Genomic DNA, 54,027 nt, shown 5'->3' with positions numbered 1-54,027 from the left:
GGCGTTGATTTTTGGCACGCTGTTGAGTTCTCAAGGAACGGACGCTTCCTTTGTACTCACCCTCTCGGGCTTTCCTCCGGGCGCTTCCCTTCGGTGTTTCCAACTCTATCAGGGTTTTTCCGTCCTCCTGACCACCCTCCTGCAGGCATGCAGAAGATGATCCAGAGATGAGGATCTGACCGAATTGGATGCTGCTCGACGAGCGCGCTTGATCGCGTCGCTCATCCCAAGCAGGAGTACGACTGTACACGGGGCCGCAGATCGGGTGCAAATCCACTAGGGTGGTGGTCTAGACCACGGTCGGGCTCTCGTGCGGAACCGGTACTTCATCTGACATACCCTGCTGCACAGTGCGCCGTCCTGGACAGGCAGTAACGGCCCATGTACATCTCCACCCCTGGGAGGCTTCCCATGACCACCGTGACGTCCCCCCTTGTAGGACGCGCCATCGGACTGGCCTCGGTGCCTGATCCGGTCTTCTCCGGGGCCATGGTCGGCCCGGGTACGGCGATCGACCCGGTGCGCGAACCTTCTGAGGCGGTGGCGCCCGTGGACGGAGTCATCGTCTCCCTCCACCCGCACGCCTTCGTCGTCGTCGATGCCGAGGGACACGGCGTGCTCACCCACCTCGGTATCGACACCGTGCAGCTCAACGGCGAGGGCTTCGAGCTCCTCGTGAACAAGGGCGACACCGTCACCCGCGGTCAGGGCATCGTGCGCTGGAACCCGGCGGCGGTCGAAGCGGCCGGCAAGTCCCCGGTGTGCCCCGTCGTGGCGCTGGAGGCCACGGCCGACTCCCTCGGTGAGCTCCGTGAAGACGGCGACCTGAAGACGGGCGACGTTCTCTTTTCCTGGCAGTGATGCCGACGCCGTCCCCCTGAGGGGCACGGCGGCACGTAGGACAACCACCGCGGCGGCGGGACCCGCCGCACTAACGGAGACGGGTGAGATGGAGACAACGCTGCGAGGCGTCGGCGTGAGTCACGGTGTGGCGATCGGCGAGGTTCGGCACATGGGAACGGCGGTCCTCGAACCGCCGGCCAAGCAGATACCGGCAGAAGAGGCGGAGCGCGAACAGGGGCGCGCCCGCAAGGCCGTGGAGGCCGTCGCCGCCGACCTGATGGCGCGCGGCAATCTGGCGGGGGGTGAAGCCCAGGCGGTGCTCGAGGCACAGGCCATGATGGCCCAGGACCCCGAGCTGATGGCGGACGTGGACCGGCGTATCGCCGTCGGCAGCACGGCCGAGCGCGCCGTGTACGACGCGTTCGCCTCCTACCGTGAGCTGCTGGCGGCAGCCGGTGAGTACCTCGCGGGTCGCGTGGCCGACCTCGACGATGTGCGGAATCGTATCGTCGCCCGTCTGCTGGGCGTCCCGATGCCGGGTGTCCCGGACAGCGACGAGCCGTACGTGCTGGTGGCCCGGGATCTGGCGCCGGCCGACACCGCGCTGCTGGACCCGACGCTGGTGTTGGGCTTCGTGACCGAGGAGGGCGGGCCGACCAGTCACAGCGCGATTCTGGCGCGTGCGCTCGGTGTGCCGGCGGTCGTCGCGCTGCCGGGTGCCGGTGAGCTGGCCGAGGGCACGATGATCGCGGTCGACGGCAGCACGGGCGAGATCTTCGTGAACCCGAGCGAGGAGAAGAAGGCGCAGCTCGAGGCCGCGGCGGCGGAGCGCAAGGCGGCACTGGCCGCCTCGACCGGGCCGGGTGCCACCGCCGACGGTCACAAGGTGCCGCTGCTGGCGAACGTCGGCGGCCCGGTCGATGTGCCGGCCGCCGTGGAGGCGGGGGCGGAGGGCGTCGGTCTGTTCCGTACCGAGTTCCTCTTCCTCGATGACAGCAAGAACGCGCCGTCCGAGGAGAAGCAGGTCGAGGCCTATCGGCAGGTGCTCGAGGCGTTCCCCGAGGGGCGGGTCGTCGTGCGCGTCCTGGACGCGGGCGCGGACAAGCCGCTGGACTTCCTGACTCCGGCCGACGAGCCGAACCCCGCGCTGGGTGTGCGGGGCCTGCGCACCCTGCTCGACCATCCTGACGTCCTGCGGACGCAGCTGACGGCGCTGGCGAAGGCCGCCGAGGGTCTGCCGGTGCATCTCGAGGTGATGGCCCCGATGGTCGCGGACCGCGCCGACGCGAAGGCGTTCGCGGACGCGTGCCGCGAGGCGGGGCTGCGGGCGAAGTTCGGCGCGATGGTGGAGATTCCGTCGGCCGCGCTGCGGGCCCGGTCGATTCTTCAGGAGGTCGAGTTCCTGTCGCTCGGGACGAACGACCTCGCGCAGTACACGTTCGCCGCCGACCGGCAGGTGGGTGCGGTGTCCCGGCTGCAGGATCCGTGGCAGCCCGCGCTGCTCGACCTGGTCGCGCTGTCCGCCGAGGCGGCCAGGGCCGAGGGCAAGAGCTGTGGTGTGTGCGGCGAGGCGGCGTCCGACCCGCTGCTCGCCTGTGTGCTGACGGGTCTGGGTGTCACCTCCCTTTCCATGGGTGCGGCGTCGATTCCCTATGTGCGGGCGATGCTGGCGAAGTACACGCTGGCTCAGTGCGAGCGTGCCGCGGCGGCCGCTCGCGCGACGGACAGTGCCGAGGAGGCGCGCGCCGCGGCGCAGGCCGTGCTGTCCGGCGAGTGAGCGGCCGGTCCGGGTCGGCCGGCGGCCGGTGAGCAGGGCGCTCCGCCTTCGGGTGGGGCGCCCTTCCCCGTGCGGCGGGGTCTGCCCGCTCAGTGGTGGTGCTCGGGCGGCGATCCGTCCTGTCCGAGGTCCGGTGGGGCGCAGTAGTCGACGCCGGACTCGGGAGAGATGAGGTCGCCGGACTCGGCGTCGGTGCAGTAGGCGTCGAAGACCTCGCCGGCGGTGAGGGGTTCGAGGCCGTCGCCGCGCATCCGCCAGCCGTAGATCCGGTCGGGGCTGCCGGGGGCGCAGGTGCGCATGACCAGGCCGCCGGGGCCGCGGGTGGCCAGACCGAGGGCGAGGACGGTGGTGAACTCCAGGGCTTCGGCCTCGTCGAGTCGGGTGGTGCCGTCGGTCTCGTCGTCCCCGTGGAGGACGGCGAGGAGTGTTTCGGGTGTTCCGGTGACGCTGCACACCAGGTGCCGGTTGCCGGGTGGTGCGGTGTCGAGGATGCGGACGACGAGGTCGGAGGCGCGTGCGAAGGCGGCGCGGCCGATGTCCTCGCCGCAGGTCGCGCAGGCGCCGAGGCGGGACAGGAGGGTGGCCGCGTACTCCCACGTGGCCTGGCGTACGGCTTCGTCGACGAGGGCGGGGACGAGGTCGGCGAGGGGCCTGCCGTCGTAGGGGATGGTGGGGCCCGTGGTCGCGAGCTGGGCCGTGAAGCGGGTGCGGTGGGCGGGGACGTCGGGGTCGAGGTTCCGGTCGGCGCAGTATGCGGCGTACTCCTCGGGGTCGAAGAGGGCCACGGTGGTGTGGCTGCCCTGTCGGGCGCGGGTCCTGAGGAGGTCTTCGACCTGGCGGAGGTAGGCGGCGTGGTCGTCGAAGGTGAAGCTGCGGTAGCGCCGCATGGCACGGAAGTCGTGTTCGTCGGTGAGCAGGCCGATGGTGCCGGCGATCTCACGGTGCAGGACGCGGCGCATGGTCCGGCGGTCGCTGTGTGCCATGTTTCCCCCTGTGAGCACGGTCGATCAATGCTCACTCACAGTAATCGGCGCCACTGACAATGACCTTCGCGTGAGTCGTTCGTGGACCAGGCGGTGCTGGATTGCGCAGGTCACGGCGATGATGCCGCCGAAGGTGAGCCAGCCGAGCGGACCGGTGGCGATCGCCGTGGTGACGGCGAGTGGTCCGATGCTGCGCTGGGCGGACTGGGCGAGGCCGTGGACTCCGAGGTAGGCGCCTTGGGCGGTGTCGGAGGCGAGGGCGACGGAGAGTTCCCAGGCGATCGTGGAGTGGAGTATTTCGGCGAGGGTGAAGAGGACGGCCGCGGCGGTGAGGGAGAGGGTGGTGGTGACGGTCCCGCCGGCCACCGAGACGGCCATGGCGGTACCGGCCAGGGCGAAGGTCGCCGAGAGCGGGACGAGGAGGGCGCGGGCGGCGGCCGTGGTCGCGCCGAAGCGGGCCAGGGGGACCTGGAGGGCCACGACCATCACGTTGTTGAGGACCATGAGCAGCGGGGCGAGGCCCTGGGGTGCGGTGGTGGTGTGGGCGATCCAGAGGGGCAGGCCGACTTTGAAGACGGCGTCGTCGAGGAAGAGGACGGTGTCGGTGGCGACGTAGGCGAGGTAGGTGCGGTCGCGCCAGGGACTGCTCGGCCGGGCGGTGGGCCTGTGGTCCTGGGAGGTGGTGACCGTGCGGGAGCCGGAGCGGGGTTCGTGGCAGCGGAGGGTGAGCAGGGCGCAGGCGACGAAGGAGAGGGCGTCGCCGGCGAGGAGCCACCGGTAGGCGGCGGTGCTGCCGAGTGCGAGGGCGGCAGCGGCGGTGAGGCCTCCGAGGGCCCAGCCGGCGTTGGCGACGGTGCGTTGGACGGCCTGGTAGCGGACGCGGTCGGGGCCGGCGATGCGGGTGGCGTAGAGCTTGGTGAGGACGTTGGCGGCGCGGTCGCCGAGGCTGCCCACGGAGCAGTAGACCACCAGGAGCGCGTAGTGATCGGTGGTCAGCAGGGCGAAGGAGGCCAGGGCGCGCAGCAGTTGGACCGCGATCAGGACGCGGGTGAGCGGTAGGCGGTCGGCGAGGCGGCCGCCCAGCGGGGCTCCCGCGATGCCGGCCGCTCCGGCCGCGGCGACGAGGGTGCCGACCTGGCTGACGGAGAGGCCGGAGACGTAGGTGAAGTACAGGACGCTGACGGAGGCCCACAGGCCGCTGCCCACACGGTCGGTGAAGGCGATGGTCAGCATTCTCCGGCCGTCGCGTCCCCCGGGTGTGCGGTGGCTCCATGTGGCCGCGCGGCGGATCGGATGCACGGGCTCCCCCTTGCCTGGAATTATGTACTGATACATACTTGGCAATGTGGCAACACAATATGGGATCAGTGGCACGACGGCCAAGGGGATTGCGTCGTCCGTCGAACAGGGCGTGACCGAGGGCGCGTTGGGCCCGGGGGCGGCGCTGCCTCCGGTGCGACGGCTCGCGGACGACCTGGGAGTGAGTCCGGGGACGGTCGCGACGGCCTACAAAGAGCTGCGCCGGCGCGGCATCGTCGTCACGCGCGGGCGGGGCGGCACCGTGGTGGCGGAGGTTCCCTCCGTGGCGTCACGCCGGCCGCCGAGGGTGCCGGACGGGCTGCGGGATCTGGCGGGCGGCCATCCCGATCCGGAACTGCTGCCCGGTCTGGTGCCGCCGACGCGCCTGTCCCCCGGTGCCCGTTCGCACCGCGCGACGCCCAGGCTGGAGCGGCTGGAGGAGGCCGTGCGGGACTGGATGCGTCCCGACGGCGTGCCCGTGGAGCAGGTGACGTTCGCGCACGGTGCGCTGGATCTGATCGGGCGGCTGCTGTCCGTGGAGCTCCGGCCCGGGGACGCGGTGGCCATGGAGGATCCCGGGTATCACCATCTGCTGGATCTGGTCACGGCCCTGGGGCTGCGTATCGTCCCGGTCGCCGTCGACGACGAGGGGGTGCGGCCCGACGCCCTGCGGGCCGCCGTACGGTCGGGGGTCCGCGCGCTGGTGTGCAGTCCGCGGGCGCAGAACCCCTGGGGCGGCCGCTTCTCCGCGGCGCGCCGGGATGAGCTCGTCGAGGTCCTGCGGGCCGAACGGGATCTGCTGGTCGTCGAGAACGACCACGCCTCCGCCGTCGCGGACGCTCCCCTGGTGACCCTGACGTCGGGCGGACTGTCGCGCTGGGTGCATGTGCGGACGGTGAGCAAGTTCCTCGGCACCGATCTGCGGTGGGCGGCCGCGGCCTGCGACCCGACCACCCTGGCCCGGCACGACGGGCGGCTGCTGCTGACGTCCGGCTGGGTCAGCCATCTCCTCCAGGAGACGGTGTACGGGCTGCTGACCGACGACGCCACCCGCGCCCTGGTGACACGCGCGCGGGAGACGTACACACGGCGCAGGAGTGCGCTCCTGCGGGAACTGGCGGACCTGGGCATCGTGGCGCACGGCGCGAGCGGGATGAACGTGTGGGTGCCGGTGCGGGACGAGTCGGCCGCGGTGAACGGGCTGCGGTCGTACGGCTGGTGGGTGGCGGCGGGGGCCCGGTTCCGGCTGGCGTCCGGGCCGGGTGTGCGGATCTCCGTCGCCGAGCTGGAGCCGGCCGACGCGGCACGTCTGGCCTCGGACTTCGCCGCGGTGCTGGGCGAGTCCGAGGCCACCTACGGCGGCTGACCGTCTCCCCGGCCGCCGTTCGGCCGTCGTGCGGGCGCGTCAGGCCCTCTTGTGCGCGAGCTCCTCGTAGAAGTGCAGCAGTTCGAGGTTGTCGATGGAGCCCGGGTTGACCGCCTTCTCCAGCGGAGTGCCCTGCAGGAGTCGCTTGACCGGGACCTCGATGCGCTTTCCGGTGAGGGTGTGCGGGACCCCGGGCACCTCGATGACCTCGTCGGGGACATGGCGCGGCGACAGCTGTTCGCGGATGGCCTGCTTGATACGGCCGAGCAGGGCGTCGTCGAGGACGGCTCCGGGGGCGAGGTGCACGAAGAGGGGCATCCAGTAGCCGCCGTCGGGCTGTTCGATGCCGATGACCAGGGACTCCTTGATCTCGGGGAGCCGTTCGACGACCTCGTAGATGTCGGCGGAGCCCATGCGTACGCCCTGGCGGTTGAGCGTGGAGTCGGAGCGGCCGTGGATGACGACGGAGCCGCGTGAGGTGACGGTGATCCAGTCGCCGTGGCGCCACACGCCGGGATAGGTGTCGAAGTAGCTGCCGTGGTAGCGGCTGCCGTCGGGGTCGTTCCAGAAGTGGACCGGCATGGACGGCATGGGGTTGGTGACGACGAGCTCGCCGACCTCGTCGACGACGGCGTGCCCGCTCGGGTCCCAGGACTGCAGGTCGGTGCCGAGGCCGGGCGCCTGCAGCTCGCCGGTGTACACGGGGAGGGTGGGAACGGCTCCGGCGAAGCAGGAGCACACGTCGGTGCCGCCGCTGACGGAGGCGATCCACAGGTCCTCGCGGACCTCGTCGTGCAGCCAGCGGAAGCCGTCGGGCGGGAGCGGTGATCCGGTGGTGGCGACGCACTGGACCTTGGACAGGTCGAAGTCGCGGGCCGGATGCACGCCCGCCTTGCGGCAGGCCATGACGTACGCCGCCGAGGTGCCGTAGAGGGTGGCTCCCGTGCGTTCGGCCACGCGCCACTGGGCGCCGGTGTCGGGATAGCCGGGGCTTCCGTCGTAGAGGACGATCGTCGTGCCGGTCAGGAGACCGGAGACGAGGAAGTTCCACATCATCCAGCCGGTCGAGGTGTACCAGAAGAAGCGGTCCTCGGGGCCCAGGTCGCAGTGCAGGCCGAGCTGTTTGAGGTGTTCGACCAGGATGCCGCCCTGGGACTGGACGATGGCCTTGGGCAGGCCGGTCGTGCCGGAGGAGTAGAGCACCCACAGGGGGTGCGCGAAGGGCACCTGTTCGAAGACGGGCTCGTGGTCCGCGGCCGTGAGCGCCGACCATTCCAGGGCTCCCTCGGGGGCCTCGGTGCCCAGGAGCGGGATGTGGACGACGGCCCGCAGGGTGGGCAGCTCGCTGCGCAGCTCGGCGACCGTGTCGCGGCGGTCGTGCTGCTTGCCGCCGTAGCGGTAGCCGTCGACGGTGAAGAGCACCACGGGCTCGACCTGCTGGAAGCGGTCGAGGACGCTGCGGGCGCCGAAGTCGGGGGCGCAGGAGGTCCAGACGCCGCCCACGGCGGCGGTGGCGAGGAGGGCGACGACCGCCTGCGGGATGTTCGGGAGGTAGCCGCTGACGCGGTCCCCGGGCCGGACGCCGAGGGCGCGCAGTTCCGCGGCCAGCGAGCCGACCTGGCGGCGCAGCTCGGACCAGGTCACCGGGCGCGGCTCATGGGATTCGTCGACATACAGCAGGGCCGGTTCGTCCGGGCGGGTGGCGGCCGCGCGCAGGGCGTGCTCGGCGTAGTTCAGCGTGGCCCCGGGGAACCATACGGCGCCCGGCATGGAGCGGTCGCCCAGCACGCGCGCGCAGGGCGTCGAGAACCGCACGTCGAACCACTCCGTGACGGCTTTCCAGAACGTCTCCAGCTCGTCGACGGACCAGCTGTGCAGGGCCGGGTACCCGCCTTCGGCGGGGGCTCCGTGGTGCTCGGCCGCCCAGGCCTGGAACCTGGTGACCTGGGCCTTCGCGATGCGCTGCGGATCTGGCCGCCAGAGCGGCTCGGGGTTCACGGTCGACATTGGGGCGGCTCCCGGACTGTGGCGCGTCGTGTGCGTCGCCCGCGCACGTGCTGGGTTGTGCGCGTGACGCGGCTGACAGGGACGATGCCATGTGATCGACTTCTGCACCAGGGTGTGCCCCACACAGTCCGTGTCGTGAAGATGTGGTCCCGACATGGGTGAACGGCAGTTGAACGACACGCGCGTGTGGAGCGGTCAGTGGCAGGGTGAACAGCATGGACGGTCGTGACCTGGTGCGTTCGATGAAGGCGGTCGGCTCCGCGGGGGCCGCCGGGGGGTTGCGTACCGTGCGGGCCGCCTGGCGCAGGAGGCGGGCCGACGCCACCGGGCTGCCGGCGCGGGGGGCCGAGCGGGCCAGGGTGCCGGGGCCGGTGCAGGAGGTGGAGCCGGGGCCCGGCGGTGGCACGCTCCGGTTCAGCCGCTCGGAACTGCGGATCCTCGTGGCCGTGAACGGGGCGGTCTTCTGGGGCTGGGACGGTGCCGGGCCCGAGCCGTCGTACGCGTTGGCCGGCCGCTGCCCGGAGCCCGATCCCCGGGCGGTGCTCGAACCGGACAAGGACGGCGGCTGGCGGGTCGTGGCCGAACGGGTGACGGTCGTGGTCTCGCGGCACGGTGCCGTGGAGGTGTGCACGCCGGGCGGGGTCATGCTGCGCCGGGATCTGCCGCCGCGCTGGTGGGAGCCGCTGGACGGCGGACCCGGGCGCTGGATGCAGCGGTCCGAGGTGGCGGCGGACGCGCGCTTCTTCGGGCTCGGCGGTCGGGCGTCGGGGCCGCGCCTGCGCGCGGGAACGTACCGGCTGTGGAACACGGACCCCGGACGCGCGTTCGGACGCGAGGACGATCCGCTCTATCTGACGATGCCGGTGCAGCTGGTGGTGTCCGACGCGGCCACGCACCTGGTGTTCCACGACACCTCCTGGGACGGCACGGTGACGCTGCGGGAGGGCGAGGAGGGGGCCGGGTCGGGGCATGACAGGGCGGGGTCGTGCGAGCTGCGGGTGGACGGCGGCCCCTTGCGCTGCTGGGTGATGGTGGGCACCCCCGCGCGCGTGCTGCTCGCCTGGGCCTCGCTCACCGGCGCTCCCGCGCTGCCGCCGGCGTGGGCGCTCGGTCACCAGCACGCGCGCTGGGGCTTCGGCAGCGAGCAGGAGGTGCGCAGGATCGTCGCGGGCTATCACGAGCACGGGCTGCCGCTCGACGCCGTCCATCTGGACATCGACCACTACGACGGCCACCGGGTGTTCACCGTCGACCAGGACCGCTTCCCCAAGCTGCCGGTGCTCGCCGAGGAGCTGCGGCGGGACGGCATACGGCTGGTGTCGATCGTCGACCCGGCGGTCAGGGCGGAGCCGGGCAACGCGGTCTACGACGCCGGGCTCGCCGAGGACGCGTTCGTCAGGGACGCCTCGGGGAGGCTCGTCGAGGGCGTGGTGTGGCCGGGCGAGGCGGTCTTCCCGGACTTCACGCACGCGCGCGTGCGGCGGTGGTGGGGAGGGCTGTACGCGGAGCGCCTCGCGCAGGGCTTCTCCGGCTTCTGGCACGACATGAACGAACCGACGTCGTTCACCGCCTTCGGCGAGTCGACGCTGCCCCGGTCGGCCCGTCACGCCCTGGACGGGCGGCCCGGCGATCACCGCGAGGCCCACAACGTCTACGCGCTCTGTATGGCGAGGGCGGCCTACGAGGGGCTGCGTGAGCTGCTCCCCGAGGAGCGGCCGTTCCTGTTCTCCCGCTCCGGCTGGGCGGGCCTGCAGCGCTACGGCGGGACGTGGTCGGGGGACGTCGCCACGGGCTGGCCGGGGCTGCGGGCGTCGCTGTCGCTGGTGATGGGGCTCGGGCTGTGCGGGGTGCCGTACTCGGGGCCGGACGTGGGCGGTTTCGACGGGAGTCCGTCGCCCGAGCTGTTTCTGCGGTGGTTCCAGCTGGGCGCGTACCTGCCGTTGTTCCGTACGCACGCGAGCCTGCGGGCGGGCCGCCGGGAGCCGTGGGAGTTCGGTGCGGAGGTGCTGGAGCACGCGCGTGCCGCGCTTCTGGAGCGTCGGCGGCTGCTGCCGTACTTCATGACGCTGGCGCATCTGGCCCGGCGTACCGGCGCTCCCTATGTGCGCCCGCTGTGGTGGGGAGCGCCCGAGGACCGGGCGTTGCGGGACTGCGAGGACGCCTTCCTGCTGGGCGACTCTCTCCTGGTGGCGCCGGTGCTGGACCCGGGTGCCGACCGGCGTGCGGTGCGGCTGCCGCGCGGGCTCTGGTACGACACCGCGACGGGCCGGCGGTTCCGGGGGCCGGGGCAGGTGATCGTGGACGCGCCGCTGTCGCGCGTCCCGGTGCTCGCGCGGGCGGGTGCGGTCATACCGGTGCGCGGGCAGGACGGTGGACTGGAGCTGGAGGTGTGGACGCCGGCGCGGGGCCGGACCGGTGGGGGTCTGGTGGTGCGGGACGCGGGCGACGGCTGGGACGAGCCCGAGATCGAACGGTACGTCGCCCGCTGGGAGGGCCGGCAGGTCGTCGTCGAGCGGGAGGGAGAGGACGGCCTGCACGAGCCGTCCCACCCCGTGCGCGTGCGCGGGCTCGGCGAGCGGTGAGCGCGGTTCAGATGTAGCGGCCCTCGAAGAACGCCCGCACGGCGTGCGTGTGCAGCGGGAAGGCGAGCTCCTCCGGCCTGCGCAGCAGGTGCCAGCCCTCCGTCTCGTCGGTGGCCGCCGACTCCGGGAGGCGGTCCGCGGGGCGCTCCGGGAGGAGGCCGAACAGCAGCAGGTGGCCGTCCGGCGAGCTCATGGCGTCGACGAGGCGTACGTCGCGACTCGCGGCGTCGATGCCCGTCTCCTCCCTGAGTTCGCGGACGACGGCCCGGCGCCAGTCCTCACGGTCGTCGATGTATCCGCCGGGCAGGGCGACGCCCCCGCGCGCGGGCGGGACGGTTCGGGTGATGACGACCAGGCCGGTGCCCTTCGCGTCGTACACGGGCTGGAGTGCGACGGCCACCGGCAGCGGGTTGCGGTAGGCGACGGTGGCGCAGGCCGGACAGGTGCGGGGCCAGCCGGTGACGCCCTCCCTGTAGGGCGCTCCGCAGCTCGAACAGTGGGAGTCGCGTGCGGAGTTCGAATGGGAGTGCAGAGTTTCGGACACGCGGCGGAGCGTATCCGATCTTACGGAGGGCTTCGTGCGCGAGCGGCTCGAAGCGCCGCGCTCTCCTGTCTCCTCCCTGCCCATTTCCGGATGCGCGTGCCACACTCCTGACGTTCCGTCAGATCTCGTGTGGAGGAGAGCTCCTTGTCACGGACACGCACACCGGTGGTGGCCGGGTGGTTCAGCGGGGACGGGGACGACTTCAGGCTGCTCGGGACGCGCTGCTCGGCGTGCCGGTCGGTGTTCTTCCCGCGTGAGGACGCGCACTGCCGCAACCCGGCATGCGGGGGCGGGGAGCTGACGGAGGTCCCGCTGTCGCGACGGGGGCGGGTCTGGTCGTACACGGACAGCCGGTACCGGCCTCCGTCACCCTATGTGACCGATCCGGAACTTCCGTGGGAGCCGTACGCGTTGATCGCTGTGGAACTGGAGCCCGAGCGGATCGTGGTGCTGGGGCAGGCGGTTCCCGGGGTCACCGTCGCCGATCTGACGGTGGGCATGGAGGTGGAGGTCGTCCCGGGTGTCCTGGGCGAGGACGCGGAGACGACGTGGACCACCTGGCACTGGAGGCCCACGGGGGTGGCGCGATGACGGCGGAGGTGGCGGTGCTCGGCGCGGGGATGCATCCGTGGGGCAAGTGGGGGCGCGGCTTCGTCGCGTACGGGGTGGCGGCCGCGCGGGCGGCTCTCGCCGACGCCGGGCTCGACTGGCGGGACGTGGGCTCGATCGTGGGCGCGGACACGGTGCGTGGCGGATACCCGGGGTATGTGGCGGGGGCGACGTTCGCGAAGGCCCTGGGCTGGCAGGGAGCGCGGGTCACCAGCGTGTACGCGGCGTGCGCGTCGGGCGCGCAGGCGATCGACGCGGCGCGGGCGCAGATCCTCGCCGGGCTGGCCGACGTCGTGCTCGTGGTGGGGGCCGACGCGGCACCCAAGGGCTTCTTCCGTCCTGCGGGCGGTGACCGGCCGGACGACCCGGACTGGCTGCGGTTCCGGGTGCTCGGCGCCACCAATCCGGCCTACTTCGGGCTGTACGCGCGCAGGCGCATGGCACTGCACGGGGACACCCCGGAGGACTTCGCCCAGGTCAAGGTGAAGAACTCCGCCCTGGGCGCGCTCAACCCGAACGCGCGCTACCGCAAGCGGGTCACCGCCGAGGAGGTCGCCGCCTCCGCGGTGGTCGCCGATCCGCTGCGGCTGCTGGACATCTGCGCGACCTCGGACGGCGGGGCCGCCCTGGTGCTGTCCAGCATGGAGTTCGCCCGTCGGCACGGGGCGGGGGATCCGGTGCGGATCCGGGCCGTGTCCACGGTGACACCCCGTTACCCCACCACCGTGCTGGACCTGCCGGACATCGCCACCGACTCCGCGGCGGCGGTGGAGCCCCGCGGTGAGCCGTTCCGCGCGTCGATCGCCCGCGCCGCCTACGAGGAGGCGGGTGTCGGGCCCGAGGATCTGTCCCTGGCCGAGGTCTACGACCTGTCCACGGCACTGGAGTTGCAGTGGTACGAGGACCTCGGCCTCTGCGGTGACGGTGAGGCCGTCAAGTTGCTGCGGGAGGGTGCGACGGCGCCGGGCGGTCGGGTACCGGTGAACCCGAGCGGGGGGCTGGCCTCGTTCGGGGAGGCGGTGCCGGCGCAGGCGATCGCCCAGGTCTGCGAGCTGACCTGGCAGTTGCGCGGACGGGCCGGCGACCGTCAGGTCGCGCACGCGCGCGTGGGCATCACGGCCAACCAGGGGCTGTTCGGGCACGGGTCGGCGGTGATAGCGGTGCGGTGAGGAGGCGCGGACACGGCCCGGCGGAGCAGGGGGCGCGCCGTGCACCGTGCGTGACCACTCCGGAATGCTGCGTGAACGTCTCATGAACTGGGCCTGGGCGCAGTCCCGCGGCGCCATCATGCTCCCGTGCACTCCTGGACGGATACTCTCCGCTTCGCCTTCCAGCCGGTGATCAGCCTGACGACGGGAGCGGTGGCGGGGCTGGAGATACTCGCCCGACCGGAGACCGGCGACATCCTGGCGGAGGCCCGGCGGGATCCCGAACTCGACAGCGGTCTGGCCGTGGCGGCGGTCCGGGCGGCGGCGCGCAAGGAGACGCTGCTGCCGCTGCACGTGAACGTGTTCGCGGCGACCCTGGCCGACCTCGGCGGGCTCACCCCGCTCCATGACGCCGTGCGTGCGGCGGGACGGCTGCCGTGGGAGGTGACGCTCGATGTCGTCCCGCCGTACACGCATGTGCCGCAGCGCGCGCTGCTGGACGCCGTCGCGGTGCTGCGGGAGCAGGGCTTCCGGATCAGCGCGGACGGCGTCGGGGACGGGGACGTACCCCTGCGGCTGCTGGTCGATCTCGCGCCGGACCTGGTGAAGCTGGACGCGTCCCTGCTGGTACGTCCGGCGGCGGTGCGGGCGATGCGGACATGGTGCGAGGAGGCGGGAGCGCTTCTCGCCGTGGAGGGGGTGGAGACCGAACTGCAGTGTGCGGCCGCGCTGTCGGCGGGTGCCCAGCTGGCCCAGGGCGTGCTGTTCGCGCCGCCGGCCCGGCTGCCGGTCGCGGAGGTCTACGTTCCGCCGCGGGTGCCGGGCGTCGCGTCGGTTCCCCGGCCGGGGCCGTCGGTGCGCGAGTTCGTCCGGCCCGCCGCGCTGCTGCCCGCGGGCGCCTCCGCCGGTCAGGTGCGGGCGCTGCTGACCGGGGCGCCGGAGGTGTCAGGGGTGCTGCTGGTCGACCGGACGGGGGTTCCGGTCCGGTCGGTGCACCGTTCGCGCTTCCTGCTGTCGATGTCGGGCCGCTACGGTCACGCGCTGTACGCCGACCGGCCCGCGACCAGGCTCGGTGACCCGCCGCGGACGGTGGGGATCGACGCGACGGCGTGGGAGGTGCTGGACGTGGTCGCGGTGGGCGACCGGGACCGCACCTCGGACGACGTGGCGGTCGTCGACCGTCAGGGTCGGTGCGTGGGCGTCGTACGGCTGGCGGATCTCGTCCGGGCACTGGCCGAGAGCCGGGTCGAGGAGGCCGCGGGGCTCAATCCGCTGACCCGGCTGCCGGGTTCGGACGCGATCACCGCGGAGGTGGACCGGCGGATCGCGGAGGGGCGGGTGTTCGCGCTGAGCTGGCTGGACGTGGACCACTTCAAGCAGGTCAACGACGGGGCGGGCTTCGCGGCGGGCGACGAGCTGATCCGGTCGGTGGGACGGGCGCTGCAGGTCGCGGCGTCCGGCCAGACCAGGGTCGGGCACATCGGCGGGGACGACTTCCTGGTGCTGGCGGATCCGGAGGGCCTTGATCCGCTGGCGGCGTCCGTGCTGGACGCGGCCTGGTCGGCAGGCGGGCGTCCGGTCACGCTGTCGCTGGCCACAGTCCTGTGTCCGCCGGGCAGCGTGACCGACCACCGGCAGGCGGCCGCGTGTCTGGCACCGCTGAAGAAGGCCGCGAAGTCGCTGCGCGGGGCGAGTTGGGTGTGGGCGCGGGCGGGGTGTTCCGGCCATGAGGTGCGGCGGGGGGAGTCGCCGTTGGCCACGGAGGCGGTGGGGGCGGAGCCGGCGGTGGGGTGAGCGGGCCGGATGACGGACTGAGGGGCTGTCAGCAGCGGTTGGGGGCCCGGCCGGTGGGCAAGGGAACGGGGTCTGCCCGCTGCCAGGCTGTGGGAGGTGCCGGGCGATGGCGGCCCTCTCGGTGCTCATCCATTGCCGTCCGCCTCCTTGACGCTCCCTGGGCGCCGGTGAACACTTCCCGGTGTCAGCCGACATCGCCGTACATTCTCGGCGTATCCAGGCGCGCGCCACGCGGACTCTTCCGGCCGCGGACCACTCCCCCACGGGCGATTCGGCTCTGACGGCACGCTCGTCACGGACGCCGGGCGGGGCGCGGGACCTCCCTGCCATGGCCGAAGCAGCCACGCGAACGCCACCCTGCACAGCGCACCGGGGCCGATCGCCCCGGGCCCGGCCCAGGAGTCGCCATGAGCAACGGAGACATATTCGTCGGCGAGGTCATCGGTACCGCCGTCCTCATCCTGTTCGGCGCGGGTGTATGCGCCGCCGTCACCCTCAGACACTCCAAGGCACGGGCGTCGGGGTGGGTGGTGATCGCGTTCGGCTGGGGGTTCGGCGTGCTGGCCGGGGCGTACACGGCCGCGCCGCTGTCCGGCGGACAGCTCAACCCGGCCGTCACCCTCGGCATCGCCGTCGACACCGGCGAGTGGGGCAAGGTCTGGGTCTATCTGCTGGGCCAGATGGTCGGCGCGATGCTCGGTGCCGTCCTCGCGTATCTGGTGTACCTCGCGCAGTTCCAGGCGAACGTACGGCAGACGGGCACCACGGAGGGCACGGCCGAGGAACCGACGCCGACGCTGGGCATCTTCTCCACCATCCCCGAGATCCGGAATCCGGTCGCCAACCTGATCACGGAGATCATCGCGACGATCGCACTGGTCCTGCCGGTGCTCGCCTTCGGCCTGACGAAGGGGCTCGGTGAGTCCGGCACGCTCGTTCTGATCGTGTCCCTGCTCGTCGTCGGCATCGGACTGTCCCTCGGCGGGCCCACCGGCTATGCCATCAACCCGGCGCGCGACCTGGGCCCGCGGATCGTGCACACCTTCCTGCCGATCCCGAACAAGGGCACCTCCGACTGGGGTTACGCCTGGATCCCGGTCGTCGGCCCGCTGGTCGGCGGTGCGCTCGCGGGTCTCATCTACCACGCGGCCTTCTGACCGGCCGCCAGCCTTCTGAACCCAGCCCAAGGGGTAGCCATGACGGACAACGCCGAGAAGTACGTCGCCGCAATCGACCAGGGCACCACCTCGAGCCGTTGCATCATCTTCGACCGGAACGGCGCGATCGTCGCCGTCGACCAGCGCGAACACCGCCAGATCTTCCCCAAGCCCGGCTGGGTGGAGCACGACGCCACCGAGATCTGGTCCAAGGTGCAGGCCGTGGTCGCCGGGGCGATCGCGAAGGCCGGGCTGCGGGCCGACCAGATCAGCGCGCTCGGCATCACCAACCAGCGCGAGACGACCGTGCTGTGGGACCGCACCACGGGCAAGCCCGTGCACAACGCGATCGTGTGGCAGGACACCCGGACCGCCCCGCTCTGCCACCGACTCGGCGGCTCCGACGGGCAGGACCGTTTCCGTGAACAGACCGGACTGCCGCTGGCCAGCTACTTCTCGGGCCCCAAGGCGGCCTGGCTGCTGGACAACGTGCCCGGGCTCAGGGACCGGGCCGAGCGGGGCGAGATCGCCTTCGGCACGATCGACTCCTGGCTGATCTGGAACCTCACCGGCGGCACCGACGGCGGCCGGCACGTGACCGATGTGACCAACGCCGGCCGGACCATGCTGATGAACCTGGAGACGCTGCAGTGGGACGGCTCCATTCTGTCGGCGATGAACGTGCCGGAGGCCATGCTGCCGGAGATCAGGTCCTCGGCCGAGGTGTACGGCACCGCCGTGGGACAGTTGGGCGGAGTGCCGGTCGCCTCGGCGCTGGGCGACCAGCAGGCGGCGGTGTTCGGACAGGCGTGCTACGACGTGGGCACGGCGAAGAACACGTACGGCACGGGCAGCTTCCTGCTGCTCAACACCGGCAACCGGCCGGTGCCGTCGAAGAGCGGGCTGCTGACGACGATGGGCTACAAGATCGGCGGGGAGGCGCCGGTCTACTGTCTGGAGGGTTCGATCGCCATAACGGGTGCGCTCGTGCAGTGGTTCCGGGACCAGCTCGGCATCATCCGTACGGCTGACGAGATCGAGCCGCTGGCGGCGAGCGTCGAGGACAACGGCGGCGCGTACATCGTGCCCGCGTTCTCGGGGCTGTTCGCGCCGTACTGGCGCTCGGACGCGCGCGGCGTGGTCACCGGGCTCACCCGCTACGTCACCAAGGCGCATCTCGCGCGCGCGGTGCTGGAGGCGACGAGCTGGCAGACGCGGGAGGTCGTGGACGCCATGTTCCAGGATTCCGGGGTGCAGATCACGACCCTGAAGGTGGACGGCGGCATGACGAAGAACAACCTGCTCATGCAGCATCAGGCGGACGTCCTCGGCGTGCCCGTGATCCGGCCCCGCGTCTCGGAGACGACCTGTCTGGGCGCCGCCTACGCGGCGGGGCTGGCCACCGGCGTGTGGAACGACCTCGACGAACTGAAGGCGCACTGGCAGAAGGACGCCGAGTGGACTCCGGCGATGCAGGCGTCGGTGCGGGACCGCGAGTACCACAACTGGCGCCGGGCGGTGGAGAAGAGCTTCGGCTGGGTGGAGGACGGCGAGGGCTAGAAGGGCGGACGGAGAGCCACGGCCCTTGCCCCGGTCGGCGGGGGCAAGGGCCGTGTGCGCCTCAGGTGGTGACGGTCTGCCGCCGCTCGGCGCCGAAGTCCATCGCGTGCTGGACGACGCCGACCAGGACGTCCCTGACCGACCGCCGGTCGCGGGCGTCGCACAGGATCACCGGTACGCCGTCGTCGAGGTCGAGTGCCTGACGCACGTCCGCCTCGGGGTAGAGGGCGGCGCCCTCGAAGCAGTTCACGGCGATGAGGAAGGGGATGGAGCGCCGCTCGAAGTAGTCGACCGCGGCGAAGCAGTCCTCCAGCCGGCGCGTGTCGGCGAGCACGACGGCACCGAGGGCGCCCTCGGAGAGCTCGTCCCACATGAACCAGAACCGCTCCTGGCCGGGCGTGCCGAACAGGTACAGCACCAGGTCCTCGCGCAGGGTGATGCGCCCGAAGTCCATGGCAACGGTGGTCGTGTGCTTGCCCTCGACGCCGGTGAGGTCGTCGACCGGGCGGCCGGCCTCGGTGAGGTACTCCTCGGTGCGCAGCGGCCTGATCTCGCTGACGGCGCCGACGAGGGTGGTCTTGCCCACCCCGAAACCGCCGGCGACCAGGATCTTGAGCGTGACGGGCTCGACCGGGGGCTTGCCGCGCTCAGAGCGCCCGAAGATCATCGATCACTTCTCCTGCTGTGTGGCTTGACTGGGGGTGTGGGGCGGGGGGCCGTAGCCTCCGCCACCGGGGGTTTCGACCACGAGGACGTCGCCGGGGCCGACGTCCACGGAGTCACTGCCGCCGAGTTCGACGACGGTGCCGTCGGCGCGTTCCACCCGGTTGGCTCCCAGCGCGCCGGGGGCCCCGCCCGCCATCCCGTACGGGGGGACCCTGCGGTGCTGGGAGAGGGTGGACACGGTCATGGGCTCGTGGAAGCGGATACGGCGGACGGCGCCGTCCCCGCCGCGCCATCGTCCGGCGCCGCCGCTGCCGCTCCGGACGGCGAACTCGTCCAGTTGTACCGGAAGCCGCCACTCCAGGACCTCGGGGTCGGTCAGCCGGGAGTTGGTCATGTGTGTCTGGACGACGCACGCGCCCGGGAAGCCGTCGCCGGCGCCCGATCCGGAGGCGACGGTCTCGTAGTACTGGTGGCGATCGTTGCCGAAGGTCACGTTGTTCATGGTGCCGGAGCCCTCGGCCTGGACGCCGAGGGCCGCGTAGAGCGCACCGGTGATCGCCTGGGACGTCTCGACGTTGCCGGCGACGACCGCGGCGGGCGGCTCGGGTGCGAGCAGGGAGCCGGGCGGCACGATGATCGTCAGGGGACGCAGACAGCCGTCGTTGAGCGGGATGTCGTCGGCGACGAGGGTGCGGAAGACGTACAGGACGGCCGCGTTGACGACCGCGTAGGGGGCGTTGAAATTGGTGCCCAGCTGCGGTGACGTGCCGGTGAAGTCGACGGTGGCGGACCGGTTTTCGCGGTCCACGCGTACGCGTACGCGGATGACGGCGCCCGAGTCGGTCTCGTAGGCGTACTCGCCGTCGTCGAGGGCCTCGATGACGCGCCGCACCGCTTCCTCGGCGTTGTCCTGGACGTGCCGCATGTAGGCCTGCACGACGTCGAGCCCGAAGTCCTCGATCATGCGGGCCACTTCGTCGACGCCCTTCTGGTTGGCGGCGATCTGGGCGCGCAGGTCGGCCAGATTGGTCCTGGGATTGCGGGAGGGGTGGGGCGCCTCGGTGAGCAGGCGCAGGGTCTCCTCCTCGCGGAAGCGTCCGTCCTCGGCGAGCAGCCAGTTGTCGAAGAGGACGCCCTCCTCCTCGATGGTGCGGCTGCCGGCCGGCATGGAGCCCGGGGCGATGCCGCCGATCTCTGCGTGGTGGCCGCGCGAGGCCACGTAGAAGAGGATCTCGCCGTCACGGCGGCCGTCACTCTCCGTGTCGCCGTTCGGCCGGGTGCCGAAGACCGGGGTGATCACGGTGACGTCGGGCAGGTGGGTGCCGCCGTGGTAGGGGTCGTTGACCGCGTAGGTGTCGCCGGGCCGCATCCCGGTGCCGCGGCGGCGGATGACCTCTTTGACGCTGGTTCCCATCGAGCCCAGGTGGACGGGGATGTGCGGGGCGTTGGCCACCAGGTTTCCGTCCGGGTCGAAGAGGGCGCAGGAGAAGTCGAGGCGCTCCTTGATGTTGACCGACTGGGCCGTGGACTCCAGGCGGGCGCCCATCTGCTCGGCGATGGACATGAACAGGTTGTTGAAGACCTCGAGAAGAACCGGATCGACCTGCGTGGCCACGTCGGAACTCTGCGTGACCGCCGCGCGTTCCAGGACCAGATGCCCGTCGTGGGTCGTCGCGGCCTCCCAGCCGTCGTCGACCACCGTCGTGGCGCCGGCCTCGGTGATGATCGCGGGGCCGGTCACGGACTCGCCGGGAGGGATGTCCTCGCGGCGGTGCAGGGGTACGTCGCGCCAGGTGCCGCCGGTGTGCAGGCGGACGGTCCCGGGTGCGGCGGTGCGGCCCTCGTACGGGGCGAGGGCGGACAGATCGGGGGGCAGGGTGACGCCGGTGGCTTCCACGGACAGCGCTTCGACGACGATCGGGCGGTCGAGCGTGAAGGAGTACGTGGCGCGATGACGTTCCTCGAAGTCCCGTCTCATCGCGGCGGGTTCGGTGAGCTCGACGGTGAGGGTGGTGTCGGTGCCGTCGTAGCGCAACTGCGCGCGGCGGGTGGTGCGGACGCGGTCGTCGGGGACGTCCTCGGCGCGGAGTTCGGCGCGGGCGGCCGCCTCCAGGTCGTCGGCCGTCTTGAGGACGCCGGGCATCGCCGCGGGTTCCAGGGGCGCCTCGACGGACTGTTCGCGCATGGCCGTGGTGTCGGCGAGTCCGATGCCGAGCGCGGACAGCACTCCGGCCATGGGCGGCACGAGGACGGTGCGGATGCCGAGGGAGTCGGCGACCATGCACGCGTGCTGGCCTCCGGCGCCGCCGAAGGTGGTGAGGGCGTAGCGGGTGACGTCATGGCCCTTCTGGACGGAGATCCGCTTCACCGCGTTGGCGATGTTGGCCACGGCGATCTGCAGGAAGCCCTCGGCGACCTGCTCGGGCGTGCGGTCGTCCCCGGTCCGCTCGCGGATCTCGCGCGCGAGGGCGGTGAAGCGGTCACGGACCAGGCCGCCGTCCAGGGGCTGGTCGCCCTCGGGACCGAACACCTCGGGGAAGTGGGCGGGTTGGATGCGGCCGAGCATCACGTTGGCGTCGGTGACGGCGAGCGGTCCGCCGGCGCGGTAGCAGGCCGGTCCCGGGTCGGCGCCGGCCGAGTCCGGTCCGACACGGTAGCGGGAGCCGTCGAAGCGGAGGACGGAGCCGCCGCCCGCCGCGACGGTGTGGATGTCCAGCATGGGGGCGCGCAGCCGGACGCCGGCGATATGGGTGGTGAAGACCCGCTCGTACTCCCCCGCGAAGTGGGAGACGTCGGTCGAGGTGCCGCCCATGTCGAAGCCGATGACGCGGTCGAAGCCGGCGAGCTGGGACATGCGGGCCATGCCGACGATGCCGCCCGCGGGCCCGGACAGGATGGCGTCCTTGCCGCGGAACTGGTTCGCCTCGGAGAGCCCTCCGTTGGACTGCATGAACATCAGCCGTACGCCGCGCAGTTCGTCGGCGACATGGCGGACGTAGCGGCGCAGCACGGGCGACAGGTACGCGTCGACGACGGCGGTGTCCCCGCGCGGGACGAGTTTCATGAGCGGGCTGACCTCGCTGGACAGCGAGATCTGCGGGAAGCCGGTCCGGGCGGCCAGTTCTCCGACGGCCTGCTCGTGCGCCGGGTGGAGATGACTGTGCACGCAGACGACGGCGACGGCACGGATCCCGTCGGCGTACGCCTGCCGCAGGGGGCCGGCGAGGGCGTCCAGGTCCGGGGCGCGCAGGACGGTGCCGTCGGCGGCGATGCGTTCGTCGACCTCCACGACCCGCTCGTACAGCAGCTCCGGGAGTTCGATCCGGCGGGCGAAGATGTGCGGTCGGTTCTGGTAGGCGATCCGCAGGGCGTCGCGGAAGCCGCGGGTGATGACGAGCAGCGTGCGTTCGCCCTTGCGTTCCAGCAGGGCGTTGGTGGCGACCGTGGTGCCCATGCGGACGGCCTCGACGGGGTCGCGGGAGTCCGCCAGCAGGGCGCGGACACCTGCGACGGCCGCGTCGGCGTACCGCGCCGGGTTCTCGGACAGCAGTTTGTGTGTCAGCAGCCGGCCGTCCGGGCGGCGCGCGACGATGTCGGTGAAGGTTCCGCCCCGGTCCACCCAGAACTGCCAGCCGGTCACGTCCTCACCTCGCTTCCGCGCCGCTCACAGCGCCCGGAGGCCGTTGATCACATCGCGCAGAATACTCTCGTCCGGCAGCTCGGCCGGGGGTACCGGCCGGTTCACATGGACGAATTCCGCGTCCACGAGGTCTCCCACGAGGACCCGTACCACGCCGATGGGCAGGTCGAGCTCGGCGGAGAGCTCGGCGACCGACTGCGGCGCGTCCCGGCACAGGCCCACGATGTCCACGTGCTCCGGGGACAGCGAGTGGTCCGTTTCGGGATCGTCCGCGTGCGGTTCGGCGACGACCAGCGCGATCAGGTCGAGGCGGTGCTGGACCGCACTGGTGGTGCGGCCGCGCGTCATGGCGTACGGACGGACGACCGGTCCGGCCTCGTCGTCGAACCAGTGGCTGCTTCCCTGACCGTCTGTGCTCATGCCATCCCACTACCCGCCGGAGGGCAGATCGGTGCGCGGCGCGGCACCCAGATGTACGCCGACCCGCTTGACCAGGAGGGTCATCTCGTACGCCACCTGGCCCACGTCCGAGTCGGCGTCCGAGAGGACGGCGAGGCAGCTGCCGTCGCCGGCGGCCGTGACGAACAGGAAGGCGTCGTCGAGCTCGACGACGGTCTGGCGGACGCTGCCGGCCTCGAAGTGGCGGCCCACGCCCTTGGCGAGGCTGTGGAATCCGGAGGCGACAGCGGCCAGGTGCTCGCTGTCCTCCCTGGTCAGGTCCCTGGACGCGCCGGTCGCCAGGCCGTCGCCGGAGAGCACGACGGCCTTGCGGATGCTGGCCACCCGGTCGACGAGTTCGTCGAGGAGCCAGTTCAGCTCGCCGTTGTTGCTCATGGTGTGGCCGGTCGCCTTCGGTGCGGTCATCGACCGTCCCCCTTTGTGGTTCGTTGTGGTGCTGTGCCGCTGTGGGCCTCGTCGCCCGCGGCGTTCTCTGCGCGGCCGCGCTGCCAGCCGCGCTGGAGCGAGGCCATACGGCTGCGTACCTGGTCGGCGTCCCGGTCCTCGAGGTCGGAGCGGGTCTCCGGGCGCGCTGCCGGGCCCTGCCTCAGCTGCGGGGCGAGGTTCGCCTGCCGTACGCGACGGGGCAGCGCTCCCGGTGCGGAGCCGGTGCCATGAGGCCCGGTTCCGGGGGCGCGGTCCTGCGGCCCGTTGCCGGGCGTCCCGCCCTGCGGCCCACCGGCCCGGTCGCGCTCCGGGAGGCCGCCCGTGCCACCGGCGCGCGGATCGGGCACCGCGTGCCCGCGCGCGGCCGTGAGGTCCTGGTCGCCGGACGCGGCCGTGGCCTGGCGGGTGCGCCGCGGGAGGACGGGAGACTGCGCCGGCTCGTCGGCGGAGCGTCCGGCACGGCCCGGCACTGCGGGGGGCTCGGTCGCGGCGGTGCTCCGCGGGATCTGCGCCCCACTGCCACGGCGGCGCGAGGGCAGGGGTGCCGGACCGTCGGCGGCCGCTCGGCGCGGCCCGGGTCGCGGCGAGGGCTCCTCGTCCGTCTCCGGGCGCCGGGGCCGCTGGTCGTGGACCGGGCGGCCGTGCGAGCTGACCAGCTTGGGGGTGCGGCGGCTGGGCAGCGGCACGAGAGCCGCCTGCTCCTCGGTGCCGCCGTCCGGCTCGCCCCGCCGGTCCGGGTGTCCCGCGTGCTGGTCGACGGCAGCGACGGCCGGGGCGTCCTCGGGGAGGGTGAGGGAGCGGCGCGGGCGGAACAGACCGCCGCGCTCGTCGTCCTCCTCGTCCAGTGCGCCCGGGAAGTCGCCGAGGGCGCCCAGGTCGACGGGGGCCTCCAGCTCGACCGGGCCGTCCAGCAAGGACGCGGGCATCCCGGGGAGCTGCACCGAGGGGGAGAGCGCGGGCCTGCGGCCCTCCGCCGTCTCGGCCGCCTTCGGTGCGCGGGGACGGTCGAGGCGGAAGCCGATGCCGTTGGTGTCGGGGACGTCGTCGGTCAGCAGGGCGTCGGGGATGAAGACGACAGCGGTCGTTCCGCCGTAGGGGGAGGGCTGCAGGGAGACCCGGACGTTCTGACGCTGGGCGAGACGGCTGACCACGAACAGTCCGAGGCGGTCGGTGTCGGACAGCTCGAACTCCGGGGTCTCCGCGAGCCGGAGATTGGCCTCCAGGAGCGCCTCGGGCGCCATGCCGAGCCCCCGGTCGTGGATCTCCAGGGTGAACCCGTTGGCGACCCGTTCGCCCATGACCTGGACGGCGGTGTGCGGCGGGGAGAACACCGTGGCGTTCTCCAGGAGTTCGGCCACGAGGTGGGTGAGGTCGGCGACGGCGGGACCGGTGACGGCGAGGCGCGGCAGGCGGCGGACCTCGATGCGTTCGTAGTCCTCGACCTCGGCGACGGCGGCGCGCACGATGTCCATGAGCTGGACGGGCTTGCGCCACTGACGGGAGGGGGCGGCTCCGGAGAGGATCACCAGGCCCTCGGCGTGCCGGCGCATACGGGTGGTGAGGTGGTCGAGCCGGAAGAGGTCGGCGAGTTCCTCGGTGTCCTCGGTGCGGCGCTCCATGGTGTCGAGCAGGGTGAGCTGCTTGTGGAGCAGGACCTGGCTGCGGCGGGCGAGGTTGACGAAGACCTCGGAGACACCGGCGCGCAGTTCGGCCTGCTTCACGGCGGCCTCGACCGCGGCGCGCTGGAGGGTGTTGAGGGCCTGGCCGACCTCACCCATCTCGTTTCTGTCGTACTCCAGCCGCGGCACCTCGGTCTCCACGTCGACCTGCTCGCCCGCGGAGAGGCGGCGCATCACGCTGGGCAGCCGCACGCCGGACGCCTCGTGGGCCTCCAGCCGCAGCTGGCGCAGGTCGCGGATGAGACCGCGGCCGATGCGCACGGACAGGAAGAGGGAGACGATCAGGGCGACCAGGCCGAGCACGCCGGCGACCACGGCCTTGACGATGACCTCGATCGCCACCGGCCGGACCCGGTCCTGATAGCGGTCGTTGGCCTGTTCGTCCAGGGTGCCGAGTTCGTCGAGGACGTTTCCGGCCGCGGTGTCCCAGTTCCGTGCGGTGACGCCGCGGGGCGGGTCACCGGGCGTGGCGGCGACGACAGCCTGTTCCGCTGTGCGCAGCGGGGCGGTGGTCGCGTTCTTCCAGAAGCTCTCGTAGCGTTCGCGCTCGGCGGTGGGCAGCTGGGCGAGGCTGATGTCGTAGACGACCTCGCGCTGGGCCTCGAGGTCGGAGACGTCGCGGATCTCCTCGCGGCTGAGCCGGCCGACGACCAGGGCGGAGCCGAGCAGGGCGTCCTCCCTGGAGAGGAGTTCCCGGGCGCGGGCGACGCTGACGAGGGCCCGGTACTGCTTGTCCATCTCCACGCTGTCGACCACGTCCAGCTTGGACAGCAGGGTGTAACAGGGGTCGATGAGCTGGTTGTAGAGGTTCAGGGCCTGGGCCCGGGTGACGGTGCCCTCCTCGACGCTGCGGCGCAGGGAGTCGACGCCGTCGAAGGCGTCGAGCACCGCCGTCAGGCCGTCGCCGTCGTCCTGGTCCAGGACCTCGCGGACGTCGGAGTCCTGGGCGTTCCGGCGGATCTCGGCGAGGGCCTCGTCCGTGGCGTTCCGGGTGCGGCGCAGCGCGGAGAGCGCGTCGGAGGCGCGGGGGTCGGCGAGGTAGACGAGGGTCTGGCGGCGCTCCTGCTGAACGACGCGGACCGTGTCCTCGACGGGGTAGCCGACCTTCTCCACGACGGCCGACACGGTGAACAGCCGGCTCGCCTCACGGCCCGTCAGTACCGTGGCGAAACCCCAGATCGCGGTCAGGGACACCAGCGGCACGAGAAGCAGCGCCACGATCTTCCGGCGGATGGACTTCCCGCGAAAGCGCATGGCCTCCCCCAGCTCGAACCCCCACGGGCAGGGGGTACGCATGTGCGTCAACAAACGCCGCGAGCCTACTACCGCCGCGCAGTTAACTCGAAGACCCGTCCGGAAGCCGAACTTCCGCACCGCGGCCGGGACATGGGGAGTTGTCCGGGCATTACGGGAGATTGCCGCCCTGAATCCGGTCTCTTCGACAAGACCGGATCCGATCGGCCCCGGCGGCGACTTGGCCAGAATTTTTCGCAACTTGGGAATCTTCGCGGCTTCTCGACCGTCCTACTCATTGGGAATTGGGGGCGGAATCGGCCACAGGAGCCGCAGGCCGCACCTCGGCGGCGTAAAACAGAGCAAGCCGGGCAGCCACAGGGGAACCGGGTCTTCGACCCGGAGGTGAGTGGTCTGCCGGCGGTGGGGAGTGACACGTTGATGGGCACGGTGGAGCGGCGCGGGGCGCCCGAGGAAGGCGCGACAGGGCGGGGTACGGCGCTGCGGGAGCCCGGGACACCGGATCACGGCGTTCCGGCGGACGAAGCAGGTGCCGGCCGGCCGGCCGGCACCGAGGGCGTGTCCATCCCGGCCCAAGCGCGAGCCGGATACAGGCCGTTGTGGGTCGAGGAGCCCGCGCGGCGGCGCCGTCTGCCCGATCCGGTGCGCAAGGCGGCCGTGCGCGCGGTCCTCATCATCTCCGTGACGTTGATTCAGGCGATGGTGGCGTTCCTGTGCACCCTCGCCGAGTCCTGGCTGGCTTTCCCGATGGTGATCAGCAGTGTGGTCAGCACGGTGGTGGCCACCTGGTCCGCGCTGGACGTGTGGGTCACCCGCCAGGTGTGGAACCAGCGCAACGGCGTGGTGTCGGCGCCGAGCAGCACCGCCCGGTCGCTGCGCCGTGAGCGCCGCCGGGCGCGACGGCAGGCCCGGCTCGCCGAGCGGACGCAGGAGCGGATACGCCGGCAGGGCGGCGCCGGGCGGCTGTCGCACCCCTGAGGCCCGTCGGCGCCGGCGCCCCCGCGCGCGTCACTGCGCGCTGGGGGCCGGTCGTTTGAACATCCGGGTCGCGGTGATCTCGCTGTGCACCGCCTCGCCCGCCTGGGGCGGCTGGGGCAGTCCCGGGCGCAGGTGCTCCTCGACGCTGATGTACTTGAGGCCCGCCCTGAGGTCGGCGTCGTTGCGCAGCCGGATGACGAGCGGGAACTCCGCCAGCGCCGTCGTGTCGAACAGGCCGGTGGTGTACAGCAGCTGGACACCGAGCGCGTCGGACACGGCCCGCTGGAGCTCCAGCAGGTAGGTCGCGTTGGCGCGGCCGATGGGGTTGTCGAGGAACAGCGTGCCGGCGTGCCGGTGCTTGTCCCGGCCGCGGTCGTTGGAGCGCAGCGCCGCCATCGTGCAGTACAGGGCGATGGCGGCGGTGAGCAGCTGACCGCCGGAGAACACGTCGCCCATCTGCCCCACGGGCACCCGCTCGGCGCGCAGCACGGCGTCCGGCTTGAGGATCTCGACGGCGACGCCCTTGGGCTGCAGGGCGGCGGCGACGCCGCGCAGCAGCAGCGACATGCCGTCGCGCCGCAGGTCGGAGTTCTTCTTCACGGCCGCCCGGGTCGCCTCGTCGATGACCTCGCCGAGCCGCTCGGTGAGGGTGGCCTGGTCGGGCTCCTCGAAGCGGATGCGCAGGAACTCCTGCCCGGACCACTCGCCCAGCCCCTCGGGCAGACGGGACAGCCGCTGCGCCGAGCGGAGGGTCGCGAGCGCGGACTCGACGAGCCCGCGCAGCCGGTCCACGATCGAGTCGCGGTTGCGCTCCAGCTGCTCCAACTCGTCCGTGAGCACCCGGAGCCGGGGCGCGAAGGCGTCCGCCCACTTCTGGGCGTGCTCGGGCAACGAGGAGGCGGGCAGCTCGCGGATCTGCTGCCGGGCGGGCGTGCGGACCTGTTCGTAGCGGGTGGAGTTGGCGTGCCGGACGAGCACGTCGCCTGCCTCACGCACGGCGGACTCGGCGGTGGAGAGGTCCGCGGCACAGCCGCGCAGCGAGCGGCGGGCCTCCGCGGCCGACTGCCGGGCCTCCTCCAGGGTCCCGGGGTAGGGCTCCGATGCCTCCTGCTCCTCCTCCGGGGCGTGTTCGCGCAGCAGGTCGCGGAGCATCGCGGCGATCTCGTCGAATCCGGCGGCCGCGTTCTCGGCCGCCCGGTGCGCGTCGAGCAGTTCGGCGTGCGCCTCCCGGGCCTGGGCCAACGCCTCGGTGCGGGAGGCGAGTTCGGCCGTCGCCGTGCGCAGCAGGGCCTGGGCGTGCTCGGCGTCGCGCGGCTGGAGCTCCTCGGGCAGCTCGGTGTGGGCGTCGCCGTCCTCGGGGGCATGCCGCTCGGCCTCGCCGCGCAGCCGTCCGAGCTGCTCGCTCGCGGTGGACATGCGCGTCTCCAGGAGCTGCACCAGCTCCTCCGCGCGTGCGGCGGCGGCCTGCCGGGACGGCCCGTCCGAGCCGTCGGGCGACTGGAGCAGCTGCTCGGCGCGGGTACGGACCTTGTTGCTCAGCCGGTCCAGCTCGGCACGGGCGGCGCTCTCGTCGCTCTCCGCGCGCGCCTGCTCGGCCCGCAGGTCGGCGCCGACGCCGACCTTCTCGTACACCTGGGAGGCGGCCCGGTAGGCCTCGCGGAGGGCGGGCAGGGAGGACCGGGAGGCGTCCGCGTCGTCCTCCGGTACGTCGTCGGGTGCGCCCGCGATCTCGGAGCGCTCGGCGCGCAGTGCGCGCGCGGTGCGGCGGGCGTCGTCGGCGGCGCGCTGGGCGGCGCGGCGGTCCTCGTCGGCGGCGCGGGCGCGCTCCAGGCAGGCCTGGGCACGGGCCTCCGACTCGGTGGCCTCGTCGGCGAGTTCGCGCAGCTTGGCCTGCCAGCCCGCCCGCTCGCGCAGCCGGAAGGCGAGCCCGGCGAGGGCGTCGGCGGCGCGCCGGGCCTTCTGGGCGGTCTCCTGTGTCTCGTCGCGGACCTGCGCGGCCTCGGCGGCGGCCTCGTCCGCCTCGGCGCGCAGGGCCCGTGCCTCGGCGAGCTCGGCCTCGGACTCCTCGGCGAAGGCGCGGGCGTCCCCGGCGGCGCGGGCGAGCTCGGTGAGCCGCCCCGCCGGGCAGCCGGTGCGCCAGGAGGCGAGCCGGGCCGCCAGTTCACGGTCCTTGCCGAGCCGCGCGGCGAGCCGGCGGATGTCCTCGTCCCGCTCGGTGGCCCGCGCGCGCAGTGCCTGCCGCTCCTCGTCGGCGGCGTGTTCGTCGTGCATGGCCGGGTTCGGCGGTACGAGGAAGACGTCCCCGCTGGTGGAGTCCGCGGCCGGGGTCGGTGCGAGCAGGGCGGCGGCCGTGCCGACCGCGACGGCGGAGCGCGGCAGGAGCGCCGCGTCACTGAGGGCGTCACGCGCGCGTGCGTGCGAGTCGGGATCGGTGATGATCACGCCGTCGACCAGCTCGGGGCGGGCGGCGAGCACCCGCGCGTGGTCGGCGGGGTCGACGGCCTGGGCGAGGTAGCGCCAGCCGGGCAGCGCGGGAATGCCGTGCTCGCCGAGGAACTCGACGGTGGCCAGCACGTCCGGGCCGGGCGGCAGCAGCCCGCCGTCACCGAGGGCGCCGAGGATGCGCGCGTCGTCGGCGGCGGCGGTGCGCAGGTCGAAGAGCTGCCGTTCGGCGGAGGAGACGGCGTCGTCGAGGAGGTCGCGCAGCTCGTCGGCGCAGCGGTCCAGGTCCTCGGGCGTCAGGGAGGCACCGTCGCCGCTGTCCCCGTCCTGCCGGGGCTGCGGGATCGGGCCGCGTGCGGTGACGCCGGTCAGGCCGAGCAGTTCGGTGAGCCGCTCCTCGCCCGCCAGGGCTTCGGCGAGCCGCCGCTCGGCCTCGTACGACCGCTGCGCCGCCGTCGCGGCGTCCGCCGCGCGGGCTGCGGTCAGCTCGGCGCGGGACTCGGCGGAGGCGGTCTCGCGCGCGTGCTCGGAGGCCCTGCGGGACGCCTCTCGGGCGGTGTCCCAGGCGGCGACGGCCGTCTTCTCGGCGTCGCTGGCGGCGAGGGCCGCGCGCGCGGGGTCGGCGTCGGGGGCGCTGTCGTCCAGCCATCCCGCGCGGACGGCCTCGGCGGTCTCCTGCTCGACCTCGGCGAGCCGCTGGCGCAGATGCCCGATCTCGCTGCGGGCGCGCTGCGCCTCGGTCGCGGCGGAGGTGGCGTCCCGGTGGGCGGTCTCGGCGACCTCCTGGAGGGCTGCCGAGCGCTCCTCCTCCTCGTTGGCGAGGGTCTCGGCGTTCTCGGCGGCCGCGTGCAGGGCGCGTACGAGGTCGACGGCGGCCTTGGCACGGGCGGCGAGGGCCGGGGCGGCGTCCCGCTCGGCCTCCTGGATCGCGGCGGACACGCGCGCGACACGGTCGGAGGCGGCGCGGTGGCGCAGTGCGGCCTCGGCGGCCTGCCAGGCGGCGTGCAGGGTGCGGGCGTCGGCGAGCTCGCGTTTCTGTGCGGCGGCGGACTTCTCGGCGGCGCTGAGCGCCAGGGAGGCGTGCCGGAAGGCGAGTTCGGCGGCGATCAGCGCGCTGCGCTCACGTCCGCCCTCGGAGTGCGTGACGGCGTAGGCCGCTGCCGTGACCCGCTGGGCGAGGTCCCCGGCCCGCATCCGCTCCTGCACGCCCCGCGCGGACAGCCGGCGGGCCAGCGTGCGCGTGCGCCGCTCGGCCCCGGTGTGGATGTCACGGGCGCGGGAGCGGGTTTCGGCGGCCTCGACGATGCGTCCGAGGAGATCCACCGACCCGGCGGTGAAGTCCCGTTCGGCGATCAGCTCGGCGCGCCGGCCGAGCTTGTTGCCGAAGCCGCTGACGAGGTCGGCGAGCCCGTCGGTGTCCCGTGTGTCCGTCACCGCTCGCAGGAGGAGGTCGGTGAAGTCGGAGTCCTTCTTGACGGCGAAGAGGCCGGCGGCCTCGCCCTCGTCGGCGTTCATCTCCCTCTGGTAGCGGAAGAGTTCGGGGTCGAGGCCGAGTTCGGTGAGGTGTTCCACCCACCGGTCGTGGATCTCCTCCCAGTGCACCTCCAGGTGCGGATACGCCTTGCCCGCCTCGGTGATGGCGTCCCGGAACCCCTTCATGGTGCGCCGCCGCCCTTGGGCCCCGGAGACGCCCTCCACGGGCGGTCGCACCGCGGTGGACTCGGCGACGGGGAGGTTGTCGAGGCTGAGTCCGGGGCCGGGCCGGAACGAGTACCAGGCCTCGGCGAACTTGCGCGGGTCGTTGGACACCTGCCGGCCGCGCCACTCGCTCACCTTGCCGACGACGACGCACTCGCCGGTCAGCACGTGCTGCCACTCCAGCGCCACATGTCCGCAGTCGTCGGCGAGCAGGAACTTGCGCAGTACGCCGGAGCTGGCGCCGCCGAGGGTGTTGCGGTGGCCCGGCAGCATCACCGAGAAGATCAGTTTGAGCAGGACGGACTTGCCGCCGCCGTTCTCCAGGAAGAGCACACCGGCCGGCGCGGGCCGGCGCGGCGGGCCGACCGGCTCCTCCTCGAAGAACTCCGCCTGCGTCGGGGCGGGATCGGGCACGACGTCACCGACACCGCGCAGGTCAAGCACGGTGTCGGCGTAGCGCGCACCAGCGGGCCCGATGGAGTAGAGGCGGACCCGGGACAGCTCGTACATGGCGGACTCTCGTAAGTCTTCGGGAAGGTGCGGTGGTTCGGGGCTCGGGGCTCGGGGAGCTTCAGGAGTGGAACGGCAGTCCGGCTTCGGCCACCAGCTCCAGGTCGTCGGTCTCCTCGGCGGGCAGCAGTGTCGGCGTGCCGTCGGTGACCGGGACGACGCCCAGCTCCAGCAGCTCGGCCATGGCGGCGCCGCCGGCCATGTCGCGGACCTGGAGCTGGTAGCGGGCCGTCGTGCGGTACGTACCGCCGTTGTCGTCGCCGGTGCGCTGGAGGAAGCCGGAGTCGGTGAGGAAGGCGACGGCCTTGCCGACGATCCCGGTGGTGGATCCGGCGAGTCTGCGCGCGTCCTTGGTGGCACCGGCGGCGCTGCGTCTGGCCCAGATCCGCCAGGCAGCCTCCAGTCCGGGCGCGTCGGTGGCCGGGTCGGTGTTCTCGCCCTGTTCCTCGGCGCGCTCCTCCAGGCGGCGGCAGGCCTGGCGCACGAAGGCGTCGACGCCGTTGACGCTGACCCGGCCGATGTATCCGTCGTCGGCGAGGTCCTCGGGGCGGGGGAAGGCCATCGCGGCGACCGCGAGATGGGCGAGACCGTGCAGGAAGCGGTCGCCGCCGTCGGCGGACGTGCGACGCGCGTAGTCCCCCATCCGCACCGCGAACACCGAGTCCTCGGCGGCGGTCACGGCCATCCCCGCGCGCGGGGACACCTCCAGCACGACCAGACCGAGGCCGGCGGCGATGGCGTCGGCGAGCCGTGCGAACGCCGGGTCCTCGCGGTGGCGGCGCAGCAGATCGGCGTACTCCTGGTCGCGGGCGGGCTGCAGTCTGGGCTGCAGACCGAAGGCGACGAGCCGCGCCGCGTCGGCGGCGTCGGCGGGGGTGACGGCGGCGGTCACCACCGGGGCGGGGGCCTCCGTGTCGCTCCACTCGACGTGCTCGGTCACGGCTGCGGCTCCTCGGTGTTCTCGTACGCGTTCATTCGGTTCCCGGCCCGGCTCATGCCGCCTCCGTGCGGTCCGCCGCCATCCCCGCGGCGTCCAGCAGGGCGGTGCCGACGATGAGATCGGCCCCGCCGAACTCGGGGTCCTCCAGTTCCGTGCCGTCGTCCACGGCGAACAGCAGCTTCTCCTCGCCCTGCCGGTAGGCCGTGCCCACGGCCGGGGAGGCGGCGTGAACCGCCAGCAGTGCCACGAGGTAGGGCAGTTCGAGGTCGCCGGTGCGCCGCGCCTCGGCCAGCAGACCCGACAGCCGCCGCGGCGCGTCCGCCGGCAGGTCGAGCAGTTCCCTGGCGAGCGCCAGCTGTTCCTCGCTGAAGCGGCTGTCGTCCGGGGTCGCGATGAGATCGGGCTCCGGCATCTCCGCGCCCAGGTGCTCCCGCTCCACCGGCGGGGTCAGCAGCAGGTCGACCAGATCGCCCACCCGCACGGCCACCGGCGTCCGGAATCCCGTCCCGCGCGCGAAGAACGCGTCGGTGACGCGGGCGGCCTGCTCCAGCGGCAGCGGGAGCACGGGCGCGACGAGATGGCCGTAGAGGTCGATGCCCGACGAGGTCATGGGCGTGGCGAAGGCCTGCCGGTCCTGTTCCGCGCGGAACAGGGGGCCCGCCTCCAGCAGGCGGGACTGGAGCTGCGTGTGCCGGCGGATGCAGTCCTTGACGATGTCGACGAGTTCGGCGGCCCGCCGCTTGTTCTCGGCGTCCTCGATCTCGTCCCGGGCCCTGCGGATGTTGGTGAGGATCGCGTTCTCGTGGCGGTAGCGGTCGGCGACGTGGTCGAGGGCCTCGGCGATCATGTCGGGTACGGCGTTCAGCCAGTCCACCGCGCGGACGTTGCGCCGGGTCGCCTCCAGGGCCCTGCGCAGGCTCTCCGCGTACTGGACGGTGCGGTAGCGGGCCTGCTCGGCGGCGAGTTGGGCGTCGGCGAGGCGGCCGCGCCGGATGAGGACCTCCAGCTTGACCTCGGCCGCGATCTGCGCGCTGGTGACGTCGGTGTCGAGAGCGCCGACGAGGACGTTGACCGCCTCGTCCGTGGTCCGCAGGTAGACCGTGCCGCCGTAACCGGGGACCTCCTCCAGCAGCTTGAAGTCGTAGTCGCGGCGGACATAGGTGCCGTCCGCGGCGAACGTGCCGTACACGGCGCGGAAGCCGCGGTCGACGCTGCCGACGTTGATCAGGTTCTCCAGCACCCAGCGGGCCACCCGCTCGTGCTCGGCGACGGGCCGCTGGGGGGCCTGCGCGGCGATGCGCGGGACGAGGCGGGCCACGATCTGGTCGTGGTCGGCGCCGGTGTCGAAGTCCATGTTCAGGGTGACGAGGTCGATGGCGGCGAGGGCGATCTCCGCCATGCCGTAGACCGAGTACTCACCCGCGAGGTTGGCCTTGCGGGCGTCGAGGTCGTGAATCGGCGCGGTGCAGGCGAGCGCGCGCAGCCGCCGCGCCAGCCCCTCGTCGGCGGCCGGGCCCGGAGCGGGGCGCGGCCCCGCGCTGAGCTGGGGCGGAACACGGTCCGTCGATGCAGGCGAAGTCACGGTGCACAGAGTAGGTCCTCGGTCTGACAACGACCCAAACGACCGCAGATGCGACCGCCGTCACACCGCCTCGGGACGGCCTCGGCCGTCGCCCCCGCCGGCCGCCCCTTCGCCCATGCGCCGCCGGTACACCTCGACGACCCGTTCCAGCGAGTCCCGGAGGTAGACGTCCAGCAGCTTCTCCGCCTCGATCCGGTCGCCGGCCTCCAGCGCCTGGAGGATCTGGCGGTTGCGCATGAGGTACGGCTCGTGCAGCCGCCGTGGGTCGTCGACGAGGTGGAAGGCGAGGCGCAGTTCGGCGAAGACGCTGCGCATCAGCTCGTCGGTGCGGGCGCTGCCGGCCAGGGCGACGAGTTCGCGGTGGAAGTGGATGTTGGCGGTACCCACCTCTTTCCAGCCATTCTCGACGGCGGCGACCTGGCCCTCGGTGACGGCCGCCCGGAGGGCGTCCAGGGCGTACGGCGGGTCGCCCAGCCCCCGGACGACGGCACCCTCGACCAGCGCGCGCGTGCGGTAGATGTCCTCGACGTCCTCGACGGTCAGGACCCGGACGAACACACCCCGGTTCAGCTCGTGGACGAGCAGGCGCTCATGGGTGAGCAGCCGGAACGCCTCGCGCAGCGTGTTGCGGGAGACCCCGAGCGCCCCGCCGATGCTGTCCTCCGACAGGCGCGTCCCCGGAGGGAAGAAGCCCTCGGCGATACGGCTCCTGAGGATGTCCGAAACCCGCTCGGCCGTGCTGGTGCGCCCCAGGAGGGCGCGGTCGTCGGCCAGTCCCGCCAGCTGCTCTGCCATGCCCGGAATTGAACCGCAGAACACGAGAACGAAACAACAGGGGTATTGAAGGATCGTTCAACGATCCTCTACCTTCCTGTCCACGGCGCCGCCCCGTCCCCACCGAGGCACGTCCGTTCCCGCACGGCTCACTCCCAGCACCCTCCGTCATCCCTCAGCGAGGTGCCCATGAGCACGACCCCTCCACCGCAGACCCCGACCACTCCGCGCCCCGCCACCACCGGCCACACCGACGACGGGGCGTTCGCCTGGCTGCGCGCCCTCGGCCCGCGGGGCCGGCGCGCCTTCGCCGGCGCGTTCGGCGGCTACGCCCTCGACTCCTACGACTACTTCACGCTGCCGCTGAGCATGGTCGCGCTGGCGGCCTACTTCGGCCTGGACAGCGGCCAGACCGGCCTGTTCACCACCGTCACCCTGATCGTGTCCGCCATCGGCGGGGCCGTCGCGGGCGTGGTGGCGGACCGGATCGGCCGGGTCAGGGCGCTGATGATCACGGTGATCACCTACGCCGTGTTCACCGTGGCCTGCGGCTTCGCGCCCGACTACGAGACCCTGCTGGTCTTCCGCGCCCTGCAGGGCCTCGGCTTCGGCGGCGAGTGGGCGGTCGGCGCCATCCTGGTCGCCGAGTACGCGAGCGCCCGGCACCGGGGCCGCACCCTGGGCGCGATCCAGAGCTCCTGGGCCGTCGGCTGGGGCCTCGCGGCCATCGTCTACACCCTGGTCTTCTCGTTCTTCGGCGACGACATGGCCTGGCGTGTCATGTTCTGGACCGGCGCCCTGCCCGCCGTGCTCGTGGTGTGGATGCGCCGCCGGGTGCAGGACGCGCCGGAGGCCGCCACCGCACGTGAGCACAGCTCCGGGAAGGGCTCGTTCCCGGCCATCTTCAAGGGCCCCCTGCTCCGCACGACGCTCTTCGCCGGGCTGCTGTCCACCGGGGTCCAGGGCGGCTACTACACCCTGGCGACCTGGGTGCCGACGTATCTCAAGTCGGAGCGCGGGCTGTCGGTGGTCGGCACGGGCGGGTATCTGACCTTCCTGATCTCGGGCGCCTTCCTCGGCTACCTGACCGGCGGCTACCTCACCGACCGGCTGGGCCGGCGCCGCAACATCTGGCTGTTCGCCCTGCTGTCGGCGGTCTGCATCCTGGCGTACGCGAACATCCCCGACGGCGCCAACACCCTGCTGCTGGTCCTCGGGTTCCCGCTCGGGTTCTGCATGTCGGCGATCTTCAGCGGCTTCGGCTCCTTCCTGAGCGAGCTGTACCCGACGGCCGTGCGCGGCACCGGGCAGGGCTTCACGTACAACACCGGCCGCGCCGTCGGCGCCGTCTTCCCCACCACGGTCGGCTACCTGGCCGACAGCTGGGGTGTGGGCGGCGCGCTGGTCTTCGGCGCGATCGGCTACGGGATCGCCGCCCTGGCGCTGCTGGGGCTGCCGGAGACGCGTGGGAAGGAACTGGAGTGAACCGTCCGATCCTCACCGAGGACCGCCCGCCGGAGGCCACGCCGGCGGCAGCCGGGGAAGACCGGCCTCTCACCCTCGTCGACGAGCACGCGTACGCGTGGAGTCCCGAAACCGCCCGGGCCCGTTTCCGGGAGGGCCTCGCGGGCCCCACGGCCGGGGTCGCGGCGGGCCACACCCAGGTCAACCTGATCTCGGTGCCCGCGGACTGGGCGTACGACATGCTGCTGTTCTGTCAGCGCAACCCGAAACCGTGTCCGGTCCTCGACGTCACGGACGCCGGTGCCTGGACGACGGTTCTGGCCGAGGGCGCCGACCTGCGTACCGATCTGCCGCGCTACCGGGTGTGGGAGAACGGGGAGCTGGTGGACGAGCCGACGGACGTGCGCGCGCACTGGCGGCAGGACCTGGTGTCGTTCCTGATCGGCTGCAGCTTCACCTTCGAGTGGGCGCTGGCCGGGGCCGGCGTCCCGATCCGCCACCTGGAACAGGGGCGCAACGTCCCGATGTACGTGACGAACCGTCAGTGCCGGCCGGCGGGGCGGCTGCACGGCCCGATGGTGGTGTCGATGCGCCCCGTGCCGCCGCGGCATCTGGCGGCCGCCATCCGGGAGAGCAGCCTGCTCCCGGCGGTGCACGGCAGCCCCGTACACTGCGGCGATCCGTCGGGACTGGGCATCGACGACCTCGGCCGGCCCGACTTCGGCGACCCGGTGGACGCCGAGCCGGACGACATCCCGGTGTTCTGGGCCTGCGGTGTGACCCCGCAGGCCGCGGTGATGGCCTCGCGGCCGCCGTTCGCCCTCACCCACGCCCCGGGGCAGATGTTCCTCACCGACGCCCGCGACGAGCAGTACCGCGTGGCCTGAACGGCGGACCCGGAGAACCAGGAAGGAAGCACGAAGGAACCATGACCTCGATCGATCTGAACGCCGACCTCGGCGAGGGCTTCGGCCGCTGGGAGCTCACGGACGACGAGCAGTTGCTGTCCGTCGTGACGAGCGCCAACGTGGCCTGCGGCTTCCACGCCGGGGACGCCGCCACCATGCGGCGGGTGTGCGAGCTGGCGGCCGGGCGGGGCGTGACGATCGGGGCGCAGGTCTCCTACCGGGACCTCGCGGGGTTCGGGCGGCGCGCCATGGACGTGCCGCCCGCCGAACTGGCCGCCGAAGTGGCGTACCAGATCGGCGCTTTGGAGGTCTTCGCCCGGGCGGCGGGCGCACGCGTGGCGTACGTCAAGCCGCACGGCGCGCTCTACAACCGGGTCGTGCACGACGAGGAGCAGGCCGGCGCGGTGGTCGACGGGGTGCTCCTCGCCGACGCCACGCTGCCCGTGCTCGGACTGCCCGGCTCGCGTCTGCTGGACCTCGCCCGCAAGGCGGGGCTGCCGGGCGTCACGGAGGCCTTCGCGGACCGCGCCTACACCGACGACGGCACGCTCGTGCCGCGCGCGCGGGCCGGGGCCGTGGTCACCGACCCGGACGCCGTCGTCGAACGGTCGGTGAGCCTGGCCCGCACCGGTACCGTCACCTCCCACGCGGGGTCGTCCATCGAGGTACGCGCGCGTTCCCTGTGTCTGCACGGCGACACGCCCGGCGCGGTGGAACTGGCCCGCCGGGTCCGGCGACGGCTCGAGGAGTCGGGTGTCCGGGTGGAGGCCTTCGCATGAGCGTGCGGGTCCTGCCCGTCGGCGACGACGCCCTGCTCGTCGAGGTGGCCTCGGGCGCGGAAGCGGAGGCGCTGCACGCGGAACTGGTGCGCCGCCGCGCGGTCGGGCTGCTCACCGCCCGCGAGATCGTCCCCGCGGCCCGGACGGTGCTCCTGGACGGTGTGGACGACCCGGTCCGGCTGACGTCCGAACTGACCGCCACGGAGATCCCGCCCGCCGCCCCGCGGACGCGTGAGGTGGTCGAGCTGCCGGTGCGCTACGACGGCCCCGACCTCGCCGACGTCGCCGCCCACTGGGGCGTACCGGCGCGGGAGGTGGCCCGCATCCACGCGGACACCGAGTTCCGGGTCGCCTTCTGCGGCTTCGCGCCCGGCTTCGGCTACCTCACCGGTCTCCCCTCGCGCTACGACGTCCCCCGCAGGGCCACGCCGCGCACGGCGGTACCGGCCGGCTCGGTGGCGCTGGCCGGGCCGTACACAGGGGTGTACCCGCGCTCCTCGCCGGGCGGCTGGCAGCTGATCGGCAGCACGGACATGGTGCTGTGGGACCACGCGCGTGTACCGGCCGCGCTGCTGTCGCCGGGGACGCGGGTGCGTTTCGTCGCGGCGGAGCCGGTGGGTGCCGGGTGACCGACCGCGCTCTCTCCGTCGTCCGCGCGGGGGCACTCACCACCGTGCAGGACCAGGGGCGTCCCGGACACGCGCACCTCGGCGTGCCCCGCTCCGGCGCGCTGGACGCCCCCGCGGCGGCCCTCGTCAACCGGCTCGTCGGCAACCCGCCCGGAGCGGCGGTCCTGGAGACCACCGTCAACGGCTGTGCCGTGCGGCCCCGTTCCACCGTCACCGTGGCGGTCGGCGGCGCGCCCTGCCCGGTCACGGTGGACGGACGGCCGGCCGCCTGGGGCACGTCCGTGCGGGTGCCGGCCGGAGCCGTCCTCGACGTCGGGTCCGCCGTCCGCGGGCTGCGCGCCTACGTGGCGGTGTCCGGCGGCATCACCGTCGATCCGGTCCTCGGCAGCCGCTCCACCGACCTGCTGTCGGGCCTCGGCCCCGAGCCGCTCACGGACGGCACGGTCCTGCCGCTGGGCCCCGAACCCGTGCCGCACACCCGCGTGGACGTCGCCCCGCAGACCGCTCCCCCGGCCGAGCTCGTCCTCCGGGTCACGCTCGGCCCGCGCGACGACTGGTTCACGCCGGGGGCCGTCCGCGCCTTCACCACGCGCGCGTACCGCGTGTCCCCGGCGAGCAACCGCATCGGCCTGCGCACCGAGGGGCCCGCCCTGGAGCGCGCCCTCACCGGTGAACTGGCCAGTGAGGGCATGGTCCTGGGCGCCGTGCAGGTACCCCCCGACGGCCGGCCGGTGGTCTTCCTCGCCGACCATCCGACCACCGGGGGCTACCCGGTGATCGGGGTCGTCCGCGCGGCCGACCTCCCGGCCGCCGCCCAGGCGGTGCCCGGTACCCCGGTCCGCTTCGTGGCCGTACGCCGACGCTGAGGTACGAGGCGTCCGGGGCGACGCGACACGGACGGCCATCGTGCGCCGCCGGGGCGACACTCAGGTCCCGCCGCAGAGGGCCACGGCCTTCCGGGCGTCCGGGGCGACGCGGCGCCCGGGGGTCTCCTGGGCGGCCCCCGGCTGTGGTTCCGCCGCCGACAGCGCGGCCAGCGCCGCGGAGACCGCCGCTGCCGCCCGCAGGTCGAGCCGGGCGCTCGTCCCCCGGACCCGGTGGCGCATCTCGTCGACGGCCAGGCTGAGCAGTTGGGGCAGCAGGTCGGTGCAGCGCCGGGCCACCCAGCCGGTGCCCGCCGTCGCCAGCCACCACAGGCTCGCCGAGGTCGTCGGCGCCGGGAACTCGGGCTCGGGCGAGGGCACGGGTCCGGTGGCGAGGCCCGCCTCCGCCAGCAGGGCGTGGAAGCGCACGGCCAGCTGCCGGTGCCCCCGCTCGCCCGGGTGCAGCCGGTCCGCGCTCCACATCGCGCGGTCCGTCAGCCAGGCGCCCTCCGCCGCATGGAGATGGACGGCTCCGTACCGGTCGGACAGCGCGTGGACCACGGCGTTGACGGCGCGCTGCCGGCGGGCCAGCGGACGGGCCAGGGCTCCGGGCAGGCCGAGCATGGCGCCCGGATCGGGCAGGCACGCGGTGAGCAGGACCGCGCCCTGCTCGGCGAAGGCGCCGTACACCGTGTCGAGCCGGGCGGCGACGGCGTGGAGGTCGAACGTGCAGCGCAGTGTGTCGTTCACGCCCACGACGACGGAGACGACATCCGGCCGCAGCGCCAGTCCGGCCGGGAGCTGCCGTTCCAGCACGTCCCGGGTCTGGGCCCCGCTGACCGCGAGGTTCGTGAACTCCACGGGTGCCGGGCACCCCTCGTCCACCGGCCCCGCGAGCCCGCCGGCGAGCAGCGCGGCCCAGCCGCGCCGGCCGTCACCCGCCGGGTCACCCACGCCCTCGGTGAGGGAGTCGCCCAGGGCGACGAAACGGACCCGTCTCATCCCAGACCTCCGGACACGAAGGGACGTACCGGTACCGTCGCGACGCCGTCGTCAGGACGCTCCGCTCCCGTCGCGACGCCCGCGTCGGAACGCCCTCGTCCCGACGCCACGCAGTCGTCAGAACGCGCCCGTCCCGTCCCACCGCCCACGTCGGGACACGCCCGTCCCGACGTACCACTCACGTCACCACGCTCCCCCGCCGTCCCTCCGCCCCCGGCGGGACGGCACGGCATCGCCGCATCGTGCGCCGCGAGAAACGCCTCCACCGACGCTCCCCACCCGAAGCACTCCGCACGGGCGCGTGCCTCCCCCCGGCGCTCCTCGCGGGAACGGTCCAGAAGGTGCTCGACCGCGTCCGCGAAAGCGGTCCCGTGGTCGGCCGCGACGGCCCCCGCTGTGCCGATCACCTCGGGCAGTGCCGAGGAGGCGCTCACCACCACCGGCGTCCCGCAGGCCATCGCCTCCAGCGCGGCCAGCCCGAACGTTTCCGCGGGCCCCGGCGCCAGGCACACGTCGGCGGAGGCCTGCAGCGCGCCGAGGGCACCCCGGTCGGACACGTGGCCCAGAAAGGTGACCGGCAACCCCCGCTCCCGGGCCCGCTGCTCCAGCCGCGGCCGCAGCGGTCCGTCCCCGGCGACCACCAGCACCGCCCGCACCCCCCGCGCCACGAGCGCCGCGAGGGCGTCCAGCGCCGTACCGGGCCGCTTCTCCACGGACAGCCGCGTGCATGTGACCAGCAGGACCTCGCCCTCGCGCGCGTACCGGGCCCGCAGCCCCGCGTCGGACAGCGCGGGATGCCGCTCGACGAGGTCGACGCCGAGCGGGGCGCGCACCACGTTCCGTGCCCCGATCCGCACGAACTCCCGCTCGGCGAACTCGGTGGTGCACACCACACGCGCGTACGTGTGCGCCGTACGGATGTTGAGCGCGTCGGCGGTCCGCCGGGCGGCCGCCTCCGGCACGCCCCAGGTGCGCAGCACACCGTCGGCGGTCTCGTGGGAGACCATCACGGCGGGGACGCGGGCGCGCCGCGCCCACTTGCCGGTCCATCGCAGCGTCGTACGGTCCGAGACCTCCAGACGGTCGGGCGCGAGGTCCTCCAGAAGGCGGGCGAGGCGCCGCTTGTCGGTGAGGACGCGGTAGCCGCCGGTGCCGGGCAGCATCGGGCCGGGCAGCGTGACCACCCGGCCCTGCTCGGTCTCCCGGTCGCTCGCCCGCTCGCCCGGCACGATCAGGACGGGTGCGTGGCCCGCCTCGCCGTAGCCCTTGCCGAGTTCGCGCAGCGCGGTGCGCAGTCCCCCCGAGGCGGGGGCCACGAAGTTGGCCAGGCGCACGATCCTCAGCGACCCCGACCCAGACCTCGACCCAGACCCCGAGCCCGACCCCGACCCAGACCTCGACCCGGACCCCGAGCCCGACCCCGACCCAGACCCGGACGCGGACCCGGTCCCGGACCCGGACGCGGTCCCGCACGCGGATCCGAACCCAGCCCCGGATCCCGCCCCCGGCCTCGACCCCGCGCTCATGCCGCCACCACCGGACGGCGCGCGGCCAGCACGTCCCCGTAGTGCCCGATGAGCTGATCGCCGACGGCGGCCCAGGTGCGTCCCTCGACCGTGGCGCGCCCGGCGTCGCCGTACAGCGCCCGCAGCGCGGGATCGGCGGCCAGGGCCGCCACCGCCTCCCGTACGGCGGTCGCGTCGCGCGGCGGGACCAGCAGGCCGGTGCGCCCGTGGGCCACCAGGTCCAGCGGGCCGCCCGCGGCCGGCGCCACCACCGGCACACCGCTGGCCATGGCCTCCTGGACGGTCTGGCAGAACGTCTCGAAGGGGCCCGTGTGCACGAAGACGTCCAGCGAGGCGAAGATCCGGGCGAGGTCGTCCCCCGTGCGCCGGCCGAGGAAGACCGCGCCGGGCAGCGCCTCGTCCAGGTGGGCGCGGCTGGGCCCGTCGCCCACCACCACGACCCGCACGCCCTCCAGACCGCACACCCCGGACAGCAGTTCGACCTGCTTCTCGGGGGCCAGCCGGCCGACGTAGCCGACGATCAGCTCGCCGTTCGGGGCGAGTTCGCGGCGCAGGGCCGTGTCGCGGTGCCCGGGGCGGAAGCGGACGGTGTCCACCCCGCGCCGCCACAGCTTGACCCGGGGTATGCCGTGCGTCTCCAGGTCGTGCCGGGCGGCGGTGGAAGGGGCGAGGGTGAGGTCGGCGGCGGCGTGGACGGTGCGGATGCGCCGCCAGGCCGTGGCCTCACCGGCGCCCATGTAGGTGCGGGCGTATCCGGCCAGGTCGGTCTGGTAGACGGCGACGGCGGGGATGCCGAGCTTCGCGGCGGCCGCCATGCCGCGGACGCCGAGGACGAACGGGCTGGCCAGGTGGACCAGGTCGGCGCGGTGTTCGGCGATGGCCGCGGCGACGCGTCGGCTGGGGAGGGCGACGCGGACCTGGGGGTAGCCCGGGAGCGGGAGGGAGGGGACACGGACGACGGGGCACGGCGCCAGGGCGTCGGGCCCGGTACCGGCGGCGGTGGCCGGTGCGACGACGAGCGGGAGGTGACCGCGATCTACGAGGTGCCGGGCGGTCTGGAGCGCGCAGTGGGCCACGCCGTTCACGTCGGGGGGAAAGGATTCGGTCACGATGACGACACGCATACCGGTGTTGTCGCCGCCCTGGACGTGGCCGCGTCAACGTGGATCTTTCCGGACGACAAACGTCCCATGAGCGTTGCGCTGCGTGCGCCGGCGCACGTCGCACGGTGCGCGCCGCCCACGCCGTCGCAGGTCAGCACCCACGCCCCGGCAGGTCGGACGATGTCCACGCCCGCCTGACCCGTGGGTCATCCCGCGTTCACCCGGCGGGCGAACGTGCCCCTCCGGCCGAGTCCGGGTCCCCCCGGTCGCCAACGGCTCCCCCCAGGGTCCGAATCCGGGTTCCCGCCGGGGCCTGTCCGGGGTCCTGCCAGGCCGTATCCGAGTACCCGCCAGGGTCCGTATCCGGCTCCCGCCCGATCTGGTCTCCGGCTACATGGCGGACGCCGCGTCCGGTCCGATCCGGCTGCGTACGGCCGTCTGGACCTCCGCCTCCTCGGCCGGGTCGGCCGCGAGCCTGCGTAGGCGTTCCACGACCCGGGCGTCACCGGTCTCGGCGTGCCGGGCGGCGATCTCGCGGGTGGCCTCCTCGCAGTCCCACAGGCATTCGACGGCGAAGCCGGTGGCGAAGGAGGGGTCGGTGGCGGCGAGGGCGCGGGCGCAGCGTTGCCGCAGGTGGGAGGAGGCCGTCTCGCGGTAGATATGGCGCAGTACGGGGGCGGCGCAGACGATGCCGAGGCGTCCGGCGCCGTCGACGAGGGTCCACAGGGTCGGCGCGTCGCAGCCCTCGCCGCGCACGGCCTCACGCAGGGCGCCGAGGACCAGGTCACTGTCCCGGGTGCCGCCCCGGCAGGCGAGCATGCGGCCCGCGGCGGCGCCCAGGGCGTCGGGCCGGTGGGCCCAGCCGCGGGCCCGGTCGACGGCGGCGATGCTGCGCATGCGTTCGAAGGCGTCCAGGGCGGCCTCGACGACGCCGGTGGAGCCGGTGGCCACGGCCTGCTCGATCAGCAGCAGGGCGTCGGGATCGTTGCAGTCGGCGAGATAGCGCAGGGCGGTGCACCGGGCGCCCTCGCTGCCGTCCTTGGCAGCCTGCACGATCTCCGGCCGGTCCTCGGGGCCGGCCACGGCCGTGAGGCAGCGGGCGGCGGGGACATGCAGGGCCGCGCCGCGTTCCAGGCCCTGCTGGGCCCACTCGAACACGGCCCGCACGCTCCAGCCGGGACGGGGCCCGCTGGGGCTCATCTGGCGTTGCCAGCGGTCGAAGCAGCCGGCTTCCTGGGCGGCACGCACGCGTGCGGAGACGTACTCGCGGGGATCCTCGGCCCACAGCCGCCAGGGCCGTGGCTCAAAAGCGTCGCGGACGGCGGCGGCCAGTTCGGCCTCGCCCTCGGCGTCGGTCGCGAACCGTGCGAGCACCGGCGTGGCCAGGGCGCGCAGCCCGGCGTCGTCGTCGCGCAGGGCGAGCTCGTCCAGCGCCCAGGCCCAGTTGGTGCCCGTGGCGGCGTATCTGCGCAGCAGTTCGAGGGCGTCCGGCCTGCCGTAGGAGGCCAGGTGGCCCAGCACGGCCAGGGCGAGGCCGGTGCGTGACTCCTCGGTGTCGAAGGCGTCCTCGACGTCGAAGAGATGCGCCTCGATCTCGTCCAGGTCGCCGTTGAGGTCGAGGAAGAGCCGGGCGTAGTACAGGGAGCGGTTCTCCACCTGCCAGTCGTGGCGGGGATCGCGCAGGACACAGTGGTTGAGTGCCGCGAGCGCTTCGGCGCGCGGGGCGGTGAGCGCGTGCAGCGTGCCGTCGCCGCGACCCCTCTGCAGGAGGCCGAGCAGCGTACCGCTGGGCGCTATGACCGGATCGAACATGGGAAACAGCCTCACATCAAGCGTCGACGCAACCGGGGACGTGCACTACCTGGCCGCGTGACAACACGTCGGGGCGCCCGCCGTTTCCTGCTTGCTGTAGACCATCTTCCTCTGCCTCTCGTCGGTGGCCCATGCGGACCGCATCACGGCCCGCGCGGTGCGGCAACACCTGCCCAGCCATCGCGTCCGTGAATCACGTCGTCATGATGACCCGGCTGTTCTGCCTGCCGCGACCGAAATTTCCGGCGGCCCCGTACCGCCTCCCCCGTGGTCGTTGATTTACCTGGTCAGGAACTTCGTATTACCTGTTCATGAGCCGTCGGCCCGTACCGCGCCGAACAGCTCCAGGAGCTCGGTCCTGGCGAACATCCGGGCCGTGTCGACGGCCGAGGGGGTGCCCGCGGACGGGTCGGCGCCCGCCTCGAGAAGGACCTTGATCACCTCGGTCTCGCCCTTGAAGGCGGCACCGGCGAGCGGCGTCTGCCCGCGGTCGTTGATCCGGTCCGCGTCGGCGCCGCGGGCCAGCAGGGCCCGGACCGCGTCGGCGTGGCCGTGATAGGCGGCGAGCATCACCAGGCAGTCGCCCCGGTCGTTGGTGAGGTCGGCCGGCACGCCCGCGTCGACGTACGCCACGAGCTCCTCGGTCCGCCCCTGCCGGGCCAGATCGAAGATCTTGGTCGCCAGCTCCACGACCTCGGGGTCGGGGGCTTCAGTCATCGGCCGGGACCGCCTCTCGCTCACAACTCGCTACAACCGTTCAGGTGAATCGCCAGCGTACTGGCTCGCCGCACACATGGGTGGTCCTGTCCGAGGCAAAGATCACGAGGAGACCCGTTCGCCGCAATTCTCCTGCTCAGGCAGCCCCCAGGACGTTCCACCACAGGGGGGAAATCAGGAGAAATTCACCCAGTTGCACCTTTTATCGTATGGATACATCCTGTGATCCTGGAAGTACTCATGGTGACTGTCCCCACGAACCAGGAGATCCCCCATGATCCTGTCCATCTCAGGCGTCGTCCTGCTCGGCATCATCGTCTTCCTGTTCTTCCGCAAGGACGGACTGAAGGCCTCGCACGCCTGCGTCTCGGCCCTGTTCGGCTTCTACCTGGCGAGCACGGCCATCGCCCCGAGCATCAAGGCGGGCGGCGAGAGCCTGGCCGGCCTGCTCGGCGGCATCAAGTTCTGACGCCGCCCGTCCCGTCCGTACGCACCTCCAGGAGACAGCAGTGGCCCGGCGCCCCCTCCCCCGCATCCTGAGCACAGGCAGCGCGCAGATCGCCCGGAGCCGGGAGCTGGCCCGGACGGCGGCCGACAGCGCCACCGACGTCCTCCATCCACTGATCACGATCACCCGCGGGCTGCGCCGGCTGGCCTCGGCCGGGCGGCGCAGATGGGCCGAGACCCCCAAGGACAGGCGCGGGCCGCTGCTGTTCCTGGCCGCCTCGGTGATCCTGGTCGTGGCCCTCGTGCCGTACGGCCCGCTGCTCGCCGTCATCACACTGATGGCGGCGGCGGCCTGGCAGGGCCGGGACCGCACCCCACCGGATCCCGACGGCCCCGACGAGTCGCAGGCCCAGCGGCTCCAGTCGCTGTACGAGGCACTGGTCCCCTACTTCTCCACGGCCGACGATCCCGCTCCCCTCTACGCCCACGGCGGCGAGTGGGAGAAGGCCTTCCCGGCGTACGAGTTCGACGGCTCGGGCCGGGTCACGCACCTCGTGATCCGCTACCCGGCCTACTTCCCGGACGGCGAGGCCGAACCCCGCGCGCGGGTCGAGCAGCTGCTCACCGCCAAGTCGGGCCGCGGCCGCGAGTACCTCTTCACCTGGGACGAGGAGGGCAACGAGCTGACGGTCGGCGTCCTCGCCCCGCTGCCCACCGACATCGCCGCACAGCGCTTCGTCACCGCGCCCGGCGAGACCGTCCTGGGCTTCACCGACCCCACCCGCGTCCAGCGCACGCTCCCTCTCACCCACGGAGAGGAACAGCGTGACGTCCCGCCGGTCGTCTGGCGCACCGGTGCCCGCTCCACCGAGCCGCATCTGCTGGTGGTCGGCCAGCCCGGCACCGGCACCTCGACCCTGCTGCGTTCCATCGCGCTCCAGGCCCTCCAGTACGGCGACGTCCTGGTCGTCGAGGGCGGCGGCACCGGCGAGTACGCGTGCCTCACCGGCCGGGACGGCGTCCTGGGTGTCGAGGCCGGGCTGGCGGGGGCGCTGACCAGCCTGGAGTGGGCGGCGCAGGAGACCGAGCGCCGGCTGATCGCGGCGAACCAGGCCCGCCAGGCGGGACAGACGCCACCGGACGACACCAGGCGTCCGCTGTGGATCCTCCTCGACCGCCCCACCGCCTTCACCCCGCTCGCGGAGGCGGACGGCCGCACCGACCCCCAGGCCCTGCTCCAGGTCCCGCTGCGGCACGGCCGGGCGGCCTCGGTGACGGTGGTCGTGGCCGAGCAGTTCGACTGCCTGGACCTGCTGAGCGACGCCGTCCTTCAGCACACCCGCGCGCGTGTCGTGCTCGGGCCCGCCTCGGCCGGCCGGCTGGCCTCCGTCCTGGGCGCTCCCCCGCACACCACGCCCGTCGACCAGGTCCCGCCGGGACGCGGGTACGCGCGGCTGGGGTCGGGTCCGGTGCACCGGCTCCAGGTGCCGGCGACGCCGGATCCGTACGACGACGCCACGAGCGAGGCGCAGCGGCAGGCGGTGCTGGAGCTGCTGCCGCCGCGGAGCACCCCGGCGGACGCGGAGACGGAGTCGCTGGCGGTGCCGGTGGAGGTGGCGGTCGCGGAGTAGCCCCGGCAGGGTGCGCCGGAACCACGGCGGCGGGCGGGTGGGCCTTCCCGGTCCCACCCGCCCGCCGCCGCGCTACGCGACGAACGTGCGCGGCCCCTCCGCGCCCACCGTCCCCCCGCTCTCCACGATCCGGGCCGCCGCGGCCAGCCGGGCGGCCGCCTCCTCCGCCACCGCTCCCCCCACGGTGAACGGCAGCCGCACATACCCCTCGAAGGCGCCGTCGACCCCGAAGCGCGGTCCGGAGGGCACCCGCACCCCGACCCGCTCCCCCGCTTCGGCGAGCCGCGACCCGGACAGCCCCCCGGCCCGCACCCACAGGGTCAGCCCGCCCTTCGGCACGGAGAACTCCCAGTCCGGCAGCTCCCGCCGCACCGCCGCGACCAGCTCGTCCCGGTTCTCCCGGGCCTGCACACGGCGCAGCTCGACGGCCTGCTCCCAGCCCCCGGTGCTGAACAGCCAGTTCACCGCGAGCTGCTCCAGCACGGGGGTGCCCAGGTCGGCGTAGGCGCGGGCGGCGACCAGGCTGCGGATGACGTCCGGGGCCGCGCGCACCCAGCCGATGCGCATCCCCGCCCAGAAGGCCTTGCTCGCCGAACCGACCGTGATCACCGTCGACCCGGCAGGGTCGAACCCGCACACCGGTCGCGGCATCTCGACGTCGTCGTCGAGCCACAGCTCGGTCATCGTCTCGTCGGCGATCAGCACGGTCCCGGCCGACCGGGCGGCCTCCACCAGCCTCCGCCGCTGGTCCTCGCCGGCCAGCGCGCCGGTGGGGTTGTGGAAGTCGGCGACGACGTACGCGATCCGCGGCGCCGCCTCGCGCAGCACCTGACGCCAGCGGTCCATGTCCCAGCCGGCGAGCCCCTCGGCCATGGCGACGGGCACCAGCCGGGCACCCGCCTCGCGCATGAGCTGGAGGATGTTGGCGTAGGAGGGCGACTCGACGGCGATGCGCTCGCCGCGCCCGCCGAAGAGATGGCAGATGGCGTCGATGGCGCCCATGGCGCCGGTCGTCACCATGATCTGCTCGGGCATCGTCGGAATTCCGCGCGCGGTGTACCGCTCGGCGATCATCGAGCGCAGCGCGGGCAGGCCCGCCGGGTAGTCGCCGTGTGTATGGGCGTAGGGAGGCAGCTCCTCCAGCGCGCCCTGGACGGCGCGGGTGAGCCACGGCTCCGGTGCCGGGAGGGCTGCGCAGCCCAGGTCGATCATCGAGCCGAGGGCCTCGGGCGGCAGCGGTTCCAGGCCGCGCGCGGGCAGCGGATTGCCCGCCGGGACGGCCGTCCAGCTGCCGGCACCGCGCCGGGACTCCAGGAAGCCCTCGGCCCGCAGCGCCTCGTAGGCGGCGGCGACCGTGGTGCGGCTCACGGAGAGGGCCAGGGCCAGTTCGCGCTCGGCGGGGAGCCGGGCGGCCACCGGGACACGGCCCTCGAGCACCAGCAGCCGGACGCCGTCGGCGAGCGCGCGGTAGGCGGGCGGGCGGCGCGTGCCCGGGCCCGCCGGACGGTCCTGCTGGGACGTGAGCAGCCGCGCGAGCTGTGCGGCCCCCACCGCGGAGGTCCACTGCGCCATGGTTACCAGTCCACCTTCCCCGAATTGGCCATGGATGGCGATTCCTTCCAAGCCACAGAGTGGCACGGGTCAGGCCACTACCACCACAGGGGGGCACCACTTGCAGGCCAGGGGACATCTCATACGGCGGCTGGTCCAGTTGTACGGGGGGCTCGTTCTCTACGGGATCAGTTCGGCTCTGCTCGTCAAGGCGGGCCTCGGCCTGGAACCCTGGAACGTGCTGCACCAGGGCCTGGCGGAGCGCACCGGCCTGACGATCGGCGTCGTGCTGATCATCGTGGGTGCGGTCGTGCTGCTGCTGTGGATCCCGCTGCGCCAGCGCCCGGGCCTCGGCACGGTCTCCAACGTCTTCGTCATCGGCATCGCGATGGACGGCGCCCTCGCGACGGTTCCCGAGGCGCACGCCCTGGCCGTGCGTGTTCCTCTTCTGGTGACCGGCGTCGTGCTCAACGGCGCGGCCACCGGCCTCTACATCGCCGCCGCCTTCGGGCCGGGGCCGCGCGACGGACTGATGACCGGACTGCACCGGCGCACCGGCCGCTCGATCCGCACCCTGCGGACGACGATCGAGCTGGCGGTCGTGGTGACCGGCTTCGCCCTCGGGGGCACCGTCGGCGTCGGCACGCTGCTCTACGCGGTGTCGATCGGTCCGCTCGCGCAGTTCTTCCTGCGGGTGTTCGCCGTTCCGCCGGCATCCGGCGGCAGCACGGTCGTTGCCACGGGGACACCCCGTGGAGCGATACTGCGCAGGTGACCGCACCGATACGCCACCCCTACCTCGACCATCCGGGACCCATCCCGTTCGCGCACCGCGGCGGGGCCGCGGACGGCATGGAGAACACCGTGGCGCAGTTCCGGCGCGCGGTGGGGACGGGTTACCGCTACATCGAGACCGATGTGCACGCCACCCGGGACGGCAGGCTCGTCGCCTTCCACGACGCGACGCTGGACCGGGTGACCGACGGCGCCGGCCGCATCGCCGAACTGCCGTGGGCGGAGGTACGGCACGCGCGTGTGGCGGGCAAGGAGCCCGTGCCGCTGTTCGAGGAGCTGCTGGAGACCTTCCCCGAGGTGCGCTGGAACGTCGACATCAAGACCGAGCCCGCCCTGCACCCGCTGCTCGACCTCATCGCGCGCACGGACGCCTGGGACCGGGTCTGCGTCGGCTCGTTCTCCGAGGCACGGGTGGTGCGCGCCCAGCGGCTGGCCGGGCCGCGCCTCGCGACGTCGTACGGCACCCGGGGGGTGCTCAACCTGCGGCTGCGGTCCTGGGGGGTGCCCGCGGCGCTGCGCCGGTCGGCGGTGGCCGCGCAGGTGCCGGAGACCCAGTCGGGCATCCAGGTCGTGGACGCCCGCTTCGTACGGACCGCCCACGCGCGCGGGCTGCAGGTGCACGTGTGGACGATCAACGACGGCGATCGGATGCACCGGCTCCTGGACCTGGGCGTGGATGGCATCATGACCGATCACATCGACACGTTGCGCAAGGTCATGGAGGAGCGGGGCGTCTGGGTCTGAGCGGCCGGACACCGCCGTCGAAGCCTTCGCACCAGGGGAAGCGAGGGTGCGGGTGGGCACCGACACCGTGCGGACGGCGGCGTCCGACGAGGCCGCGGGGCGGCGGCGCGAGCAGCGCGGCTGGTACTTCTACGACTGGGCGTGCTCCGTCTACTCGACGAGCGTGCTCACCGTGTTCCTCGGGCCGTATCTGACCTCGGTCGCCAAGGAGGCGGCGGACGCCGAAGGCTACGTCCATCCCCTCGGCATACCGGTCCGCGCGGGCTCGTTCTTCGCGTACTCGGTGTCGCTGTCGGTGATCGTGGCCGTCCTGGTGATGCCCCTGGTGGGCGCGGCCGCCGACCGCACGGGACGCAAGAAGCCGCTGCTGGGCGCCGCCGCCTATCTGGGCGCCGCGGCCACCGCCGGCATGTTCTTCCTGGACGGTGACCGCTATCTGCTCGGCGGGGCGCTGCTGGTCGTGGCGAACGCGGCCCAGTCGGTCGCGATGATGCTCTACAACTCCTACCTGCCGCAGATCGCCCCGCCCGAGGAACGCGACGCGGTCTCCTCGCGCGGCTGGGCCTTCGGGTACGCGGCGGGTTCCGTGGTGCTGGTCGCGAACCTGGTGCTGTATCTCGCGCACGACTCCTTCGGTGTCTCGGAGTCGACGGCCGTGCGGATCTGTCTGGCCTCCGCGGGGCTGTGGTGGGGCGGCTTCACGATCATCCCGTTGCTGCGGCTGCGCGACCGCGGCCGGCCGGCCGCCGTGGGGGAGGCGACGGCTCCGGGGCTGCGCCAGCTCGTGGCGACGGTCCGCGACATGCGCCGCCACCCGCTCACCCTCTCCTTCCTGCTCGCGTACCTCGTCTACAACGACGGCATCCAGACCGTGATCTCCCAGGCGTCGGTCTACGGCGCCGAGGAGCTCGGGCTCAGCCAGTCCACGCTCATCGGCGCCGTGCTGCTGGTGCAGGTGCTGGCCGTCGCCGGCGCCCTCGGGATGGGGCGGCTCGCCCGCAGATACGGCGCCAAGCACACGATCCTCGGGTCGCTGGTCGCCTGGACGCTCACCCTGGGCGCCGGCTACTTCCTGCCGGCCGGGGCGCCGCTCGGCTTCTTCCTGCTCGCGGCCGCGATCGGCCTGGTCCTCGGCGGCAGCCAGGCCCTCTCCCGTTCCCTGTTCTCCCACCTGGTCCCGCCCGGCAAGGAGGCCGAGTACTTCTCCGCGTACGAGGTGAGCGATCGCGGGATGAGCTGGCTGGGGCCGCTGCTGTTCGGCGTCACGTACCAGCTGACCGGGAGCTACCGGGACGCGATCATCTCCCTGGTGGCCTTCTTCGTCCTCGGGTTCGCGCTGCTCGCGCGGGTCCCGGTACGGCGGGCGATCGGCGCCGCCGGGAACCCCGTGCCGGAGCGGATTTAGCGCTGGAGGCGAAAGGGCGGTAGTGTACGCGTTTGGCCTGCCAGGCGTACCGTTACTGCGCGTCAAAGATGCCGAAACGCTGGGTGACATCTCCTTGCAGATGTGACAAACCGGGCGCCGGTGGGTACTGCACTGGTTGACAAGGCTGCGGCTACGACGGCGACGCATGACCCGGAACGGGACTCGGAACGGGAATCTTTACCGCCGACCGGACGTTGACCGGATGACGACGACAGCGACACCTGTCCTGTGGGCGACAAGCCCGGGAGGCACGATTCATGAGTGAGCGAGCTCTTCGCGGCACGCGCCTCGTGGTGACCAGCTACGAGACGGACCGCGGCATCGACCTGGCCCCGCGCCAGGCCGTGGAGTACGCATGCGAGAAGGGGCACCGCTTCGAGATGCCCTTCTCGGTCGAGGCGGAGATCCCGCCGGAGTGGGAGTGCAAGGTCTGCGGAGCCCCTGCACTCCTTGTGGACGGCGACGGCCCTGAGGAGAAGAAGGCCAAGCCCGCGCGTACGCATTGGGACATGTTGATGGAGCGGCGGACCCGCGAGGAACTCGAAGAGGTCCTCGAGGAGCGGCTCGCCGTTCTGCGGTCCGGGGCGATGAACCTGGCGGTGCATCCCCGCGACAGCCGCAAGTCCGCGTAGCCCTGCGGGGCTGGGGCCGGCTTTAACAGCGCACGCCAATGACCGCGGGCGCCGTACGTGACATGCGTACGGCGCCCGCGGTCTTTGTGCTGAGCGACCGACTGTGCGGGGGCGGGGCGACGGGCTGTGCGGGGGCGGGCCGGACGCCGGAGGGGCTGAAACAGCCGACCGGCGCCGAGACCGCTACGGCTGTTCGTCCCTGATGACCTCGCCCTGCACCACCTTGCCGTCCGGCCGGTGGATGCGGGCCTGCTGGAAGGCGTCGCCCAGGCTGCCGGGGGTGGCCTCGCGGAGCTTGCGCTCGACCGTCCGCTCGGCGGAGCGGCTCACCGCCTTCTGGACCGGCGGGAGCAGCAACAGCAGGCCGACGGCGTCGGAAACCAGGCCCGGGATCATCAGCAGCAGGCCGCCGAGCATCATCAGGCCGTTGCCGGAGCCCCGCGAGGGCGAGCCGCCCCGCTGGAGCGCCTCGTTCAGATTACGGAAGGCGCGTCGGCCCGCCCGCTTGACGACCACCGAGCCGAGCACGACGCCGGCGACGAGGAGCAGGAAGACCACGAGCCCGTTCGTCGCGCCCGCGACGGCGGTCAGCAGCCAGATCTCCAGGACCAGCCACGCGGCGAGCCCCAGCGGCAGGAACGTCCGCAGACGCGAGCGCCGGGGCCGGGCAGGGGGAGGGGCGGAAGCGGGGTACGAAGGGATCGGTGCGCCGGTCGTCATGCTTCCAGTGTGCCCGGACCCGGCTCAGAGCGGCGTAAGGGGACGATCAGCCGTTGCCGTGGGGCTCGGCGGGCGCCTGTGCCTGCGGCCGTCCGGGGTGCTGCTCCGCGCTCCGGCCGGTGATCTTGCCCACTCGCTCCCCCACGCCCCACGCCGTGACCCGCCACAGCGCCTCGACGAGGATGTCGCGGCTCATCTTGGAGTCGCCGAGTTCGCGCTCGACGAAGGTGATGGGGACCTCCACGACGTGGAAGCCGGCCTTGACGGCGCGGCGGGCCAGGTCGACCTGGAAGCAGTAGCCCTGGGAGGCGACCTCGTCGAGGCCGAGGCCCTCGAGCGTCTCCCGGCGGAAGGCGCGGTAGCCGCCGGTGATGTCACGCAGCGGCAGGTCGAGGGCGAGGCGGGAGTAGAGACTGCCGCCCCGGGAGATGACCTCGCGCGACTTGGGCCAGTTCACGACCCGGCCGCCCGGCACCCAGCGGGAGCCCAGGACCAGGTCGGCGCCCTTGAGCGCGGTGAGCAGCCGGGGCAGTTCCTCGGGCTGGTGGGAGCCGTCGGCAT

41 protein-coding genes and 1 pseudogene (1 of these 42 running past the window's edge) are annotated in these 54,027 nt (G+C 73.1%); 21 read left to right on the top strand and 21 right to left on the bottom strand.

The features are described from left to right. The first annotated feature begins 411 nt into the window (after window positions 1-411). Together ACFY30_RS35240 and ptsP are read left to right on the top strand one after the other, a co-directional pair. Complete coding sequence (locus ACFY30_RS35240) at window positions 412-861, top strand: PTS glucose transporter subunit IIA (protein WP_390849203.1); 450 nt, start codon at window positions 412-414, stop codon at window positions 859-861. 88 nt (window positions 862-949) lie between these two features. Continuing rightward, window positions 950-2,620, top strand: a complete 1,671-nt coding sequence (ptsP, locus tag ACFY30_RS35235) for a phosphoenolpyruvate--protein phosphotransferase (RefSeq protein ID WP_390849202.1) — start codon at window positions 950-952, stop codon at window positions 2,618-2,620. An 89-nt stretch (window positions 2,621-2,709) separates the two neighbouring features. Here ptsP and ACFY30_RS35230 read toward each other — a convergent pair whose 3' ends face one another. Beyond that, on the bottom strand, window positions 2,710-3,603 hold the full coding sequence (locus ACFY30_RS35230; RefSeq protein WP_390849201.1) for a hypothetical protein: 894 nt from the start codon (window positions 3,601-3,603) through the stop codon (window positions 2,710-2,712). 24 nt (window positions 3,604-3,627) lie between these two features. Beyond that, a complete protein-coding gene (locus ACFY30_RS35225) occupies window positions 3,628-4,836 on the bottom strand; it encodes an MFS transporter (protein WP_390849200.1) in 1,209 nt (402 codons plus the stop codon). A gap of 112 nt (window positions 4,837-4,948) precedes the next feature. Here ACFY30_RS35225 and ACFY30_RS35220 point away from each other — a divergent pair, with 112 nt between their 5' ends. Beyond that, window positions 4,949-6,268, top strand: coding sequence for an aminotransferase class I/II-fold pyridoxal phosphate-dependent enzyme (locus ACFY30_RS35220; RefSeq protein ID WP_390849199.1), 1,320 nt, complete (start codon window positions 4,949-4,951; stop codon window positions 6,266-6,268). 39 nt (window positions 6,269-6,307) lie between these two features. Here the strand turns inward: ACFY30_RS35220 and ACFY30_RS35215 are convergent, their stop codons facing one another. Then, entirely contained in the window at window positions 6,308-8,275 is a 1,968-nt protein-coding gene (locus ACFY30_RS35215) for an acetoacetate--CoA ligase (RefSeq protein WP_390849198.1), read from the bottom strand. 215 nt (window positions 8,276-8,490) lie between these two features. Between ACFY30_RS35215 and ACFY30_RS35210 the strand changes: the two genes are divergently transcribed. Next, window positions 8,491-10,857: a TIM-barrel domain-containing protein gene (locus ACFY30_RS35210; protein WP_390849197.1), complete on the top strand. Its 2,367-nt coding sequence runs from the start codon at window positions 8,491-8,493 to the stop codon at window positions 10,855-10,857. 7 nt (window positions 10,858-10,864) lie between these two features. On the opposite strand, the gene ACFY30_RS35205 is transcribed toward ACFY30_RS35210, so the two are convergent. Beyond that, window positions 10,865-11,401 (bottom strand): NUDIX domain-containing protein, encoded by a 537-nt coding sequence (locus ACFY30_RS35205; protein ID WP_390849196.1) that lies wholly within the window; start codon window positions 11,399-11,401, stop codon window positions 10,865-10,867. A 165-nt stretch (window positions 11,402-11,566) separates the two neighbouring features. Here ACFY30_RS35205 and ACFY30_RS35200 point away from each other — a divergent pair, with 165 nt between their 5' ends. The 5 genes from ACFY30_RS35200 to glpK all read left to right on the top strand — a co-directional run bounded on the left by ACFY30_RS35200 (window position 11,567) and on the right by glpK (window position 17,669). Further along, window positions 11,567-11,992, top strand: a complete 426-nt coding sequence (locus ACFY30_RS35200; protein WP_390849213.1) for a Zn-ribbon domain-containing OB-fold protein — start codon at window positions 11,567-11,569, stop codon at window positions 11,990-11,992. Further along, window positions 11,989-13,179, top strand: coding sequence for a lipid-transfer protein (locus ACFY30_RS35195; RefSeq protein ID WP_390849212.1), 1,191 nt, complete (start codon window positions 11,989-11,991; stop codon window positions 13,177-13,179). The genes ACFY30_RS35200 and ACFY30_RS35195 overlap by 4 nt, the downstream gene beginning before the upstream one ends. A gap of 126 nt (window positions 13,180-13,305) precedes the next feature. Continuing rightward, entirely contained in the window at window positions 13,306-14,952 is a 1,647-nt protein-coding gene (locus tag ACFY30_RS35190) for an EAL domain-containing protein (RefSeq protein ID WP_390849195.1), read from the top strand. A gap of 407 nt (window positions 14,953-15,359) precedes the next feature. Beyond that, complete coding sequence (locus tag ACFY30_RS35185; protein WP_390849194.1) at window positions 15,360-16,109, top strand: MIP/aquaporin family protein; 750 nt, start codon at window positions 15,360-15,362, stop codon at window positions 16,107-16,109. Between the two features lie 39 nt (window positions 16,110-16,148). Next, window positions 16,149-17,669 carry a glycerol kinase GlpK gene (gene glpK, locus ACFY30_RS35180; protein ID WP_390849193.1) on the top strand — a complete coding sequence of 507 codons (1,521 nt, stop codon included), beginning with the start codon at window positions 16,149-16,151 and terminating at the stop codon, window positions 17,667-17,669. Window positions 17,670-17,730: 61 nt separating this feature from the next. On the opposite strand, the gene ACFY30_RS35175 is transcribed toward glpK, so the two are convergent. From ACFY30_RS35175 to ACFY30_RS35155, 5 genes and pseudogenes are all read right to left on the bottom strand, one after another. Then, on the bottom strand, window positions 17,731-18,336 hold the full coding sequence (locus ACFY30_RS35175; RefSeq protein ID WP_390849192.1) for an ATP/GTP-binding protein: 606 nt from the start codon (window positions 18,334-18,336) through the stop codon (window positions 17,731-17,733). After that, a pseudogene (locus ACFY30_RS35170) lies at window positions 18,317-21,975 on the bottom strand (hydantoinase B/oxoprolinase family protein). The gene ACFY30_RS35175 and the pseudogene ACFY30_RS35170 overlap by 20 nt, the downstream one beginning before the upstream one ends. A gap of 24 nt (window positions 21,976-21,999) precedes the next feature. After that, on the bottom strand, window positions 22,000-22,395 hold the full coding sequence (locus tag ACFY30_RS35165; RefSeq protein ID WP_390849191.1) for a DUF742 domain-containing protein: 396 nt from the start codon (window positions 22,393-22,395) through the stop codon (window positions 22,000-22,002). 9 nt (window positions 22,396-22,404) lie between these two features. Then, window positions 22,405-22,839 (bottom strand): roadblock/LC7 domain-containing protein, encoded by a 435-nt coding sequence (locus ACFY30_RS35160; RefSeq protein ID WP_390849190.1) that lies wholly within the window; start codon window positions 22,837-22,839, stop codon window positions 22,405-22,407. Then, window positions 22,836-25,793, bottom strand: a complete 2,958-nt coding sequence (locus ACFY30_RS35155; RefSeq protein WP_390849211.1) for a nitrate- and nitrite sensing domain-containing protein — start codon at window positions 25,791-25,793, stop codon at window positions 22,836-22,838. The genes ACFY30_RS35160 and ACFY30_RS35155 overlap by 4 nt, the downstream gene beginning before the upstream one ends. Before the next feature lie 420 nt (window positions 25,794-26,213). Here ACFY30_RS35155 and ACFY30_RS35150 point away from each other — a divergent pair, with 420 nt between their 5' ends. Continuing rightward, window positions 26,214-26,771 carry a hypothetical protein gene (locus tag ACFY30_RS35150; RefSeq protein WP_390849189.1) on the top strand — a complete coding sequence of 186 codons (558 nt, stop codon included), beginning with the start codon at window positions 26,214-26,216 and terminating at the stop codon, window positions 26,769-26,771. A gap of 30 nt (window positions 26,772-26,801) precedes the next feature. On the opposite strand, the gene ACFY30_RS35145 is transcribed toward ACFY30_RS35150, so the two are convergent. The 4 genes from ACFY30_RS35145 to ACFY30_RS35130 all read right to left on the bottom strand — a co-directional run bounded on the left by ACFY30_RS35145 (window position 26,802) and on the right by ACFY30_RS35130 (window position 34,738). Continuing rightward, entirely contained in the window at window positions 26,802-31,421 is a 4,620-nt protein-coding gene (locus ACFY30_RS35145) for a hypothetical protein (RefSeq protein WP_390849188.1), read from the bottom strand. Between the two features lie 61 nt (window positions 31,422-31,482). Continuing rightward, window positions 31,483-32,361, bottom strand: coding sequence for a hypothetical protein (locus ACFY30_RS35140; RefSeq protein WP_390849187.1), 879 nt, complete (start codon window positions 32,359-32,361; stop codon window positions 31,483-31,485). 52 nt (window positions 32,362-32,413) lie between these two features. Then, window positions 32,414-33,943 (bottom strand): hypothetical protein, encoded by a 1,530-nt coding sequence (locus ACFY30_RS35135; protein ID WP_390849186.1) that lies wholly within the window; start codon window positions 33,941-33,943, stop codon window positions 32,414-32,416. A 60-nt stretch (window positions 33,944-34,003) separates the two neighbouring features. Continuing rightward, window positions 34,004-34,738, bottom strand: coding sequence for a GntR family transcriptional regulator (locus ACFY30_RS35130; protein WP_390849185.1), 735 nt, complete (start codon window positions 34,736-34,738; stop codon window positions 34,004-34,006). Between the two features lie 168 nt (window positions 34,739-34,906). Between ACFY30_RS35130 and ACFY30_RS35125 the strand changes: the two genes are divergently transcribed. From ACFY30_RS35125 to ACFY30_RS35105, 5 genes are read left to right on the top strand one after another with little or no spacing between them, the layout of a single operon-like run. Further along, on the top strand, window positions 34,907-36,202 hold the full coding sequence (locus tag ACFY30_RS35125) for an MFS transporter (RefSeq protein WP_390849184.1): 1,296 nt from the start codon (window positions 34,907-34,909) through the stop codon (window positions 36,200-36,202). 8 nt (window positions 36,203-36,210) lie between these two features. Then, on the top strand, window positions 36,211-37,068 hold the full coding sequence (locus tag ACFY30_RS35120) for a putative hydro-lyase (RefSeq protein WP_390849210.1): 858 nt from the start codon (window positions 36,211-36,213) through the stop codon (window positions 37,066-37,068). 41 nt (window positions 37,069-37,109) lie between these two features. Beyond that, the gene (locus tag ACFY30_RS35115) at window positions 37,110-37,868 is read left to right on the top strand and encodes a LamB/YcsF family protein (protein WP_390849183.1); all 759 of its coding nucleotides are present in this window, start codon (window positions 37,110-37,112) and stop codon (window positions 37,866-37,868) included. 2 nt (window positions 37,869-37,870) lie between these two features. Next, window positions 37,871-38,497, top strand: a complete 627-nt coding sequence (locus tag ACFY30_RS35110) for an allophanate hydrolase subunit 1 (RefSeq protein ID WP_390849209.1) — start codon at window positions 37,871-37,873, stop codon at window positions 38,495-38,497. After that, window positions 38,494-39,363: a biotin-dependent carboxyltransferase family protein gene (locus ACFY30_RS35105; RefSeq protein ID WP_390849182.1), complete on the top strand. Its 870-nt coding sequence runs from the start codon at window positions 38,494-38,496 to the stop codon at window positions 39,361-39,363. Before ACFY30_RS35110 ends, ACFY30_RS35105 begins: the two co-directional genes overlap by 4 nt. Before the next feature lie 60 nt (window positions 39,364-39,423). On the opposite strand, the gene ACFY30_RS35100 is transcribed toward ACFY30_RS35105, so the two are convergent. The 5 genes from ACFY30_RS35100 to ACFY30_RS35080 all read right to left on the bottom strand — a co-directional run bounded on the left by ACFY30_RS35100 (window position 39,424) and on the right by ACFY30_RS35080 (window position 45,520). Then, on the bottom strand, window positions 39,424-40,362 hold the full coding sequence (locus ACFY30_RS35100; protein WP_390849181.1) for an SGNH/GDSL hydrolase family protein: 939 nt from the start codon (window positions 40,360-40,362) through the stop codon (window positions 39,424-39,426). Further along, window positions 40,359-41,705 (bottom strand): glycosyltransferase, encoded by a 1,347-nt coding sequence (locus ACFY30_RS35095; protein WP_390849208.1) that lies wholly within the window; start codon window positions 41,703-41,705, stop codon window positions 40,359-40,361. Before ACFY30_RS35095 ends, ACFY30_RS35100 begins: the two co-directional genes overlap by 4 nt. A gap of 179 nt (window positions 41,706-41,884) precedes the next feature. Next, entirely contained in the window at window positions 41,885-43,012 is a 1,128-nt protein-coding gene (locus ACFY30_RS35090; protein ID WP_390849180.1) for a glycosyltransferase family 4 protein, read from the bottom strand. A gap of 369 nt (window positions 43,013-43,381) precedes the next feature. Beyond that, window positions 43,382-44,803, bottom strand: a complete 1,422-nt coding sequence (locus tag ACFY30_RS35085) for a HEAT repeat domain-containing protein (RefSeq protein ID WP_390849179.1) — start codon at window positions 44,801-44,803, stop codon at window positions 43,382-43,384. A gap of 309 nt (window positions 44,804-45,112) precedes the next feature. Beyond that, entirely contained in the window at window positions 45,113-45,520 is a 408-nt protein-coding gene (locus tag ACFY30_RS35080; RefSeq protein ID WP_390824075.1) for an ankyrin repeat domain-containing protein, read from the bottom strand. Window positions 45,521-45,794: 274 nt separating this feature from the next. Between ACFY30_RS35080 and ACFY30_RS35075 the strand changes: the two genes are divergently transcribed. Continuing rightward, a complete protein-coding gene (locus ACFY30_RS35075) occupies window positions 45,795-45,989 on the top strand; it encodes a hypothetical protein (protein ID WP_133916307.1) in 195 nt (64 codons plus the stop codon). A 40-nt stretch (window positions 45,990-46,029) separates the two neighbouring features. Next, entirely contained in the window at window positions 46,030-47,598 is a 1,569-nt protein-coding gene (locus ACFY30_RS35070) for a hypothetical protein (protein WP_390849178.1), read from the top strand. Window positions 47,599-47,670: 72 nt separating this feature from the next. Here ACFY30_RS35070 and ACFY30_RS35065 read toward each other — a convergent pair whose 3' ends face one another. Then, window positions 47,671-49,170 (bottom strand): PLP-dependent aminotransferase family protein, encoded by a 1,500-nt coding sequence (locus tag ACFY30_RS35065; RefSeq protein WP_390849177.1) that lies wholly within the window; start codon window positions 49,168-49,170, stop codon window positions 47,671-47,673. A gap of 34 nt (window positions 49,171-49,204) precedes the next feature. On the opposite strand from ACFY30_RS35065, the gene ACFY30_RS35060 reads away from it, so the two are divergent. From ACFY30_RS35060 to ACFY30_RS35045, 4 genes are all read left to right on the top strand, one after another. Further along, the gene (locus ACFY30_RS35060) at window positions 49,205-49,924 is read left to right on the top strand and encodes a YitT family protein (protein WP_390849176.1); all 720 of its coding nucleotides are present in this window, start codon (window positions 49,205-49,207) and stop codon (window positions 49,922-49,924) included. Further along, window positions 49,921-50,688 (top strand): glycerophosphodiester phosphodiesterase, encoded by a 768-nt coding sequence (locus ACFY30_RS35055; protein WP_390849175.1) that lies wholly within the window; start codon window positions 49,921-49,923, stop codon window positions 50,686-50,688. The genes ACFY30_RS35060 and ACFY30_RS35055 overlap by 4 nt, the downstream gene beginning before the upstream one ends. Before the next feature lie 52 nt (window positions 50,689-50,740). After that, window positions 50,741-52,093: an MFS transporter gene (locus tag ACFY30_RS35050; RefSeq protein WP_390849174.1), complete on the top strand. Its 1,353-nt coding sequence runs from the start codon at window positions 50,741-50,743 to the stop codon at window positions 52,091-52,093. 278 nt (window positions 52,094-52,371) lie between these two features. Continuing rightward, the gene (locus tag ACFY30_RS35045) at window positions 52,372-52,746 is read left to right on the top strand and encodes an RNA polymerase-binding protein RbpA (protein ID WP_020128921.1); all 375 of its coding nucleotides are present in this window, start codon (window positions 52,372-52,374) and stop codon (window positions 52,744-52,746) included. A gap of 183 nt (window positions 52,747-52,929) precedes the next feature. Here the strand turns inward: ACFY30_RS35045 and fxsA are convergent, their stop codons facing one another. Continuing rightward, window positions 52,930-53,466 (bottom strand): FxsA family membrane protein, encoded by a 537-nt coding sequence (gene fxsA, locus ACFY30_RS35040; RefSeq protein WP_390849173.1) that lies wholly within the window; start codon window positions 53,464-53,466, stop codon window positions 52,930-52,932. Window positions 53,467-53,512: 46 nt separating this feature from the next. Next, window positions 53,513-54,027 carry the 3' portion of a polyprenol monophosphomannose synthase gene (locus ACFY30_RS35035; protein WP_390849172.1) on the bottom strand. The gene runs 331 nt beyond the window's last position, so 515 of the gene's 846 nt are visible here — the last part of the coding sequence; its start codon lies off the right edge, out of view; its stop codon occupies window positions 53,513-53,515.

This window comes from Streptomyces sp. NPDC000345 (genome assembly GCF_042898825.1).
Lineage (GTDB): Bacteria > Actinomycetota > Actinomycetes > Streptomycetales > Streptomycetaceae > Streptomyces.
This window is presented reverse-complemented; position numbering and strand designations above follow the sequence as displayed.

What these genes read in the sequence shown, in the direction of transcription:
- ACFY30_RS35240 (WP_390849203.1), top strand. Translation starts at nt 412, where the DNA reads ATGACCACCGTGACGTCCCCCCTTGTAGGACGCGCCATCGGACTGGCC.
- ptsP (WP_390849202.1), top strand. Translation starts at nt 950, where the DNA reads ATGGAGACAACGCTGCGAGGCGTCGGCGTGAGTCACGGTGTGGCGATC.
- ACFY30_RS35230 (WP_390849201.1), bottom strand. Translation starts at nt 3,603, where the DNA reads ATGGCACACAGCGACCGCCGGACCATGCGCCGCGTCCTGCACCGTGAG.
- ACFY30_RS35225 (WP_390849200.1), bottom strand. Translation starts at nt 4,836, where the DNA reads ATGCTGACCATCGCCTTCACCGACCGTGTGGGCAGCGGCCTGTGGGCC.
- ACFY30_RS35215 (WP_390849198.1), bottom strand. Translation starts at nt 8,275, where the DNA reads ATGTCGACCGTGAACCCCGAGCCGCTCTGGCGGCCAGATCCGCAGCGC.
- ACFY30_RS35210 (WP_390849197.1), top strand. Translation starts at nt 8,491, where the DNA reads ATGGACGGTCGTGACCTGGTGCGTTCGATGAAGGCGGTCGGCTCCGCG.
- ACFY30_RS35195 (WP_390849212.1), top strand. Translation starts at nt 11,989, where the DNA reads ATGACGGCGGAGGTGGCGGTGCTCGGCGCGGGGATGCATCCGTGGGGC.
- ACFY30_RS35185 (WP_390849194.1), top strand. Translation starts at nt 15,360, where the DNA reads ATGAGCAACGGAGACATATTCGTCGGCGAGGTCATCGGTACCGCCGTC.
- glpK (WP_390849193.1), top strand. Translation starts at nt 16,149, where the DNA reads ATGACGGACAACGCCGAGAAGTACGTCGCCGCAATCGACCAGGGCACC.
- ACFY30_RS35175 (WP_390849192.1), bottom strand. Translation starts at nt 18,336, where the DNA reads ATGATCTTCGGGCGCTCTGAGCGCGGCAAGCCCCCGGTCGAGCCCGTC.
- ACFY30_RS35165 (WP_390849191.1), bottom strand. Translation starts at nt 22,395, where the DNA reads ATGAGCACAGACGGTCAGGGAAGCAGCCACTGGTTCGACGACGAGGCC.
- ACFY30_RS35160 (WP_390849190.1), bottom strand. Translation starts at nt 22,839, where the DNA reads ATGACCGCACCGAAGGCGACCGGCCACACCATGAGCAACAACGGCGAG.
- ACFY30_RS35155 (WP_390849211.1), bottom strand. Translation starts at nt 25,793, where the DNA reads ATGCGCTTTCGCGGGAAGTCCATCCGCCGGAAGATCGTGGCGCTGCTT.
- ACFY30_RS35150 (WP_390849189.1), top strand. Translation starts at nt 26,214, where the DNA reads ATGGGCACGGTGGAGCGGCGCGGGGCGCCCGAGGAAGGCGCGACAGGG.
- ACFY30_RS35145 (WP_390849188.1), bottom strand. Translation starts at nt 31,421, where the DNA reads ATGTACGAGCTGTCCCGGGTCCGCCTCTACTCCATCGGGCCCGCTGGT.
- ACFY30_RS35130 (WP_390849185.1), bottom strand. Translation starts at nt 34,738, where the DNA reads ATGGCAGAGCAGCTGGCGGGACTGGCCGACGACCGCGCCCTCCTGGGG.
- ACFY30_RS35125 (WP_390849184.1), top strand. Translation starts at nt 34,907, where the DNA reads ATGAGCACGACCCCTCCACCGCAGACCCCGACCACTCCGCGCCCCGCC.
- ACFY30_RS35115 (WP_390849183.1), top strand. Translation starts at nt 37,110, where the DNA reads ATGACCTCGATCGATCTGAACGCCGACCTCGGCGAGGGCTTCGGCCGC.
- ACFY30_RS35100 (WP_390849181.1), bottom strand. Translation starts at nt 40,362, where the DNA reads ATGAGACGGGTCCGTTTCGTCGCCCTGGGCGACTCCCTCACCGAGGGC.
- ACFY30_RS35090 (WP_390849180.1), bottom strand. Translation starts at nt 43,012, where the DNA reads ATGCGTGTCGTCATCGTGACCGAATCCTTTCCCCCCGACGTGAACGGC.
- ACFY30_RS35085 (WP_390849179.1), bottom strand. Translation starts at nt 44,803, where the DNA reads ATGTTCGATCCGGTCATAGCGCCCAGCGGTACGCTGCTCGGCCTCCTG.
- ACFY30_RS35080 (WP_390824075.1), bottom strand. Translation starts at nt 45,520, where the DNA reads ATGACTGAAGCCCCCGACCCCGAGGTCGTGGAGCTGGCGACCAAGATC.
- ACFY30_RS35075 (WP_133916307.1), top strand. Translation starts at nt 45,795, where the DNA reads ATGATCCTGTCCATCTCAGGCGTCGTCCTGCTCGGCATCATCGTCTTC.
- ACFY30_RS35065 (WP_390849177.1), bottom strand. Translation starts at nt 49,170, where the DNA reads ATGGCGCAGTGGACCTCCGCGGTGGGGGCCGCACAGCTCGCGCGGCTG.
- ACFY30_RS35060 (WP_390849176.1), top strand. Translation starts at nt 49,205, where the DNA reads ATGGCGATTCCTTCCAAGCCACAGAGTGGCACGGGTCAGGCCACTACC.
- ACFY30_RS35045 (WP_020128921.1), top strand. Translation starts at nt 52,372, where the DNA reads ATGAGTGAGCGAGCTCTTCGCGGCACGCGCCTCGTGGTGACCAGCTAC.
- fxsA (WP_390849173.1), bottom strand. Translation starts at nt 53,466, where the DNA reads ATGACGACCGGCGCACCGATCCCTTCGTACCCCGCTTCCGCCCCTCCC.